The sequence below is a fragment of the Streptomyces sp. NPDC043726 genome (assembly GCF_056436565.1).
Window position 1 is genome coordinate 452,122 of record NZ_JBWKCI010000004.1, and the last position, 55,629, is coordinate 507,750.

Consider the following 55,629-nt stretch of genomic DNA (forward strand, 5'->3'; position numbering starts at 1 on the left):
ATTCCAGCGCGAAGGAGTACCCGTGCGGGATACTGTGCGACGCTCTTGACGGGGAGTCGAACAGGCGGGGGACGAAACCGCGCCCGCCCTGCGAGAACCGGCGCGCATCGCCGGATCCGGAGCCGCCTCAAGGGCCACTCCGGCATGGCTCGTGCTCGGAACCACTCGCATCCCACACAAGGTACCGGAGCGAGGCCCTGACTCCGGGCCGTGACGAGTCACACCTAGGACACAACCCGATATCAACGCTCCGTAGTTCCGGTATGCCACAATCCGCGACATCAATACGGCCGGAAGTCCGGGTTCCGCAGCCCAGGAGCCCTTTTCTCGTCTCAGGCGATCAACTCGGCCGCGAGCGACTCCTCGCTCTCCGCACCGCCACCGCCACGCCGCGCCCGCACCCACGCCCGCTTCAGATGCAGATGCACCTCGCACTCCCAGGTGAAGCCCATGCCGCCGTGCACCTGGAGGCAGTCGCGGGCGCCGCGTACGGCGGCCTCGTCGGCCAGCAGCCGGGCCGCCGCGATGTCGGCGGGGTCCTCGGTCACGGCGGCGGCGTACACGGCGGCACGGGCCGTCTCCGCCCGCACCAGCAGGTCGGCGCACAGATGCTTGACCGCCTGGAAGGCGCCGACCGGCTGCCCGAACTGCTCACGGGTCCGGGCGTGTTGCACGGCCAGCTCGCACGCGCGCGTGGCGGTCCCGAGCTGCTCGGCCGCGGTGAGCAGCACGGCGACGGGATCCGCCGGACCCGCGGCCCCGGGAGTGCGGTGCAGCGGCGTCAGCGGGTCCGCCGACCGCAGGGGTACGGCTCCGGTGGCGTCCCCGAGGACCACGTCGGCCTGCGCCAGCCACTCCACCAGGCCGGCGTCCACCGCCGTCACGACCGTCTCACCGGTCGCCGCACCCGGCACCGTGCCCGCGGCGAGATGCGTGGCGGCCAACGGCCCCGGCAGCAAAGCCCGTCCCGCCTCCTCGAAGGCCAACACGGCCTCCGGCAGCCCGAGTCCGACCCCGCCGTCCGCCTCGGGCACCCGCAGCGCGAAGAACCCCGCCTCCCCCAGCTCCCGCCACAGCCCCCGGTCCAGCCGCGGCTCCTCCACGGCGGCCCGCAGCACGTCGGCACCGAAGCGCCGGTCCAGCAGCTCCCGCACACCGGCCTTCAAGGCCCGCTGATCCTCGCTCAGTTGGAAACGCACACCGTCACCGCCTTCTCGTCCCCCAGCCGTCGAGCCCGCGACGCCCGCTGTCCCGCCCGCACTCGGAACCGCGCCCTCACCGCCCCTTCGGCAGCCCCAGGATCCGTTCGGCCACGATGTTCCGCTGGATCTGCGAGGTGCCGGCCGCGATGGTGTACGACAGCGACGACAGCCGGTCGAGCACCCAGGGCCGGTCGAGATCGAGGGCGTCGGGCCCGAGGACGTCGGCGGCGGCGTCGTACAACTCCTGCCGCGCGTGCGAATACCTCAGTTTGAAGACCGAACCGCCGACGCCCGGCACCCCGTTCACCGACGCCTCGCTCACGTTCCACTGCGTGAGCCGCCACAGCGCGCGGAACTCGGCGTTCAGCCGGCCGAGCCGACGCCGTAGCACCGGATCGTCCCAGCGGCCGTTCTTGCGGGCCTGCGCGGCGAGTTCACGGAGCACGCGGCGGCAGGCCACCACCTCGCCGACGAAGGCCGTACCCCGCTCGAAGGACAGCGTCACCATCGTCACGCGCCAGCCGTCGTTCTCCGCGCCGACCCGGTTCGCGACCGGCACCCGCACCTCGTCCAGGAACACCTCGGCGAACTCGGTGGACCCGGCGAGGGTCCGCAGCGGCCGTACGGTGACCCCCGGCGCGTCCATGGGCATCGCGAGCCAGGTGATCCCGCGGTGCTTGGGCGCCGAAGGGTCCGTGCGCACCAACAGTTCGCACCAGTCGGCGACTTCGGCGTGCGAGGTCCAGATCTTGGAGCCGGTGACCACATAGTCGTCGCCGTCGCGCCACGCGCGCGTGCGCAGCGCCGCGAGGTCGGAGCCGGCGCCGGGTTCGCTGAAGCCCTGGCACCAGACCTCCGCGCCGCGCAGGATCGGCGGCAGCCAGCGCGCCCGCTGCCCGGGGGTGCCCTCGGCCGCGATGGTGGGGCCCGCGTGGAGGAGGCCGACGAAGTTGGCGCCCACATAGGGCGCGCCCGCGCGTTCGGTCTCCTCCAGGTAGATCAGCCGCAGGGTCGGGGAGGCGTCCCAGTGGACGTCGGCGTACCCGGCGTCATGGAGCCTGCGCTGCCAGCCGAGGTCGTAGGCACGACGGCCGGGCCAGTCGGAGGGCGCGGGGGCCGGGGGCAGCGTCGGCAGCACCTCGCCGAGCCACTGCCTCAGGCGCGCCCGGAACTGCTCTTCCTCGGGCGTGTACGCGAGATCCATACGGCGGCACCAATCTGACGATCCGTCAGCTCAGGCTAGCCCCGCACCCCTGGACCGACAAGGCGGCGAGTCCTACGCTCTGCCCACTATCTGACGCACCGTCAGCAAGGGGAGTCGTCGCCGTGACCGACACCGCAACCGACCTGAGCTCCGCCCGGACCCTGTGGGACCTGCTCGCCCGCCGCGCCGACCTCACCCCGGACCGGCCCGTCCTCCTCCAAGGGGACCGCTCCCTGAGCTTCGGCGAGCTACGCGCGCGTGCCGAGCGGGTGGCGGCCGGTCTGTACGCCATGGGCGTGCGCCCCGGCACGGTCGTCGCCTGGCAACTGCCCACCCGGATCGAGACCGCCGTGCTCTCCTTCGCCCTGGCCCGCCTGGGCGCCGTGCAGTCGCCGGTCATCCCCTTCTACCGCGACCGCGAGGTGGGCTTCGCGCTGCGCGAGTCCCAGGCCGAGTACTTCGCCGTACCGGGCACCTGGCGCGGCTTCGACCACACGGAGATGGCGCGACGGCTCGGCGCGAAGGGCGTCCTCGAGGCGTACGACCGCCTCCCGGACGGCGACCCGCGGGCGCTGCCCGCCCCGCCCGCCGAGGGCACCTCGGTGCGCTGGATCTACTGGACCTCGGGCACCACCTCCGACCCCAAGGGGGTGCTCCACACCGACCGTTCGCTCATCGCGGGCGGCTCCTGCCTCGCCCACGCCCTGCGCCCGACCGCCACCGACGTCGGCTCGATCGCCTTCCCCTACGCCCACATAGGCGGCCCGGACTACATGGTGATGCTGCTGCTGTACGGCTTCCCGGCGGTGCTGTTCGAGCAGTTCGCACTGCCGGACGCGCTGGAGGACTACCGCCGGCACGGGGTGACGATGGCGGGCGGGTCGACGGCGTTCTACTCGATGTTCCTGACCGAGCAGCGCAAGCGGCCCGGCGCCAAGGTGGTTCCGACGCTCCGGCTGCTCGCGGGCGGCGGGGCGCCGAAGCCGCCGGAGCTGTATCACGCGGTCGTCCGGGAGATGGGCGTCCAGCTGACCCACGGCTACGGCATGACCGAGGTGCCGATGATCACCATGGGCGACCCGGACGACGATCCCGAGCTGCTCGCCACCACCGAGGGGCGGCCGCCGGAGGGGATGGAGATCCGGATCGTGGACGGGGAGGTACGGCTGCGCGGGGAGGCGGTGTGCCGGGGCTATCTGGATCCGGGCCAGACCGCGGAGGCGTTCGACGCGGAGGGGTTCCTGCGCACCGGTGACCTGGGGCGGCTGACCGACGGCGGGCATCTGGTGCTCACCGGACGGCTCAAGGACGTGATCATCCGCAAGGGCGAGAACATCTCGGCCAAGGAGATCGAGGACCTGCTGCACCGGCATCCTGCGGTCGCGGACGCGGCCGTCGTCGGGCTGCCGGACGCCGAGCGCGGGGAGCGCGTCTGCGCGGTGGTCGAACAGCCGCCGGGAGCGGAGGAATTGAGCCTCGCGCGGGTGACGGAGTATCTCCGCGCGGAAGGGCTGTCCGTGCACAAACTGCCGGAGCGGCTGGAGGTGGTGGACGCCCTTCCGCGCAACGACACCCTGCGCAAGGTGCTCAAGTACAAGCTCAGGGAGCGCTATTCGGGGACGGGGACGAGGGAGGGGAAAGGGAAGGGGACGGTTTCGGGGACGGGGCAATAGCGCTACTCGGGGACCGTGAAGTACCGGGCGAAGGCGGTCACGATCTCGGACTCCTCCACCCGCCCGTCGTGGTCGGCGTCGAGCGTGTCCGCGGCGGCCCGGGCGATGTCCGGCTGGACGCCGAAGGCGGTCAGCACACGGACGGTGTCGGTGACCGTGGCCGCTCCGTCGCCGTCCGAGTCGGCCACGGCGAGCGCCGCGTGCAGAAAGGGGCGGGCGATCTCGGCGAACCGGTCGGGGTTGTCGCGCAGCCGCTTGACCGCGCCGCCCACGAACTCGTCCCGCGTGATGCGCTGGTCGCCGTCCCGGTCCGCTATTCCCGCCATGCCCTGCCAGAACGCCTCGGCGCCGCTGTACAGCGCCTGGCCCTTGTCGGACCGGGCCGCCGTACCGAACTCCGCCAGCAGCGCCTTGGCCGCCGCGTTGAAGTCCGAACGGTCGATGTAGCCGTTGCCGTCCTGGTCGAAGGTGGCGAACCGGGCGGCGATCTTGCGCTCGTACTCGCTGCTGACCATGTCTTTTCGTGCCGCCTTTACGTCACGTGGGATGCGTCTGGCACGGAGCGTACGACGCCGGGGGGCGCCTCGGCGCGGGAAAGCGACGGTTGTGCCAAGACCGGGGGAATTTTGGGACAACGGCGTGGCAGAGCGCCGGTCCGCTACGCCGAGAGCGGGCCTGACTCCGCGTCGGTCGCCGAGTCCAGGTCCGGGTGGACGTCGAACAGGCGGCGGACGCCGAGGGCGCCGAGGACGCGGTTGACGTGGGAGCCCTCCTCCGCGCCGTGGGCGGGCAGGATCAGGCGCAGGCTCCCCCGGCAGGAGCGGACGAGCCGGCGGGCGGCGATGAGCACGCCGACGCCGCTGGAGTCGCAGAAGAAGACCTCGGACAGGTCGAGCACGAGGCTGTGGCGTCCTTCGGCCACTTCGTCGTGGACGCGTTGGCGCAGCACCGGCGAGGTCACCAGGTCCAGTTCGCCCGACACCCGCAGCACGGCCCACCCGTCCTGCTCCCCGCAGGTCACTTTGAACGCCACCGCCATGCCCTTCGCTCGCCGGACCCCCCGCAAAGTGGAAGCCGTCCCTACGCTTCCTTGCAGCGCGGCTGCCCAGCGGCTGTGCCCTGAAACACGGGCCCAGAAACGGAAAGGAATGGAAAGAGGCTTGTTTCAGTCGCCTTCGGTCTTGTTCGGTCAGAATTAGGCCGGGTAGGCGACGGTTCACTATCACCCTCGGCCTTCCAGGGGGCGCACATTGCGACAAAGGGGCGTGCGCTGTCAGAGGTGCCGACTACATTCGAGGAGACGGTGGGAGCAGGCTTGACCAGGGCACAGGCAGTGTGAGGTGAGGGGGGCCGCATGGCGAAGAAGGACGCACCGCCCCGCTGGGACCGCAAGATGCAGCAGCGGCTCGCCCGCGGTGAGGCGGCCGCCCTCGGCGAGCTCTACGACCGGTTCGCCTCCCTCGTGCACGGCCTGGCCCACACCGTCCTCGGCGACGAGCGCGCCGCCGACGGCGTCACCCGCGAGGTCTTCGCCCACGTCTGGGAGCACCCCGACGCCTACGACCCCAAGCAGGGCCCGCTGCGCTCCTGGGTGGCGAACCTCACCCACCGCCTCGCCGTGCAGCGGCTGCGCGCCTCGCTCACCCAGGGCGACCAGGGCACCCCGGAGGACCTGGAGCGCAAGGTGCGGCACGCGTCCGTGGCGGCCCGCGCCGACTACATCGTCCAGGCCATGCCCCTGCCCCTGCGCGCCGCCCTGGAGCAGGCCTACTTCCAGCGCCGCGACTACCGCCAGACGGCGACCGACCTGGGCGTCACGGAGGACGAGGCCCGCCGCCGACTCCGCCTGGGGCTGCAACTGCTGTCCACGGCCCACGACGCCGGCGCACCGCCGGGATACGGGGGTGCCGTGTGAGTGACACGGGCCGGTTCGAGGAGTACGACGATCACGAGGGCGAGCCGAAGAACGAGCCGAAGAACGAGTCGAAGGGCGAGGAGACGCACGAGAACGGCGGTGGCACGGGGTCCGACGGGCCCGGGAACGGCAACGGCAACGGCCCGAGCAACGGTCCCGAGCAGCCGCCGCGCATACCGCTCCCCCGGGCCTCCGTCGAGGACACCGGCCGCCCCCTGCCCGACCTCACCGATCCCGACCCGGCGCCGCTCGCGCTGGAGCACCCGGTGCTGAAGTCCCTGCTCGGCGCGTGGGCGCTGGCCGCCTGTTCGCCGGAGGAGACCCTCGCGGTCGAGGCTCACCTGGGCGACTGCGGCTCCTGCGCCGACGAGGCGCTGCGGCTGCGCGAGGCCGTGGGCCTGCTGCACCGCGCCGAGAGCCTCGACCTGGACCCCGCCCTGCGCACCCGGGTCCTGGAGAGCTGCCTGGAGCGCCGCCCGCCGCGCATCCCGGTCCCCGGCTGGGCGGCGGCGTACGACGCCGAGACCGCGCGTCTGGACGCGCTGCTCCAGGACTTCGGCGACGCGGAGTGGCACGCGCCCGTGCGGCTGCGGTGGTTCCGGGCCGACGAGGCGACGAGCCGCCGTACGACGGTCGCCGGGGTGATCGCCCATCTGCTGACCGTCGACGGCCTGGTGGCGGTCGCGCTGGGCCTGGACGACCCGCTCGGCGACGTCCCCGCGGACCGGCCCACCCCGTCCTCCAGAACCGAGGCCTTCTGGCGCGCCTCGCACTTCCCGCCCACCCGCTCGGTCCGCGCGCCCTGGCGCGAACAGAGCCACGACCTGGTCCGCACGGCGTCCTTCACCGGCGGCCAGGCGGGCGGGATGCCGGTCTCCTACGGCGACTTCGAGCTGCCGCTGCATGACGCGCTGCTGGACCGGGCGTTCGAGTGCTGGGTGCACGCGGGCGACATCGCGGAGGCCGTGGACTACCCGTACGAGCCGCCGTCGGGCCGGCATCTGCACGACATGATCGACCTCGCTGCCCGGATGCTGCCGGTCGCGCTGGCGCGGCGCCGGCAGGACGGGCTCGCGGCCCCCGCCCACGGCCGCCACCTCGGCCTGGCCGGCGGGCCCGGCCGGAGCGTGCGGCTGGAGATCGAGGGGGCGGGTGGAGGCGAGTGGCTGATCCCGCTGGACTCACCGGGCACGGTGGGCTCGGAGGAGCACGAGGTGGCGCATGTGGCGCTGGACGGCGTGGAGTTCTGCCAGCTGGCCGCGGGACATGTGTCTCCGACGGAGGCGGCGGCGGGGCAGGTGGGTGACCGGGAGGCCATCAAGGACGTGCTGTTCTCGGTGGCTTCGTTGAGCCGGATGTAGGGGCGGGTCGCGGATCGTCGGCGACTGCGGGCCCGGTGGGGGCTGGTCGCGCAGTTCCCCGCGCCCCTGAAGGCAGGTCCACTGGTCCGGCGTTCAGGGGCGCGGGGAACTGCGCGAGCAACCACGACCAACCCGCAGCCGCCCGCGAACCCGAAGCCCCCGAACCACTAGGCGAACACGACCGTCCGTCGACCATTGAGCAGAATCCGCCGCTCCGCATGCCACTTCACGGCCCGCGCCAGCGCCTGGCACTCCACGTCCCGGCCGATCGCGACGAGCTGGTCCGGCGTGACGTCGTGCCCGACCCGCTCGACCTCCTGCTCGATGATCGGCCCCTCGTCGAGGTCAGCGGTGACGTAGTGCGCCGTCGCACCGATCAGCTTCACACCCCGCGTGTGCGCCTGGTGATACGGCTTCGCGCCCTTGAAGCTCGGCAGGAAGGAGTGGTGGATGTTGATGATCCGGCCGCTCAGCTGCTTGCACAGGTCGTCGGAGAGGACCTGCATGTAGCGAGCCAGCACCACCAGCTCGACGTTCTGCTCGCGCACGATCTCCAGCAGCCGCGCCTCGGCCTGCGCCTTCGTGTCCTTCGTCACCGGGATGTGGTGGAAGGGGATGTTGTACGACCCCACCAGCTCGGCGAAGTCCGTGTGGTTGGAGACCACCGCCGCGATCTCCACCGGCAGCGCCCCGATCCGGGCGCGGAACAGCAGGTCGTTCAGGCAGTGCCCGAACTTGGAGACCATCAGGACGATGCGCATCTTCTCGTCGGCCCGGTTGATCTGCCAGTCCATCTGGAAGGAGTCACCGATCGCCGCGAAGCTCGCCCGGAGCTTGTCCACCGTCACCGGCGCCTCCGCCGAGAAGTGGACGCGCATGAAGAACAGACCCGTGTCGTGGTCGCCGAACTGCTGGCTGTCCTCGATGTTGCAGCCGGTCATGAAGAGGTAGCTCGACACGGCGTGCACGATGCCCTGCTTGTCCGGGCAGGACAGGGTGAGGACGTACTGGTCGGTGGGGACCGCGGCTCGGGTGGACTGCTCGTTCATGCCCCACAGGGTCCCACAAACGGAGTCCCGCGATCACAGCCGTCCCACTCCGCGAACCACGGGCCGGACCGCCGGGCGAACCACCGGCCGGATCGCTACGCGGACCTCGTCATGATCCGCAGTACCTCCAGCGTGCTCGGAGGCGTGTCCGGGTCGTCCCCGTCACTCGCCGCCATCCGCACGTGCGCGTCCCGCGCCGCCCGCACCGCGTCCGGCCAGCCCTGGTGTTCCAGGTACGCGGCGACCGGGGCGTCCGGCCCGACCTGGTGCATGATCCGCAGCACCCGCAGCACGGCGGTGTCGACGAGCGCCGCCTCCTGCGAGTCCCGGAAGATCGTGCCGACGTACTTCTCGGCGGACCAGTTGTCCAGCCAGGTGTCCTCGACCAGGCGGTACACGGCATCGGTGACGTCTCCGTAGCCGTCGACACCGGCGAGCCAGACGTCGCGCTGGAACCCGGGGTCGGAGAGCATGTGCAGCGCGGAGCGCACATTGCTGCGCCAGCGCCACCACGGCATGTCGTTCAGTGGCATGCCGCCCATGGTGGATGAGCGACGGCCGCGACGGGAAGAGTTCTCCGAACCTTGCACGGTCATCGATCGTACGTTCCCGCCCGCGCGAGGCCCAGGCGCCCCCTCAATTCACCTTGTCGTCACCTTCTGTTGCCCTTGGGTCGCTTCACGGTTAGCGATGTGACGGAATCGTGCGTGTCCATGACCGGCAGGCGGCGCAACCGCAATACCCACCTCCCCACGCTCACCCGACCCGTCAGAGCCACCGCGAGCAAAGCGGCGGCCCTGGTCGCGTGCGCATCGCTCGCCGTCGGTTGCGGGGTCATCCCCGGTGTCTCGGGGGGCGCCGGGGGCGATCCGATCACCGTCATGACCTGGGCACCCCAGGACACCAGCGCCACCAACAAGCCCGGCATGCCCGCGCTCGCGCTGGCCTACGCCCGCTGGATCAACTCCCAGGGCGGTCTGAACGGCCGCAAGCTCCGGGTGCTGAACTGCAACGACCACAACGACAGCGTCTCCGCCGCGAAGTGCGCCGAGCGTGCCGTCGACGAGAACGTGGTCGCCGTCGTCGGCTCCTACAGCCAGTACGCCGACTCCTTCTTCCCCACGCTGGAGAGCGCGGGCATCCCCTACATAGGCGGCTACGGCGTCACCGGCGCCGAGTTCACCAGCCCGCTGTCCTACCCCGTCAACGGCGGCCAGCCCAGCCTGCTGGCCGGCCTCGGCCGGGAGCTCGCCAAGAACTGCGGACCCGTCGCCCTCGTACGGCCCGACAGCATCGCGGGCGACGAGCTGCCCCCGCTGCTGAACTCCGGCCTGTCCGCGGGCGGCCACGCCGACGCGGGCGACCAGCTGGCGGCGGAGGACGCCACCGAGTACTCGGTGCAGTCGGAGAGGGCGCTCGAGTACACCAGCACGGACCCGGCGAGCCCGGGCTGCGTGGTGCCCGCCCTCGGGGACCGCACCAGCACCTTCATGGACTCCTTCCGGCGTGGCCGCGAGGAGTTCCCCGGCGTGCGCACGGCGACCGTGCTGGGCAGCGTCGACCAGACCGTGATCGACGCCTCCGGCGGCAAGTCCGGACCGTACGAGGGGGCGTACATCACCGGCTGGTATCCCGTCGCCAGCGATCAGCGCTGGGCTGAGATGAAGAAGGTGATCAGCGAGCAGGCCTTCGGCGACAACCGCATCGACCCCGCGGACGCCGGAGTGCAGACCACCTGGATCGCGTACACCGTCTTCAAGGCCGTGGTCGACTCCATCGGCGACGCCGAGGTGAACGCCCGCTCGGTCCGCCGCGCCCTGGACGACGGCCTGGAGATCAGCACGGGCGGGCTCACGCCCAAGCTGAGCTGGGAGTACTCCGAGTCCCTCGCCTCGGTCGGGTTCCCGCAGCTGGTCAACGCCGACGTGACCCTCCAGGTCGTACGGGACGGCCGGCTGGTGTCGGCCCGGAAGGGCTTCATCGATGTGACGAAGACCCTTCAGCAGGCCGACCTGAACTGACCGCCCCGCGACCGTCCTACAGCTGGGTCGGCTGGCGCTCGGTCAGGCCGTAGGTCTTCGCGATCGAGTTCCACAGGCCCGCGGCCTTGGCCTTCTCGGTGCTCGCCGTCCCGCTGGCCGTGTTGCCGGCCACGGTCTGCGGGGTGCTGCGGGCCTGGCCCTTCTTGCACATGGCGCCCTTGCGCTTGGCCACCTGGTCGGCCCACGCCGCGTAGTGGTCGTCGGCCGACGCGGACGCCTGCCAGGCCTTGGTGAGGGCGCCGGTCAGCTCGGTGTTCTGCGGCAGCTTGTCCACGGACAGGGTGCCCAGCTCGGTCACCAGGGCGGTGCGCTGCTTGGCCGCGTCCCGTAGATCCTTCGCGGCCTGGGAGAGGTTGGTGCAGGCCTTCACATCGGCCACGGCGTTGATCACCATGGTCCGGCTGTCGCCACTGTCGGCCAGCAGTTTGTCCAGTTCCACGGCCTGCGCCTCGGCCGGGTCGGCGGACGGCGAGGCCGACGCCGACGCGCTCGCCGGGGCCGTGGCGGCGACGGTCTTGTTGTCGTCGCCCCCGCCGTCCCCGCCGCCACCGGCCAGCAGCGCGCCCGCGCCGATCCCGACGACGGCGATCGCCACACCCACGGCGGCGAACAGCGGCACCCGCGATCCGGTACGGCCGCCACGACGGCGGTCCTCGTCGTCGTACGACTCACGCCTGGGGATGAACGGCGGCTGCTGGGAGCCGCCGCGCGGCTGCGGCTGCGGCTGCTGGAAGCGCGGGAGCTGCTGGGTGGCCCCGGCCGGGGAGTCGCCCGGGGCGCTGCGGAAGAGGCTGTCGAACTCGGCGGGCGGCTGCCGCTCGCCGTCGCCCGCCGGGACGGGCGCGATGAACTGCGTGGCCTCGGCGTCCGGGTTCGGCGCGGAGTTCCGCCCGGGGTGCTGTACGGGGTTCTGGGCGGCGTCCGGCCGGACCCGTCCCAGCACCGTGGTGCTCTCGCCGGGCGCCTCGGGGGTGACCTCGGGCGGCAGGGCCCCGCCGCCGACCGGCGGGATGTACTGGGTCGCGCCGTCGTCGGCGACGGGCGGGATGTACTGCGTGGCGCCGTCGTCCGCGACCGGCGGGATGTACTGCGTGGCGCCCTCGTCCCCGTAGGCAGCGGCGGGCGGGAGCGCGCCGGCGGAAGCCTCGTGGGCGGGCGGCAGGGGGGCGCCCTGAGCGCCGTAGGCCTGCGGCGGGGTGCCGTAGTCCGGGGCAGGAGCGCCGTGGTCCTGCGGCGGGGTGCCGTACGCCGGGGCGGCAGGGGTGCCGTAACCCTGTGACGGTGTGCCGTAGTCCTGCGAAGGAGTTCCGTAGTCCTGGCCGCCGTACTGCTGCTGACCGCCGTACGACGGTGCCGGGGCGCCCTCCGGGGGCAGGGGCTGGGACGACGGGGCGTCCCAGGGCTGCGCGGGCGGGGGCGTCCAGCCCTGTCCCGGGGCCGGGGCCGCCGGGGGCTGCGGCTGGTCGGGGCCCCAGGAGCCGCTCCAGGCCTGACCGGCCGCCGGGGCGGGCGGCGGGGTCGTGGGGGCGGGGTGCTGGGGGCCGCCGTAGCCGCCCGTCATGCCCGGGAGCAGGGGCTCGCCTCCGTCGGAGGGCAGCACGATGCCTTCGCGCGCGGGTCGCGCCGAGGGCTCCTCGCCCTGTCCACTCTGCGTCACCGGGACTCCTACGAATGGGGGACCTTCGGAATCGTCGGCTCACGCTACCGGGTCACGCGAGGCACGTGCCACGCAGCTCATGGCGTGACCTGGGTCCCTGTGACCGCCGTAACAGATCCGGCCCCCCATCCGCTCTATATGGCCTCCTTTCGTCGTCGGCGCCGGTGTTTCCCTGGCCTTCACGCTTGTGTGGACCGTCCGTTCACGCCGCCGCCTGGAGATCGAGCCGGGCCCCGAACTCCCTTACCACGGGCTCCTCCCGGTACGGCTCAAGGCGCTGCTGGAAGTCCTCCAGGTACTCGGCGCCCCGGTTGGAGCGCAGGGTCTCCAGCAGCTCCACGGCCTTCAGGCCGGTGTGGCAGGCCTGTTCGACCTCACGCTGCTGCACCTGTGCTGTGGCGAGGAGCACATAGCCGATCGCCCGCCGCCGCGCCTTCGTCTCCGGCAGCCCGGCAAGGGACTCCTCCGCGCGCCGCGCCGCCGCCTCGGCCTGGCCGAGGTCGCGGTGGCAGTGCGCCAACTCGTCGGCCAGATAGGCCTCGTCGAAGTGCGCGATCCACGCGGGGTCGTCCCCGGCCGCCGGATCCGCCGCCTCCAGCGCGCTGACCGCCCGCCCGGACGCCGACTGAGCGGCCCGTACGTCGCCCATGAGCGCGTGTCCACGGGCCTCGGCCGCGTAGAACATCGCCTCCGCGCGCGGGGTGACGCGCCCGCGCGCCCCCTCCTGCGCCGCCCGGGCCAACTGCGCGATCTCGCGCGGGTTTCCGAGCTGCGCCGCCAGATGACTCATGGACGCGGCGAGGACGTAACCGCCGTACCCGCGGTCCCCGGCCGCCTGGGCGAGCCGCAGGGCCTGGATGTAGTACCGCTGGGCGAGCCCCGGTTGGCCGGTGTCGATGGCCATGTAGCCGGCCAGCTCGGTCAACCGGGCCACCGCGGCGAACAGTTCGCGCCCAACGGCCTCCCGGTAGGACCCGGCGAGCAGCCCCGAGACGACGCTGTTGAGGTAGTGCACGACGACCGGGCGCACATGCCCGCTGCCGTACTGGTGGTCCAGGTCGACCAGCGCCTGAGTCATCGCCTTCACCGCCGCCACGTCGGACTGGCCCACGCGCGGGCCGGCCGCGCGCGCGACCTGGGAGTCGGGCGCGGAGATCAGCCAGTCCCGGCTGGGCTCGACGAGCGCGGAGGCGGCGACGGAGGAACCGGACAGGAAGTCCCGGCGGCCCACGTCACTGCGCCACAGCTCACAGACCTGCTCGATGGCGCCCAGTACGGTCGGCGAGAACTGGAGCCCGACACCGGAGGCGAGGTTCTTGCCGTTGGCCATGCCGATCTCGTCGATCGTGACCGTACGGCCGAGTTTGCGGCCGAGTGCCTCGGCGATGATCGCCGGGGCGCGCCCGCGCGGCTGCTGTCCCCGCAGCCAGCGGGCCACGGACGTCTTGTCGTAGCGCAGGTCGAGGCCGTGCTCGGCGCCGCACATGTTGACCCGGCGGGCCAGCCCGGCGTTCGAGCAACCCGCTTCCTGGATGAGCGCCTGCAACCGTTCGTTCGGTTGCCGCGCGACGAGCGGCCTTGCGGCCATTGGCGTACCCCCTGGAGATCCGGCTGTCTCACCGAAAAGATCCGGCCGTGAAGATCAATGCCCTGCGGACATACCGAAAATGCGAGGCATGTGAGGATTGCCGGGGTAAAGGCGGAAGCCGACCCCACTCGTGGCTACCCAGCTCCCGCCATGGATCCTCCCGCGCGCCCCCACACGTGCATCCATGCGCCCCAGTTGCGGAATCGATGCTCCTCCCCCGCGCGCGCTCCAGGCGTAACCCGAGGTGGATGCGGGAGTTGTGATGTTCGTGGAAGAGACCATCGCGAGCACTGAAGCCGCTCAGATTCCGAAGCAGCGTGGGGAATCGCTGCTGGAGACCGCCGTTCGCTACGCCGAGGAGCGCCACTGGGACGTGTTCCCCGGCACCTGGCTGGAAGCCGTCGACGGGGTGCAGCGCTGCTCGTGCGGCGACGGCTCGTGCGGTGCGCCGGGGGCGCATCCCGCGCGGGCGGACTGGGGAACGCAGGCCACGGGCAGTGCGACGGTCGCCCGCCGGATGTGGTCCAAGCAGCCGCTGTCGTCGATCCTGCTGCCCACGGGACGAACCTTCGACGCGATCTCCGTCCCGGAGACGGCCGGGTTCCTGGCGCTGGCCCGGATGGAGCGGATGGAGCTGACGCTCGGTCCCGTGACGTTGACGCCGGATCGCCGGATGCACTTCTTCGTGCTGCCCGGGGCTTCCGTGAAGGTGCCCGATCTGGTCCGCAAGCTCGGCTGGTCGCCGTCCTCGCTCGATCTGCACGCGCTGGGCGAGGGCGCTTACGTGGCCGCGCCGCCCACGCGGTACGGATCCTCCGGTGCCGTGCAGTGGGCGTGCCGGCCCACGCCCGCGAACCGCTGGCTGCCGGACGCGGAGGAGTTGATCTCGCCGCTGGCCTACGCCTGCGGGCGGGATCGGTAGCGCCGATCGGGGTGCCTCGTGGTCGCCGTGGGCGGGTGCGGATGCGTCGTGGCTTGTCGCGCAGTTCCCCGCGCCCCTTAGGTTGGCATCCATGACGCATGCCGTGATGGTCCGTGGGCTTTGGAAGCGGTTCGGGCAGCAAGTCGCCGTCGCCGGGATCGATCTGGAGCTGCCCGCAGGGAAGTTCATCGGCCTGGTCGGGCCCAACGGCGCCGGGAAGACCACCACGCTGTCCATGGTGACCGGGCTGCTGCGGCCCGATCAGGGGTCGGTCCAGGTCGTGGGGCACGACGTGTGGCGCGACCCCGTCGAGGTCAAAGCGCGGATCGGGGTGCTGCCGGAGGGGCTGCGGCTGTTCGAGCGGCTGTCGGGGCGGGAACTGCTGGCCTACTCCGGGCGGTTGCGCGGACTGCCCGGCGCCGAGGTCGACAAGCGGGCCACCCAGCTGCTCGACGTGCTGGACCTGGCCGGCGCCCAGCACAAGCTCGTCGTCGACTACTCGACCGGTATGCGCAAGAAGATCGGGCTCGCCGCCGCTCTCCTCCACAACCCCGAAGTGCTCTTCCTCGACGAGCCGTTCGAGGGCGTCGACCCGGTCTCCGCGCAGACCATCCGGGGCGTCCTCGAGCGCTACACGGCCTCCGGCGCCACCGTCGTCTTCTCCTCCCACGTGATGGAACTCGTCGAGTCGCTGTGCGACTGGGTGGCCGTCATGGCGGCGGGCCGGATCCGGGCGCACGGCCCCCTGGCCGACGTACGCGGGGACGCGGCCTCCCTGCAACAGGCGTTCCTGGAGCTGGTCGGGGCGCACGGGCGGAACACCGGATCCGACCTCGACTGGCTGGGCGGTGGCGCCCGATGAGCGCACCGACGATCACGCCGGTGCTGGTCCGGCTGAAACTGTCGCTGCTGCGCAACGGGCTGCGCCAGTCCTCCGGCCGCCGCGCCGCCTACGTCGCCTCGGCCGTCTTCACGCTCCTGTTCGCCGCGCTGCAGCTGATCGGCCTGATCGCGCTGCGCGGCCACGCCCACGCCGCGTCCGTGGTCGTCCTGCTGGTCGCGGTGCTGGCGCTCGGCTGGGCGGTGATGCCGCTGTTCTTCCCCGGCGGCGACGAGACCCTCGACCCGACCCGCCTGGTCATGCTCCCCCTGCGCCCCCGCCCCCTCGTGCGCGCGCTGCTCGCCGCCTCCCTGGTCGGCATCGGCCCTCTGTTCACGCTCTGCCTGCTGGCCGGCTCGGTCATCGCGGTGGCGCACGGCGCGCTCGCCTACGTCGTGGGCGTCGTCGGAGTGGTGCTGGCGCTGCTGGTGTGCGTGGCCCTCGCGCGGGCCGTCGCCGCCGCCAACATCCGGCTGCTGACCAGCCGGAAGGGCCGTGATCTCGCGGTACTGAGCGGTCTGGTCATCGCGGTCGGCGCGCAGGTCGTCAACTTCGGGGCGCAGCGGCTCGGTTCGTCCGGGCTCGGCCAGCTCGACCCGGCGGCGGACGTGCTGCGCTGGGTGCCGCCGGCGTCGGCGATCGGGGCGGCGGACGCGGCGAGCGAGGGGTCGTACGGCGTGGCCCTGCTGCAACTCGCCCTGACGGCCGGGGCGCTGGCCGCCCTGATCGCCGTATGGTCGCGGCATTTGACCCGGCTGATGACCGAACCCGACGGCTCGACCCTCCAGGCGGTCACCGAGACGTCCGTACGGCAGTCCACGGGCCTCGCCCGGCTGCTGCCCGCGGGGCGCACCGGGACGGCCATGGAGCGCAGTCTGCGCTACGTCTGGCGCGATCCGAAGACCAAGGCAGCCTGGGTGACCTCGCTGGCGATCGGCCTGATCGTGCCGGTGTTCAACGCCGTCCAGGGCACCGGCTCGATCTACTTCGCCTGTTTCGCGGCCGGGATGATCGGGATCCAGATGTACAACCAGTTCGGCCAGGACACCTCCGCGTTCTGGATGGTCGCGATGACGATCTCGACCACGCGGGAGGCGTACGTCGAACTACGCGCGCGTGCCCTGGCCCTGCTGGTGATCACCCTGCCGTACGCGGCGCTGGTGACGGTGCTGACAGCGGCCCTGCTGGGTGACTGGGCCCGCCTCCCCGAGGCCCTGGGCCTGTCCTTCGCGCTGCTCGGCGCGATGCTCGCGACCGGCGCCTGGACCTCGGCCCGCTTCCCGTACTCCATCCCGCAGGAGGGCTACAAGAACGTGGCCCCCGGTCAGGTGGGCCTGGCCTGGATCTCCATCTTCGGCGGCATGGTCGCGGCGGCCCTCCTCTGCGCCCCGGTCATCGCCCTGACCATCTGGCTGAACGTCTCGGCGAACGGCGAGGACTGGGCGTGGCTCCTGCTGCCGGTGGGGGCGGCGTACGGGGCGGCGATCACGGCACTGGGGCTGAGACTGGCGGCACCACAGACGGCGGAGAGGCTGCCGGAGATTTTGACGGCGGTGAGCAAGGGTTAGGGGCGGTGCGGGCGAGGGCTGGAGTTCCTAGACCGTCCGTACCGCGTCCAGGAACGGCTCGATCGCCCCCCGCCACGCCTCCGGCTGGTCGTAGTGCACCAAGTGCCCCGCTTCGGCCACCTCCGCGTACTCGCCCCTCGGCAGCACCCGGACCATCTCCTGCGCCTCGGCCCGGCCCAGCTCGCCGTCGAGGCCCCGGACGACCAGCGCCGGGCACTGGACCTGGGCCAGTTCCTCCCAGTGCGCGTCGTACACCCAGGTCTCGCGGGACTTCAGCATCTGCCGCGGCTCGAACACCGGCCGCCAGCCGTCCTCGTGCTCCTGCATGACCTCGGCGTAGAACTCCCCCCGCGCGGGGTTGGGCCGCTCGACCCAGGGGTCGTCCTCGCCGAACCACTTGCGTACGTCGGCGAGGGTCGCGAAGGGGACGGGCCAGGACTTGAACCAGTCCGCCCACTCCCGCTGCGAGGCCGCTCCCAGCGCGGAGGCCCGCATGTCGCAGATGATCACGCCCGACACCAGGTCGGGCCGTTTCGCGGCCAGTTGCCAGGCCGTCAGCGCGCCCATCGCGTGGCCGATCAGGACGGCCGGGCCGAGACCCAGCTGCTCCAGGGCGGCCTCCGCGTCCTCCACATAGGCCTCGCGGGTGAAGGCGGCCTCGGCGGGCTTGTCGCTGCGCCCGTGCCCGCGCTGGTCCAGCGCGACCGCGCGATGCCGTTCGGAGAGCCAGCGGGCCGTGGGCGCCCAGTGCGAGGCACGGCCCATCAGCCCGTGCAGTAACAGCACGCCGTGCCCCGGCTCGGGGTCGGCGGCAGGGGGTCGGTCGTTCTTGGGTGGGTCGCCGAACTCCCAGGCCGCGAGGCGTACCCCGCCCTTCCCGGTCACGTCGATGCGCCGCGCCATAGGTCCTGGCACCCCCCTAGCTCCGCCTGCCGTGCCCTTGCGTCGGTCACGCGAGCCTCGCGTGGTGTGTGTGATCCCTGTGTCCCACGTGACGTCCCTACATACATCTGCAGCGCACGTCCCGCGCGACCCGTCACTCGCAGGTTATCGAACCCCTATTCGAAAATGCCGTCTCGGCAGGCAACACCCCTCATTCGAGTGACCCCCCTCAAGGATTGACCGCCGCGGGCGAGGGGAGATCTTCAACGGGAGGCGGACCGCTCGGGGAAAACGGTCCGAGGGGAATGACCCTGGGAGCTCGGGGCTCCGGGTCAGAACAGGGGAGGACAGGCCCCGGCGCCGCATGGCGCCGGGGCCCTCCACACGTCTGCGGCACATCCTCCGCCCCCTCAGGTCATATGCCTCACGCGACAGCCTCGCACGCGCAGCGCCCGAGCGCTGCGATTCGGCGGACTGAATCTTGGAAACGACGAGATCGCGACGGTCGCCTCAACTACCCCTGAAACAACAGGAGTTACCCGCTATCGACGGCTCCGAACCGTCAACGCTTGGCGACGAACACATGCGAGGCGATCTCCGCCTCCAGCTCGGCCGCCTCGCCGCCGCTGCCCACCAGCACACCGCCCGCCGACTCCGTCACGCTCACCACCGAGCCGGGCTGCACGCCCGCCCGACGCAGCGTGTACATCAGCTGCGCGTCCGTCTGGATCGGCTCGCCGATCCGGCGCACGACCACCGTCTTGCCCTCGGTCCCCGGGTCCAGCTCGGCCAGCGACACCATGCCCTCGTCGAGGAAGGGGTCGGCACCGTCCTTCTCGCCCAGTTCCTCCAGGCCCGGGATGGGGTTGCCGTAGGGCGACTCGGTGGGGTGGCGGAGCAGCTCCAGCACGCGGCGCTCCACCGCCTCGCTCATCACGTGCTCCCAGCGGCAGGCCTCGGCGTGCACCTGCTCCCACTCCAGGCCGATCACGTCGACGAGCAGACACTCGGCGAGCCGGTGCTTGCGCATCACACGGGTGGCCAGCCGGCGGCCCTCGTCGGTCAGCTCCAGGTGCCGGTCCGTGGCGACGGACACCAGGCCGTCACGCTCCATGCGCGCCACCGTCTGGCTGACCGTCGGACCGCTCTGGTCGAGCCGCTCGGCGATCCGGGCACGCATGGGGACCACACCTTCCTCTTCCAGCTCGAGGATGGTGCGGAGATACATCTCCGTGGTGTCGATCAGTCCGGACATACGTGCCCCTCGATGAGATCTGCCGGAAGCGCGACAGCTTCGCGGCGCGTGCGCTGGCCCTGGCTTCAATTCTGACGCATAGCGCTGACAACCGTGCCGCGCCGTGGAAACGAGAGGATTTCGCACCTGTACAAGGTGCACGCGCGGTGACGCGCAGGCGTATACGACGCCCCGCGCCCGGGCGCCCCCGGCCCGCCGCACCACCGCCGTACCGCCCTGGCCGCCGTATTGACAGCGCACTGGTCCAGACCGCACGGTGATCCGCGACACAGACACCGTCGCCCGGACAGACACCGCATGGCAAAGGGGCCCCGCGCATGAGCGACCGCAAGCTGGCCGGCCAGTTCTTCGACGCCGCGATCGGGCTGCTCCAGCGGGTCCGCGACGAGGAGGCCGAGCACATCGAGGCGGCCGGCACGCTGCTCGCCGACACCGTCGCCGACGGCGGGCGGCTGTTCGCCTTCGGGGCCGGGCACTCCTCGCTGGCCGCGCAGGACGTCGTCTACCGCGCGGGCGGGCTGGCGCTGATGAATCTGCTGGCCGTGCCGGGGGTCGTCGGGGTCGACGTGATGCCGGCCACGCTGGGCTCCGCCCTGGAGCGGGTCGACGGTCTCGCCGCGGCCGTCCTGGACAGCTCACCGCTCCGCGCGGGGGACGTGCTGGTGATCGTCTCCCTGTCCGGGCGGAACGCGCTGCCGGTGGAGATGGCGATGAACGCCCGCGCGCTGGGCGTCAAGGTCATCGGCGTGACGTCCGTGGCGTACGCCTCCGAGACGAAGTCGCGGCACGTCTCCGGGACGTACCTGAAGGACCACTGCGATCTCGTCCTCGACTCCAAGATCGCGGTCGGGGACGCCGAGCTGACCCTGGACACCGTGCCGGCGCCCTTCGCCCCCGCGTCCACCGTGGTCACCGCCGCCCTGCTCCAGGCCGTCATGGCCACGGCGGCCGGCACCCTGGCCGACCGCGGCATTGAGCCGCCCCTGCTGCGCTCGGGCAACGTGGACGGCGGCCACGAATGGAACGGGCGCGTGCTGGAGGAGTACGGAGACCGGATCTTCTACCGCCGCTGAGCCCGCCGCGACGCCAGTCCCCTAGCGAGGGCCCGCCAGATCCAGAGCCGTCGCGATCCGGGCAGCCACGTCCTCCGCGTACGTCGCGTCCGACCGCTCGAAGGGGCTACGGCCGCCTCCCCGCAGGAACGTCACCACGCCCAGCGTCCGCCCCCGGCTCCTGAGCACCGCGCACAGGGCGTGCACCGACTCCGGCGGCCACTGGCGGGCCTGGGCCCACAGGCGGGCCTGTTCCGCCGGGACCGTGCCCACGCTGGCCCGGACCGACCCGGCGCGCGCCACGCACTGGAGCGCCGGGTGACCCTCCGAGTAGCGCACCGGCAGGCCCGCCTCACCGCTGGGCAGGCTGGGCCCGGGGGCACCGGAGGGGGTGGCGGCGATACGGACCAGACGGACCGGAGCGGCCGCGTCCGCGTCACCCAGCGAGCCGCCCGCGACACGGTCGAGCAGCGCGTGGTCGGCGAATCCGGCCAGCGCGAAGTCCAGATGGACCGTGGCCGCCTCCGCCGGGTCCTCGCACTCCGCCGCGGCCCGGGCGGCCCGGTGCGTCTGGTTGGTCCGGAACCGCAGCAGCGACGCCTCCTGCTCGCCCTGCTTGGACTCCGTCACGTCCTGGAAGAGCCAGCCCACCCCGAGCGGCACGGGCTCCTCGGCGAGCGGGGACGCCAGCCGGACGAAGCCACAGCGCCAGCAGCGCCGCTGCTCGCCCTCCGGGGTGCGCACACTGACCCAGATCTCGGCGGGCGCGGGCGGCGCGCCCTCGGCGAGGACATGGGTGAGGGCGCTCTCCAGCTCCTCGACACCCTGGGCGAGCAGCTCCCCGAGCGGACGGCCCAGCACGGCCGTACGCCCGATCCCCAAGGCCCGAGCGGCGTGCGCGTTGACCACGGCGGGCCGCAGGTCGGCGTCGACGAGCACGACACCCCAGGAGGCGTCCTCGAACAGGGCCTCGCTCAGCGCGATGGACCGCTCCAGGTCGATCTGCGCGTGCACCTCGCTGAAGGCGCAGTACACCCCGGCGGGCTTGCCGTCGGGCCCGCGCACGGCGGCGGACTGGGTCCGTACGAGCACCCGCCCCCCGTCCTTCGTGAGCAGCGCGAACTCGTGCACCTGCCGCCCGGGGGCGTCCATGGCGGACATGAGCCGCCCCTCGACCTCCTCGGCGTCCGCGCTGCGCACGGCCCACCCGGCGAACCCGGGCCGCCCGACCGCCTCCTCGGCGGTCCAGCCGAGAATCCGCTCGGCCTCACGGTTCCAGTGGGTGACGACCCCGTCGGCGTCGAAGGCGCACAGGGCCGCGTCCATCCCGTCCAGCAGCGCGGCGAGCAGATCGGAGCCGCCGGTGCCCTCGGGACCGGCCCGCTCGGGCTCGTCGGGCCCCAGCTCGTCGGTGGTCCCACTACGCCGGGAAGCACTCACCTGGACCCCCTGCCAAGCCGCGTCCGCACGCGTACGGTGCGGCGGTTCGCCCACTAACAATCATTCAACTCGAACGTGACGCAGCACACACCAGGTTCCCGCAAGATTTCGAGGAATCGTTGCCCGCCGGAGACGTCATACCACTCCCCGCTCGAGCCGCATCGTGATCCAGACCTCGGTCTCGTCCTCGGGCGCCACATACCGCTCGACCTCGACAAACCCCCGAGCCTCGGCGAACCGCACCCCGTCCCCGTTGGCACCCAGCACGACGGTCTGAACCCCACTGCCCCCCAGCCCGAGGGCATACGCGAGACAGTGCTCGTACAACGCACCCCCGAAGCCGCGCCCCCGGTACTCGGGCAGCACGCGCGCGATGACGGTGGCCACCCCGTCCGCCCCGTCCGGCGGCCGCACCGTGGAGCACCCGACGATCACGTCCCCGAGATAGACGTTCTCCAGCCGATACCGCCCACCCCGCTCCCGCACCTCATCAGCACTCAGCTCATCAGGCGGCACGATCCGGTTGTGCACGGCCCGCCACTCCTCGAGCATGCGGTCGCCGTCGGCTATGACGATACGAAGATCATCCACGCCAGTCGTGTGCCCTCGGCGCGAGCACCTCAACCTCATTCACGAGCAGGCCCTAGCAGCGAGATCGGCTGCGCGTGTGCTCATTCCACTCGATTCGCATGAATGAGCTACTTCCGAAGAACCGTGCCATCACGTGCGATCTCGCCCGATAGCGTCGGTCGCACGAGAAGGGAGATCACTCGCTCCCCGGCCGCAAGGCCGTCGAGTGACCAGCCCCAGTCATCACGATCGGCAGATCAGCCTCAGCAGCCCGCTCTGGAATCCGTGGGAGCAGACAACCCTGGGAGCAGGAACGAAACGGCTCACGGACACCCCGCCACCGCGCGGGGCACCGGCAGGGAACATGGGCGAGGGGAGACCGACGGGCACGGCACCAGAGCCCGTCGGCGTCACGCCAAGCACGCTGTCACGGGAGCGGTGACGCTCCCCCGCACAACCCGTCGTACGACGGCGGCACCGGCGCGACCAGAGTCTTCGTACTCTCCCACCCCGCTCGCGCCCGCGAACTCCTCAGCAACGGGCGCGCTGTCGTTGCCCGCCAAGTCCCCTTCACCATCCGGATCAAGGACCGCACCCGAGCCTCATCCACCGTCGACGGCGTCCAATTGCGCATCGACCCCGGCTCCCAAGGCACCGGACTCGCCCTCACCGACGAAAAGAAGGAAAACGGCGAACACGGCACCGCCATCACCGTCCGGCGCGGCCTCGTTGCCATCGAACTCCAGCATCGGGGCGACCAGATCCACGCCGCCATGCGACAACGCGCCGGATACCGGCACAGACGACGATCCGCCAACTGCCGCTACCGAGCACCACGCCCCCACAACCGCACCAAACCAGCAGGATGGCTCCCGCCCTCCCTGCGCCACCGCGTCGACACCGCGTCGACACCGCACTGTCCATGGCACATCGCCTGTGCCGCTACGCACCCGTCACCGAGATCCACGTCGAAGTCGTCGCCTTCGACACCCACTCCCTGAGCGCCGGCAGGCCCCTCAGAGGAGCCGAGTACGAGCAAGGAACGCTTGCCGGAACGACCGCCCGCGACTACCTCCGCACCAAGTGGAACAGCGCCTGCGCCTACTGCGACGCCACCGGCGTCCCCCTGAACATCGAGCACCTCAGCCCCCGCAGCCGAGGCGACTCGAACCGGATCACCAACCTCGTCCTCGCCTGTGCGCCCTGCAACACCGCCAAGGGAACCGCACCCGCCGAGGCCTTCCTCGCCCACCAGCCGGCCCGCCTCGCACGCATCCGCAGCCAGATCAAAGCCCCACTCCGAGACGCCGCCGCCATGAACGCAACGCGCTGGCAGCTCACGGAGGCACTGGCCACCCTCGGCAGACCAGTCCACACCTCACCGGGCTGGTCCACCAAGGACAACCGAAGCGCCATGGGGCTGGCCAAGACCCACACCCTGGACGCGCTGTCCGTCGGGCATCTGGATCACAAGGCCGGGGACGCGATCGTGCGATATAGCGGGCAAGTCCTCGTCGCCAAAGCCACAGGACGCGGTTCGTACGCGCGCACCACTCCGGACCGGTTCGGATTCCCGCGCCTACGGCGGACCCGCGCCAAGCGGCACTTCGGGTACGTCACCGGAGACCTCGTACGCGCCACCGTTCCGAGCGGGAAGTGGGCGGGCACCTGGACGGGTCGCATCTCGGTCCGAGCCAGGGGACAGCACAGCCTCCAGACGCCGACGGGCAGGTTCAACGTGTCCCACTGGAACCTTGAGCTGCTGCAACGGGGCGATGGCTACGGCTACGGGGTCCGACCGGAGTCCCCTCCGTCAACATCCCGGAAAATCGGTTGAGCCACAGCACCAGGCTCCTTAGTGTGACTATCACTTCGGAGAGGAGGTGGTTCGGCAGATGTATGCATACCGGACGGAAGAGGTGGCTGCGGGCTAGCGGCCCGTCACCACACCAGTGCGGTGCCGGACCAGCGCGTGACAGATGCGTGCAGCCGGCCCAATCCCAAGCAGTCACCCGACCCGCGAGCTCGCCGGTACGTCCGGCCGGCTCCTTCGCCTGAGGGCGGAGGGACCCGAGCTCGCGGGTCGTCTGCGTTTCGTGGTCAAAAGGCTCAGCGGGCGATGCCTCCGTAACCCTCGATCTCGCGGGGGTCGCGGGAGCCGGGGCCGATGTAGCGGGCCGAGGGGCGTACCAGGCGGCCGGTGCGCTTCTGTTCCAGGATGTGGGCCGACCAGCCCGCCGTGCGGGCGCAGGTGAACATCGAGGTGAACATGTGGGCGGGGACCTCGGCGAAGTCCAGGACGATGGCCGCCCAGAATTCGACGTTCGTGGCCAGGACCCGGTCGGGGCGGCGGGCGTGGAGTTCCGCCAGGGCCGCCTTCTCCAGGGCCTCGGCGACCTCGAAGCGCGGGGCGCCCAGTTCGCGGGCGGTGCGGCGCAGGACGCGGGCGCGGGGGTCCTCCGCGCGGTAGACGCGGTGGCCGAAGCCCATGAGGCGTTCGCCCCGGTCCAGGGCCTGCTTGACGTACGCCTCCGCGTCGCCGGTGCGCTCGATCTCCTCGATCATGTACAGGACGCGGGAGGGGGCGCCGCCGTGCAGCGGGCCGGACATGGCTCCTACGGCGCCGGAGAGGGCCGCCGCCACGTCCGCGCCGGTGGACGCGATGACCCGTGCGGTGAACGTGGAGGCGTTCATGCCGTGCTCAGCGGCGCTCGTCCAGTACGCGTCGACCGCCGCGACATGCTTCGGGTCCGGCTCGCCCCGCCAGCGGATCATGAACCGCTCGACGACGGACTGCGCCTTGTCGATCTCGCGCTGCGGGACCATGGGCAGCCCCTGCCCCCGCGCGGACTGGGCGACGTAGGACAGGGCCATGACGGCCGCCCGCGCGAGGTCGTCGCGGGCCTGCTCGGCGTCGATGTCCAGCAGCGGTTTCAGGCCCCACACGGGGGCCAGCATCGCGAGCGCGGACTGCACGTCGACGCGGATGTCACCGGAGTGGACCGGGATCGGGAACGGCTCGGCGGGCGGCAGGCCGGGATTGAAGGCCCCGTCGACGAGCAGGCCCCAGACGTTGCCGAACGAGACGTGGCCGACGAGATCCTCGATGTCGACGCCCCGGTACCTGAGCGCGCCGCCCTCCTTGTCGGGTTCGGCGATCTCCGTCTCGAACGCGACGACTCCTTCGAGTCCGGGTACGAAGTCGGACATCAGGCGGCTCCCTCGTGATGTGTGCGACGGATGGTGTTGTCGGGGTGATGATGCGGACCGTGTCGGGTGCGGCGGAAACGACTCTGCGCCCGGTGGATCCGCGGTCGTGGCTCTGACGGACTCGCGGTCCTGGGCGGTACCCCTGTGATGCCCCGTGCGGCTGGCGGTCACCCAACCGGAACGGCATCAGAACGATATCCCCGAGTGCCACCTTTGGGGAGTGCTTGCGGCACTGAGTGCCATGCAGTGATGAAGGACACCGTGCCGAACAGGCGCGGCGCATACGGCAAGATGACCGCGTGACCGACCGAGACGCCGCACCAGACGCCGTACCGCCGGACCCCGCCGCGATGCGCAAGCAGTACCGGGCCGCGGGCCTCGCCGAGAGCGAACTGCCGGCCACGCCGGTGGAGCAGTTCGCGCGCTGGTTCAAGCAGGCCGCGAGTGAGGCACACCTGTTCGAACCGAACGCCATGGTCGTGTCCACCGCGGACGCCGAGGGCCGCCCCAGCTCCCGCACGGTGCTGCTGAAGCAGTTCGACGAGCAGGGGTTCGTGTTCTACACGAACTACGACTCCCGCAAGGCCCGCGACCTGGCGGAGAACCCTTACGTCGCGCTGCTGTTCCCCTGGCACCCGATGGCCCGCCAGGTCATCGTCCAGGGCGTCGCGCGGCGCACCGGGCGCGACGAGACGGCCGCCTACTTCCGCACCCGTCCGCACGGCTCCCAGCTCGGCGCCTGGGCGAGCGAGCAGTCCTCGGTGATCGCCACCCGCGCCGATCTGGACGCCTCGTACGCCGAGCTGGCCGCCCGGTATCCCGAGGGCGAGCAGGTGCCCGTGCCGCCGAACTGGGGCGGTTTCCGGGTGGCCCCGCAGTCGGTGGAGTTCTGGCAGGGCCGCGAGAACCGGCTGCACGACCGGTTGCGGTACGTGACCCAGCCGGACGGGAGCTGGCGGGTGGAGCGGCTCAGCCCTTAGGGACCCTCAGTCCGTGAGGGCGTGGTCCAGCAGGGCGGCCCATTGGTCCACCACCCGCTCGCGCCGCCCCTTGTCGTCCGTCAGCAGGTTCGCGAGCCCCAGCCCCCGGGCCATGTCCAGCAGTCCCTGCACGGTCTCCCGCGCGCCCGGCTCGGACTCGTCCGCGCCGAGCAGTTCTACGGCGATCCGGTGCGTCTCGCGCCCCACGCGGGCCTCGAGTTCGGTCACGCGCGGGCGCAGCTGCTCCTCGTTGGAGGCGGCGACCCACAGGTGCAGGGCCGCGCGGAACAGCGGGCCGGTGTAGAGGTCGACCAGCGCCGAGACCACCGCCCGCCGGTCGCCCGCCGCTCCTTGCGGGAACAGGGCGCGCAGGGCTGTCGACCGTTCCTCGGCGACGTACTCGACGGCGGCCGTGAACAGGTCCTCCCGCGTGGGGAAGTGGTGTTGCGCGGCGCCCCGGGAGACGCCCGCGCGTTCGGCGACGACCAGCACCGTGGAGCCCGCCCAGCCGTGTTCGGCGAGGCAGGCCACGGCGGCCTCCAGGAGCCGCTGCCGGGTGGCCCGGCTGCGGTCCTGCTTGGGAAAGCGGTCGGGAACGCCGTCGCGTTCCGCCGTACTCACACCACCCATGACGTACTCACACCGCCCGCCGTACTCACACCACCCATGACGTACTCACACCACCCATGAGGGATCCCGTCGCTCCAGGAAGGCCGTCATCCCCTCTCGGGCCTGGGCCGAGGAGAACAGCCGGGCCGAGAGCGCGGTGAGGTCGGCCGCGTCCCGGTCGAATGACTCCAGCACCCTAGCCGTGAGCAGCCGCTTCGTCTCGGCCAGGGCCTCGGGGGCGGAGCGCCTGAGGCCGTCGAGGACGGGTTCCAGTACGGCGTCCACGTCGTCCCCCGCGACCGTCAGCAGGCCGATCCGGGCCGCCTCGGGGGCGTCGAAGCGCTCGCCGGTGAGGTAGTAGCGGGCGAGCGACCGGGGGTCGGTGCGCGGCAGCAGGGGCAGCGAGATGACCGCGGGCGCCACCCCGATGCGCACCTCGGTGAAGGCGAAGCTCGCCGTGTGCGCGGCGGCGGTGATGTCGCAGGCGGCCAGCAGGCCGAGGCCGCCCGCGCGGACGTGGCCGGTGACCCGCGCGACGACGGGCCGGGGCAGTTCCACGATCTGCCGCAGCAGTCCGACGAGCGCGTCCGGGTGGGGCGGGTCACGCAGGTCGGCGCCGGCGCTGAAGGTGTTGCCGGTGTGGGTGAGGACGACCGCGCGGACGTCGGCGTCCTTGGCGCAGTCGGCGAGCGCGTCGGTGAGCGCGGCGACCAGCGCCGCGGACAGGGCGTTGCGGTTGCCCGGCGAGTCGAGGCTCAGTGTCTCGACGCCACGCGCGCGTGTACGGCCGATGAGGCTCACGTGCGCTCCCTGAGTTCGCGCCGGAGGATCTTCCCGGAGGCGGCCCGGGGCACGCCGTCGATGAAGGCGACCTGGCGGATCCGCTTGTAGGGGGCGACGCGTTCGGCGACGTACATCATCACCTCGCCTTCGGAGAGGTCACCGGCAGACGGCTGGCGCACCACGTACGCGCGGGGGACCTCGTTGCCGTTGTCGTCGTAGACGCCGATGACGGCGGCGTCGGCGATGCCGGGGTGGGTCAGCAGCAGCGCCTCCAGTTCGGCCGGGGCCACCTGGAAGCCCTTGTACTTGATGAGTTCCTTGACCCGGTCGACGACGAACAGCCAGCCGTCGGAGTCGACGTGGCCGACGTCCCCGGTGTGCAGCCAGCCGTCCGCGTCGATGAGGTCGGCGGTGGCGTCGGGGCGCCCGAGGTAGCCCTTCATGACCTGGGGGCCCCGGATGAGGATCTCGCCGGGCTCGCCGACGCCGAGGTCCTTGCCGGGGTCGTCGAGGGAGACGATCCGCATCTCGGTGCCGGCTATGAGCCTGCCGACGGTGCCGGGGGGCGCCTCCCGCATGGCGTCCAGGGGGACGACGTGGGTGCCCGGGGAGAGTTCGGTCATGCCGTAGGCCTGGCCGATCGGCGGGAGGTTGAGGCGGGCCGAGCAGGCCGCGGCGAGCTGGGCGTCGAGGGGGGCGGCGGCGGAGATCAGGTACTGCAGCGACGACAGGTCGTAGTCGGCCACCGCCGGGTGCTTGGCGAGGGCGAGGACGATCGGCGGGGCGACGTAGAGCGCGTTGATGCGGTGGTTCTGGATGGCCGCGAGGAAGGTCTCCAGCTCGAAGCGGGGCATGACGACGACGGTGGCGCCCTTGCGCAGGGGCGCGTTCATCAGGGCGGTCAGGCCGTAGATGTGGAAGAACGGCAGGACGGCGAGGACCCGGTCGCCGGGGGCCGCCGGGACGGCCGGGTCGAGCTGGGCGAGGTTGGTGGCGATCTGCCGGTGGGTGAGCATCACGCCCTTGGGCACGCCGGTGGTGCCCGAGGAGTACGGCAGGGCGGCGACGTCCTCGGCCGGGTCGATGTCGATCTGCGGCTCGGGGGCGGTGGAGGCGAGCAGGTCGATCAGCGAGCGGTGTCCGGGCGCGCTGTCGCAGACGAAGATCTCCTCGACTCCGCCCGCGAGTTCGGCGGCCCGCCGGGCGGCCTCCAGGAGCGGGGAGACCGTGACGATCCAGCGGGCGCCGCTGTCGCCGAGCTGCCGGGCGAACTCCTCGGGCGTGGCGAGCGGGTGCACGGTGGTGACCGAGGCGCCCGCGCGCGTGGCGGCGTAGAACGCGGTCGGGAAGGCCACCGTGTTCGGGCTGTGCAGGGCGAGGACGTCGCCCTTGCGCATCCCGGCCTCGGCGAACGCGGCGGCGATCCTGCGGTGGAACCGGTCCACCTGGGCGTAGGTGAGCGTGGTGCCGTCGGTGCCGTCGATCAGCGCGGGCGTGTCGCCGAAGGCGGCGGCACCGCCCAGGACGGCGTCGTGGATGGGCAGGTCCACGGGGGAGACGTCTGCGTACTCGCTGCGGAACATGGTTCCTCCTCGCACAACGCTGTGCCGGTCAGTACGACTTGGGCAGACCCAAGGTCTGGTGGGAGACGTAGTTGAGAATCATCTCCCGGCTCACCGGAGCAATACGAGCCACGCGTGCGGCGGTTATCAATGAGGCGAGCCCGAATTCCCGGGTGAGGCCGTTTCCGCCGAGCGTGTGCACGGACTGGTCGACGGCCTTCACACAGGCCTCTCCGGCCGCGTACTTGGCCATGTTGGCGGCCTCTCCCGCGCCGACGTCGTCCCCGGCGTCGTACAGGTACGCGGCCTTCTGCATCATCAGGCGGGCGAGTTCGAGGTCGATGTGCGCCTGGGCGAGGGGGTGGGCGATGGCCTGGTGGGCGCCGATGGGGGCCTTCCAGACGGTCCGTTCGCGGGCGTACGTGATCGCTTGCGCGAGGGCGTAGCGGCCCATCCCGATGGCGAACGCGGCCGTCATGATCCGCTCGGGGTTGAGGCCCGCGAACAGCTGGAGCAGGCCGGCGTCCTCGTCCCCGACGAGCGCCTCGGCGGGCAGCCGTACGTCGTCCAGGGTCAGCTCGAACTGCTTCTCGGCGGCGTTGAGTTCCATGTCGATCTGCCGCCGCGAGAAGCCTTCGGCGTCGCGCGGGACGATGAACAGGCAGGGCTTGAGGTTGCCGGTGCGGGCGTCCTCGGTGCGGCCGACGATGAGGGTCGCGTCCGCGATGTCGACGCCGGAGATGAAGACCTTGCGGCCGGTGAGGAGCCAGTCGGTGCCGTCTTTTCGGGCCGTGGTGGTGATGCGGTGGCTGTTGGAGCCTGCGTCGGGTTCGGTGATGCCGAAGGCCATGGTGCGGGTGCCGTCGGCGAGGGCGGGGAGCCAGTGCTGTTTTTGTTCTTCGGTTCCGAAGCGGGCGATGACCGTGCCGCAGATGGCGGGTGAGACGACCATCATGAGCAGGGGGCAACCGGCTGCGCCCAGTTCTTCGAGGACGATGGAGAGTTCGGCGATGCCGCCGCCTCCGCCTCCGTACTCCTCCGGGAGATTGACGCCGAGGTAGCCGAGTTTGGCGGCCTCCGCCCAGAGGGCCTCGCGGTCGTAGGTGCGGCCGTGGCGTTTGCCCAAGGCGGCTACGGCTGCTCGGAGGGCTTTGTTTTCGTCGGTTTCGATCGTGGTCATGTGGCTCCTTCGTCGTGGCTGGGCGCGCCCGCGCGGCGGTAGCCGCAAATCGATACAGTCCCGCGCCCCTAGGTGGGTTGCACTACCGCTAGCAGTTGGCCGACCGTCACCTGCTGGCCCGGCGCGGCCTCCAACGCGCTCAGCACGCCCGTCACCGGTGCCACGATCTTGTGTTCCATCTTCATGGCCTCCAGCCACAGCAAGGGCTCTCCGGCCTGTACGGCGGCTCCCGGGGTGGCAGCCACCCGTACGACCGTTCCCGGCATCGGTGCCAGTAGCGACCCCGGTGCGTGCTGAGCCGTCGGGTCAGGGAAGCGGGGTAGTGCCTTGAGCGCCGTTTGGTTGACGTGGATTTGGTTGTCGTACCGCGCCACATCGAACCTGCGCCGTACGCCCTCCACTTCCAGGACTACGGCGTCCGCGCCGGCGTGCACCACGCGCACGCCCTCCGCCTCCAGGCCGCCCCCGCGCGTGTGCCGGTAGTGGACCTCGTGCTCCTCGCCCGCCATGGTGTAGCGCCTGCTCTGGGGCTGGGAGGGGACGTTCCGCCAGCCGCCGAAGCGGGAGCCGGTGCGGCGGGCGTCGGCGAGGGCGGCGGCCAGGGGGGCGTAGGGGTCGGGGGCGGGCTCGGTCAGCTCGGTGAGATGGCGGTCGTAGAAGCCGGTGTCCATCCGGGCCGTGGTGAACTCCTCGTGGCGCAGGGAGCGGACGAGGAGGTCGCGGTTGGTGACCGGGCCGTGGACCGTGGCCCTCTCCAGGGCTCCGGCGAGCTTGCGCAGGGCGCCCGCGCGGGTGGGGGCGTGGGCGATCAGCTTGGCGAGCATGGGGTCGTAGTGGACGCCGATCTCGTCGCCGTCGGAGTAGCCGGTGTCCAGCCGGACGCCGTCCGGTACGGCGAGCCGGTGCAGGGTGCCGGTCTGCGGAGCCCAGTCGCTCGCCGGGTCCTCGGCGTAGAGGCGGGCCTCGACGGCGTGGCCACGTGCGTGGGGCGGCTCGGGGTCGAGGGCGTGCCCTTCGGCGACGGCGATCTGCAGGGCGACCAGGTCGATGCCGAAGACGGCTTCCGTGACGGGGTGTTCGACCTGGAGGCGGGTGTTCATCTCCAGGAAGTGCGCCTGGTCGTCGGCGACGAGGAACTCGACCGTGCCGGCGCCGACGTAGCGCACGGCGCGTGCGGCGCGTACGGCCAGCGCGCGCAACTCCTCCGCGAGCCGGTCCGAGAGTCCGGGCGCCGGCGCCTCCTCGATCACCTTCTGGTGGCGGCGCTGGAGGGAGCAGTCGCGCGTGCCCAGCGCCCACACCGTGCCGTGCGCGTCCGCGAGCACCTGCACCTCGACGTGCCGGCCGCGCTCCAGATAGGGCTCGACGAAGACCTCGCCGTCACCGAAGGCGCTCGCGGCCTCGGCTCGCGCTCCCTCCAGTGCGGCGCTCAACTCCTCCAGGCGGCGCACGATCCGCATCCCGCGCCCTCCGCCGCCCGCGGCCGCCTTCACGAGCACCGGCAGGTCGCTCTCCGCGACCTCGCCCAGGGGCGCGAGCCCCATCAGCTCCTTCGCGCGCGTCTTGGACGCCATCGCCTCGATCGCCTCCGGGGGCGGCCCGATCCACACCAGGCCCGCGTCCAGGACGGCCCGCGCGAAGTCGGCGTTCTCCGAGAGGAAGCCGTAGCCGGGGTGCACGGCGTCCGCGCCGGCCGCGACGGCGGCCTTCACGATCAGATCCCCGCGCAGATACGTCTCGGCGGGCGTCGCTCCCGGCAGCCGTACGGCCGTGTCGGCCACGCGCGCGTGGAGGGCGTTCTCGTCGGCGTCCGAGTGCACGGCCACCGTCCGGATTCCCAGCTCACTGCACGTGCGGAAGACACGGCAGGCGATCTCGCCGCGGTTGGCGACGAGGAGAGTGCTGATCACTTCAGACCTCACATCCGGAAGACGCCGAAGCCGCCGCGCGCGCCCTCGTAGGGGGCGGTGTGGACGGCGGACAGGCACAGGCCGAGGACGGTGCGGGTGTCGCGCGGGTCGATGACGCCGTCGTCGTAGATCCGCCCGGACAGGAACATCGGCAGCGACTCGGACTCGATCTGCTGCTCCACCATGGCCCGCAGCGCCGCGTCGGCCTCCTCGTCGTACGGCTGGCCCTTGGCGGCCGCCGACTGCCGGGCGACGATCGACAGGACGCCCGCGAGCTGCTGGGGCCCCATGACGGCCGACTTGGCGCTGGGCCAGGCGAACAGGAAGCGCGGATCGTAGGCCCGCCCGCACATGCCGTAGTGCCCGGCGCCGTAGGAGGCGCCCATGAGCACCGACAGATGCGGCACCCGGCTGTTGCTCACCGCGTTGATCATCATCGCGCCGTGCTTGATGATCCCGCCCTGCTCGTACTCCTGGCCGACCATGTAGCCGGTGGTGTTGTGCAGGAAGAGCAGCGGGATGTCGCGCTGGTTGGCGAGCTGGATGAACTGGGCGGCCTTCTGCGACTCCTCGCTGAAGAGCACGCCCTGGGCGTTGGCGAGGATGCCGACGGGGTAGCCGTGCAGCGCCGCCCACCCGGTGACCAGACTGCTGCCGTACAGCGGCTTGAACTCGTCGAAGTCGGAGGCGTCGACGATGCGGGCGATGACCTCACGCGGGTCGAACGGCACCTTCAGATCGCCGGGCACGATCCCCAGCAGCTCCTCGGCGTCGTACTTGGGCGGCTCGGCGAGCGGCGGATCCGCGTACGCCTTGCGGTGGTTGAGCCGTGCCACGACCCGCCGGGCCTGGCGCAGCGCGTCCGGCTCGTCCACGGCGAAGTAGTCCGCGAGCCCCGACACGCGCGCGTGCATCTCGGCACCGCCGAGGGACTCGTCGTCGCTCTCCTCGCCGGTGGCCATCTTCACGAGCGGGGGCCCGCCGAGGAACACCTTGGCGCGCTCCTTGACCATGATCACGTGGTCGGACATGCCGGGGATGTAGGCACCGCCTGCGGTGGAGTTGCCGAAGACCACGGCGACTGTGGGGATTCCGGCGGCCGAGAGCCGGGTGAGGTCCCGGAAGATGGCGCCGCCGGGGATGAAGATCTCCTTCTGCGAGGGCAGATCGGCACCGCCGGACTCCACCAGGCTGATGCAGGGCAGCCGGTTGGCGAGGGCGATGTCGTTGGCCCGCAGCGCCTTCTTCAGCGACCAGGGGTTGCTGGCGCCGCCGCGCACGGTGGGGTCGTTGGCGGTGATCAGGCACTCCACGCCCTCGACGATGCCGATGCCGGTGACGAGCGAGGCGCCGACGGCGTACTCGCTCCCCCAGGCGGCGAGCGGGGACAGCTCCAGGAAGGGCGTGTCGGGGTCGAGGAGCAGCTCGATCCGCTCCCGGGCGAGCAGCTTGCCGCGCTTGCGGTGGCGCGCGACGTACTTCTCACCGCCGCCCGCGAGCGCCTTCTCGTGCTCGGCGTCGAGGTCGGCGAGCTTGGCGAGCATGGTCTCGTGGTGGGCCCGGAAGTCGGGGCTCGCGGTGTCCAGGGCGGAGCTGATGACCGTCACAGGAGGGTCTCCGGGATGTCCAGGTGGCGGGAGCGCAGCCATTCGCCGAGCGCCTTGGCCTGCGGATCGAAACGGTGCTGAGCGGCGACCCCGGCGCCGAGGATGCCCTCGACGACGAAGTTGAGGGCGCGCAGCTCGGGAAGGGCGTGCCGGGTGACGGTCAACCCGGCGGTCTCCGGCAGGAGTTCGCGGAATCGTTCGACGGTGAGGGTGTGGACGAGCCACCGCCAGGCCTCGTCGGTCCGCACCCACACGCCGACATTGGCGTTCCCGCCCTTGTCGCCACTGCGGGCCCCGGCGACCAGGCCGAGCGGGGCACGGGTGGTGGGCCGCTCCGGCAGGGGCTCGGGCGCAGGGGGTTCCGCCGGCGGTTCCAGTACGAGGGTCTCGTGGGGCGGCGCCACAGGAACCCGCCGCCCGTCGTGGAGGACGGCCACATGGGGTACGGCACCCTGGGCGACGTACTCATCCTCGAAGACCCCATAAGGGGCGCCCTTCCCAGGTGGCGCCAACACATGGAATCCGGGGTAGCTGGCGAGGGCGAGTTCGATGGCCGCCCCGCTCAACGTCCGTCCGACCACGCCCTGGTCCGCGTCCCGCACGACCAGCCGCAGCAGCGCGCTGGCGGTCTGCTCGGTCCCGGCGTCGGCCCGGTCCGTACGGACGAGTTCCCACCGCACCTCGGCGGGCGGTGACTTGGCGAGCGCGTCGGTCATCTGCCCGCGCACCAGCTCGGCCTTGGCCTCGATGTCGAGCCCGGTGAGCACGAAGACGACCTCGTTGCGGAACCCGCCGAGCCGGTTGACCCCGACCTTGAGCGTAGGCGGCGGAGCCTCGCCCCGGACGCCGTCGATGCGCACCCGGTCGGGCCCGTCCTCGGAGAGCCGCACACTGTCCAGCCGAGCGGTGACGTCGGGCCCGGCGTACCGGGCGCCGCCGGTCTCGTAGAGCAGCTGGGCGGTGACGGTACCGATGTCGACGAAGCCGCCGGTACCGGGGTGCTTGGTGATGACGCAGGATCCGTCGTCGTGGATCTCGGCGAGGGGGAACCCGGGCCGGAGCAGGTCACCGCGCCGACTCCCGAAGAAGGCGTAGTTCCCGCCGGTGGCCTGGGTCCCGCACTCCAGTACATGTCCGGCGACGACGGCGCCGGCGAGCCGGTCGTAGTCCGTGGGGGCCCAGCCGAAGTGGGCCGCGGCGGGCCCGGTGACCAGGGCCGCGTCGGTGACCCGCCCGGTCACGACGACATCGGCGCCTTCCCTCAGACACGCGGCGATCCCGAAGCCGCCGAGGTAGGCGTGGGCGGCGAGGCTGCCTGGGTGGGAGGCGGTGAGGTCGTCGCCCTCGACATGGGCGACCCGGACCGGAATGCCGAGCCGCTCGGCCAATTCCCTTACGGCACCGGCGAGTCCGGCGGGATTGAGCCCGCCGGCATTGGCGACGATCCGAACGCCCCGCGCGTGGGCGAGCCCGAGGCACTCCTCCAGCTGCCGCAGGAAGGTCCGGGCGTACCCGGCGCCCGGGTCCTTGAGCCGGTCCCGTCCGAGGATCAGCATGGTCAGCTCGGCGAGGTAGTCGCCGGTGAGCACGTCGAGTTCGCCGCCGGTGAGCATCTCGCGCATGGCGTCGAAACGGTCGCCGTAGAACCCGGAGGCGTTGCCGATACGAAGGGTCACCGGCCGTCCCCCTTGGCCGCGCGCCCCTCGCCGGGCGGCCCCGCGAAGGCCTGGGCGATGTCCAGCCACCGCTCGGCGTCCGCGCCCTCGGCCCGTACGGCGAGGTCGGCGCGGTGGGCGCGACGGGTGACGAGAAGGCAGAAGTCGAGGCCGGGCCCGGTGACGCGCTGAGCCGCGTCCTCGGGGCCGTAGACCCATGTGTCGCCGCCGGGCCCGACGAGCTCGACGCGGAACTCCTCGGCGGGCGGGGTGAGTCCGCGCACCCCGAAGGCGTAGTCGCGGGCCCGCACCCCGATGCGAGCCACATGCCGGAGCCGGTCGGAGGGTGTGCGGACCACACCCAGGGCGTCGGCCACGTCCTGACCATGGGCCCAGGTCTCCATGAGCCGGGCACTGGCCATGGAGGCGGCGGCCATGGGCGGGCCGTACCAGGGGAATCGGGCGCCCGCGGGGGCGGTACGCAGGGCGTGGTCGAGGGCGTTACGTCCCTCCCGCCACCCCGCGAGAATCTCGGCGGGCGGCTTCCGGGCGCCCTCCTCGGCTCCCTCGTCCACGAAGCTCTCGGGCGCCGCGAACGCCTTCTCGACCTCCTTGCCGAAGGCGTCGGCATCCGTGGCGGCGAGCAGGGCGGCGTGGTCGGTCCAGGCGAGGTGAGCGATCTGGTGGGCGATGCTCCAGCCAGGAGCGGGAGTGGGGCGGGCCCACTCCTCGGGGCTCAACTCCCTCACCAGCAGATCGAGTTCATCACTTTCGGCGCGCAGGTCGTCGAAGACGGGCGTCGGGTCGGCCATGGGGGGAGCATGGCAGCGGCCCCTTAATCAATCAAGCACGCTTGCATGATTTTCTTTTCCCCAACTCCGGTACCTGTGTGCACTCTTCTGGCTACTCTCGGTGATTGGAGGTGGTCACCATGGCGAACGTCCGGCAGCTTGATCCGAGCGCGTCACCGCTGGACTACTACGGCTACGAGTTGCGCCGGAGGCGCGAGGCCGCGGGGCTGACGCTGGCGCAACTCGGGTCGATCCTGTTCTGCACGGGGTCGCTGATCGGCCAGATCGAGACGACGCTGAAGGTTCCGACACGGGAGTTCTCCGAGCGGGTGGACGCGGCGCTCGGGACGGACGGGGAGTTCTGCCGGCTGGTGGGGCTGGTTCTGCGGAGCCAGTTGCCCAGTTGGTTTCAGCCGTATGCGGAGATGGAGGCGAGGGCCACTCATATCGCCACCTATCAGTCCCAGGTCATTTACGGCCTGCTCCAGACACCGGGCTACGCCCGGGCAGTGCTGGAAGCAGGCTGGGCGGAGGGCCTCGACGAGCAGGTGGCGGCGCGAATGGAGCGACAGCGGATCCTCACGCGCGAGAGCCCGCCTTGGGTGTGGGTCGTACTGGACGAAGTGGTGCTGCACAGGCCGTTCGGCAGTGACGCGGTGATGCGGGAGCAACTGACCCACCTGTTGAACCTCCAGGAGCGGCGGCATGTGCGGATTCAGGTGCTGCCCCTCGGCGTCGGCAACCACCCGGCCACGGCGGGGTCGTTCAACCTCCTGCGCTTCCACGACCACCCAGACATCACCTACTCCGAGAACTACGACGCCGGCTACATGACCGCCAACCCGAAGGTCGTCGAGGGCTGTTCGCATCGTTACGATCATCTGCAGGCCGCGGCCCTCTCACTTGAGGACTCGGCGGCACTGATCGCCCGCGTTCAGGAGGAACGCTATGCAGAACAGTCAGAACCTGGCGGGAGCGAAGTGGCGTAAGTCGTCGTACAGCGGAGGCACCGGCGGCGATTGCGTCGAGTGCGCACCACTCGGCACCGCCACCTGGCGTAAGTCTTCGTACAGCGGCGACACGGGCGGTGATTGTGTCGAGGTAGCCGACCTCGCCCCCCTGATCGCCATCCGAGACTCCAAGCACCCCACCCACGGCGTTCTCACCGTCACCCCCGACACCTTCGCCCGGTTCGTCTCCGCGACCGCCGCCGGGGTTTTCGGCTGACCTGAGAAACGCGCTCCCTCCGAGGGCCGTCCGCTTCCTTGAAGCGGGCGGCCCTCAGTGCGTTCACCCTCACTCCATTGCAACGACCCACTCAGCTGACGTTGCATTGAATCTCAAACCAATGCAACGATTTATCTGCATCTACCTGCAACGATGCCTGTTGTGCGCAACAAACTAGTTGCTCGACCCTCGAACGCAACGTAGCTTTTCCATCAACGGAAACAGCGACAACGCAACCGCAGGAGCCCACGATGCAGAAGTTCGACACCCCCTCCACCATCACCACCGTCCTGAACATCCCCGCCGGTCGTATCCAGCTCGTCGCCACCGACCGCACCGACACCACCGTGGAGATCCGCCCGGCCGACCCGGAGAAGAACCGCGACGCGAAGGCGGCCGAGCAGACCGAAGTCACCTACGCCGACGGAGTCCTGCGCATCGAGGTCCCGGAGGCCGAGAGCCGTCGCCTCGGCCCGAGCGGGTCGATCGAGGTCACGGTCCAGCTGCCCACCGGCTCCCACGTGGACGCCAAGTCGGCCGCCGCCGAACTCCGGGCCGTGGGACGCCTCGGCGACGTCGCCTTCGACAGTGCGCAGGGTCCGGTCGAGCTCTACGAGGCCGCGAGCGCCCGCCTCACGCTCGCCGACGGAGACATCAGCGTCGGCCGGCTGAACGGCCCCGCCGAGATCCGCACCCAGCGCGGTGACGTCCGGATCGCCGAGGCCTCCACCGGCACCGTCACCCTGCGCACCGAGCAAGGCGACATCACCGTCGGCGCCGCGCCCGGCGTCTCCGCCGCGCTCGACGCGGGGACCGCGTACGGCCGTGTCACCAACTCGCTCCACAACAGCGGCGACGCCGGTCTCACCGTCCACGCCACGACCGGCTACGGCGACATCAGCGCCCGCAGCCTCTGACATCCGAACGCCGCCCCCGCCCGAACCACCTGGAAGGACGCCGCCATGCAGTCGCAGTCGCCGCTCACTCAGACGCCCGAGACGGCGACTGCGGCCACCCCCGGCCCGCTCGCGTCCTTCCTGCGGTTCGTGGTCTTCGGGGGCGGCGTGGGGGTCCTCTCCAGCTTCGCCGTCACCCTGCTGGCCACGGTCATGCCCTGGGCGGCGTCCAACGCACTGATCACCATCGCCTCGACGCTCCTGTGCACCGAGCTGCACGCCCGCTACACCTTCGCCAAGGGCCGCCGTGCCGGCTGGCGGGAGCACTGGCAGTCGGCCGGCTCGGCCACCGCCGCCTACCTGGTCACCAGCCTCGCGATAACGGTCCTGCACCTGGTGCAGCCGGGCGCGGGGATGACGACCGAGCAGATCGTCTACCTCGGCGCCTCCGGCCTGGCGGGTACCGCCCGCTTCGCCGTCCTCCGCCTCTACGTCTTCGCCACCCGCAACCAGCCCCTCAGGCAGCGGGACAGGATCCCCACCCCCGTCCTGCTCGCCGCCTGAGGCGCGACAGGCGCGTCAAAACCCAAGTCCCCCGGCGCGGCCGTCAGGCCCCGACGGGGGCCTTCGCCTTCCCCCGGCCCACCTGGGTCCGCACCGCGCCCATGCTCGCCGCGATGACCAGGGCGATGGCGATGGCCTCCGTGGCGGCGAGGGCCTGGTCGAGGATCAGGAAGCCCGCCGTCGCCGCGATGGCGGGCTCCAGGCTCATCAGGATGGCGAAGGTGGAGGCGGGCAGGCGGCGCAGGGCGAGGAGTTCCAGGGTGTACGGCAGGACGGAGGAGAGGATCGCCACCGCCGCGCCCAGCGCGATCGTCACCGGGTCCAGCAGCTTGCCGCCCGACTCCATGATCCCGAGCGGCAGGAACAGCACCGCCGCCACCGCCATGGCCAGGGCCAGCCCGTCGGCCTGCGGGAACCGTCGGCCCGTACGCGCGCTGAAGACGATGTACGCCGCCCACATGGCACCGGCGGCGAGCGCGAAGGCCACTCCGGCGGGGTCCAGGCTGCTGAAGCCTCCGCCGCCGAGCAGGAACACGCCCGCGAGGGCGAGGCCGGCCCAGACGAAGTTGACGGCTCGGCGGGAGGCCAGGACGGACAGGGCCAGCGGGCCCAGCACCTCGAGCGTGACCGCGGGGCCCAGCGGGATGCGGGCCACCGCCTGGTAGAAGAGCCCGTTCATCGCGGCCATGGTGATCCCGAAGACCACGACCGTCCCCCAGTCCGTACGGGAGTGGCCTTTGAAGCGCGGCCGGCACACGACCAGCAGCACCAGCGCCGCCACCGCCAGCCGCAGGGTCACCACGCCCAGCGCCCCCGCGCGCGGCATCAGGCTCACGGCCAGCGCCCCGCCGAACTGCACCGAGATCCCCCCGGCGAACACCAGCCCGACCGGCCCGAGGGAACCCCAACGACCCCCGGCGGGGGCGGGCGGGGTGCTCGATGTGGTCGCGGCGGGGACGACGGCGGCGTCAGGGATGCTCACGGGGCGGTCCAGGGGGCTAGTTCTTGTTCATCGCGATGTACTTCTCAGTCCACGGTAATGGACTCGCCGTCATCGCGTGAACCCCTTTTCCCTCACCCCAGGAGTGGGCTTCGACACCCGGAAGTCACGCCCCTGTCGTCCCCAGCCCTTCCGCCAGCACCTCCGCCAGATGCCTCCCCCGCACCCCCGCCAACTGCTCCAGCTGCGTCCGGCAGGAGAAGCCGTCCGCCAGGATCACCGTGTCCTCCGCCGCTTCCCGCACCGCCGGAAGCAGTTGTTCCGCAGCGCAGGCCGCCGACACCTCGAAGTGGTCCTTCTCGAAGCCGAAGTTGCCCGCCAGGCCGCAGCAGCCGCCGGTCAGTTCGCCGGTGAGGCGGGCGGCCCGGCGCAGGCGGCGGTCCGGTTCGTCGCCCAGGACCGCGTGCTGGTGGCAGTGGGTCTGGCCGGTGACCGGGCGGTCCAGGCGCGGCGGGGTCCAGTCGGGGGCCAACCGCTCCAACGCCTCCGCGAAGGTCAGCACCCGGGCCGCCAGCAGGGCCGCCCTCGGATCGTCGTGCAGCAGCTCCGGCAGGTCCGCCCGCAGCGCCGCCGCACAGCTCGGTTCCAGCACCACCAGCGGCGCCCGGGTCGCCAGCACCGGCTCCAGGAGGTCCAGAGTGCCGCGCAGGACCGTGCGGGCGCGGTCCAGCTGACCGGTCGAGATGTACGTCAGGCCGCAGCAGACCCTGCCCCTGCGGCCGGCCCCCTTCAGCAGGGCCGGCGCCCATCGCGTCCGGGCGTCCCCCACCGGCCGCCCCCGCATCCTCAGCGTCGGCGGCAGCGCCACCCGCAACCCCGCCGCCTCCAGCACCCGTACCGCCGCACGGCCGACGGACGGGGAGAGGTGCTCGGTGAAGGTGTCCGGCCACAGGACCACCAGGGTGCCGCCGCCACCGTCGCCAGTACTCCCCCGGCGCCGCCACCAGGTACTGAACGTCTCCCCCGCCACCTTCGGAATCCCCCGCTCCGGCGCCAGCCCGCCCAGCCGCTTGCCCAGCGAGGCCAACACCCCCACCGAGGCCAGGGCGTTGACCAGGCCCGCGGCCCGCGCCCGCGCCACCCACCGCAGCCAGACCGGCAGCCACCCCATCGCGTAGTGCGCGGCCGGGCGGCGGCGCCCGGCGTAGTGGTGGTGCAGGAACTCCGCCTTGTACGTGGCCATGTCGACCCCGACCGGGCAGTCCGAGCGGCAGCCCTTGCAGGACAGGCACAGGTCGAGCGCGTCCCGTACCTCCGTCGAACGCCACCCGTCGGTCACCAGTTCCCCCGCCAGCATCTCGTGCAGCAGCCGGGCCCGCCCGCGCGTGGAGTGCTCCTCCTCGCCCGTCGCACGGAAGGAGGGGCACATGACGGCGGGGCCGGCCGAGGACGTCGTACGGCATTTCGCGACGCCCACGCAACGGCGTACGGCGGCCGAGAAGTCGCCGCCGTCGGACGGGTAGCCGAAGGCCACGTCCACGGGCTCGCGGGGCAGGACCGAGAAGCGGAGGTTCGCGTCCAGGGGGGCCGGGCGGACCAGCACGCCCGGGTTCAGCAGATCGTCCGGGTCCCACACCCCCTTGGCACGCGCGAAGACGCCGACCAGTTCCTCGCCGTACATCCTCGGCAGCAGTTCCGCCCGCGCCTGCCCGTCCCCGTGCTCCCCGGACAGCGAACCCCCGTGCGCCACCACCAGATCGGCCAGCTCCTCGGAGAACCGCCGGAAGCGGCCGACGCCCGCCTCGGTGAGCAGGTCGAAGTCGATCCGGACGTGGATGCAGCCGTCCCCGAAGTGCCCGTACGGCGTCCCGCGCAGGCCGTGTGCGGTCAGCAGCGCCCGGAAGTCCCGCAGATACGCCCCCAGCCGCGCCGGCGGCACCGCGCAGTCCTCCCAGCCGGGCCAGGCCTCGCTGCCGTCCGGCATCCGGGTCGCCGTACCGCTGGCGTCCTCGCGGATCCGCCACAGGGCGCGCTGCCCGGCCGGGTCGGTGACCACCAGGGAGTCGACGACATCGGCGGCCCGTACGACCGTCTCCGCACGCGCGCGTGCCTCCTCGGCCGACTCCCCGCCCGTCTCGACGAACAGCCAGGCGCCGCCCCTCGGCAGCGCGACCGCCGAGGGCACCAGGTCGGCCGCCATGCCCTCCACCGTCAGCGGGCCGTACGGCAACAGCCCCGAGGCGGCCTCGGCGGCCGCGCCCTCGTCCGCATACCCCAGCACCGCGAGGGCACGCGCGCGTGGCGCCGCCACAAGACGCACGGTGGCCTCGGTCAGCACGCCGAGCGTCCCCTCGGAGCCGCAGAAGGAACGGGCCACATCGGCGCCCTTCTCGGGCAGCAGGGCGTCCAGGGCGTAGCCGGAGATACGGCGGGGCAGCTCGGGGAAACCGGTCCGCAGCAGGGACAGTTCCCCCGCCACCAGCTCCCGCAGCCCGTCCGGCGCCCCGGCCCAGCCCGGCCCCAGCCGCGAGCGCCGCCCCCGCGCGGTGACGACGTCCAGCTCGCGCACGCTGTCGGCGGTGGTCCCCCAGGCCACGCTGTGCGAGCCGCACGAGTTGTTCCCGATCATCCCGCCGAGCGTGCACCGGCTGTGCGTGGAGGGGTCGGGCCCGAAGCGCAGTCCGTGCGGCGCGGCGGCCTCCTGCAGCCGGTCGAGCACGAGACCGGGCTGGACGACGGCGGTACGGCTCTGCGGGTCGAGGGACACCAGACGGTTCATGTGGCGGGTGAGGTCCAGCACCACGCCGACCCCCGTGGCCTGCCCCGCGATGGAGGTGCCGCCCCCGCGCGGGACGACGGGCACGCCCTGCGCCCGGCACACCTCCAGTACGGCGGCCACGTCATCGGCGTCGCGCGGGGCGACGACACCGAGGGGGACCCGCCGGTAGTTGGACGCGTCCATGGTGGTCAGGGCCCGCGCGGTGACCCCGAACCCGACGTCGCCCCGAACGGCCTTGCGCAGTTCCGCCTCCAGATCCGTCATGGCTCCACTCAACCAGCGAAACGTCTCAGCCGACGGACTACATTTCGCCCGGGTTTCCCCCACCGGCTAACCTCACCTCCGTGGCTGAGATCCAGATTCCCGCTGACATCAAGCCCGCCGACGGTCGTTTCGGCGCGGGCCCCTCCAAGGTGCGGACCGAGGCGCTGGACGCGCTCGCCGCCACCGGTTCCTCCCTGCTGGGCACCTCCCACCGCCAGGCGCCGGTGAAGAACCTCGTCGGTCAGGTCCGCGAGGGCATCTCCGAGCTGTTCTCCCTGCCCGAGGGGTACGAGGTCGTCCTCGGCAACGGCGGCTCCACCGCGTTCTGGGACATCGCCACCCACGGCCTGATCGAGAACAAGTCGCAGCACCTCACCTTCGGTGAGTTCAGCTCGAAGTTCGCCAAGGCCGCGAAGCTCGCCCCCTGGCTGGCCGAGCCCACCGTCGTCTCCGCCGACCCGGGCACCCACCCCGAGGCCACCGCCGAGGCGGGCGTGGACGTGTACGCGTTCACCCACAACGAGACCTCCACCGGTGTCGCCATGCCGCTGAACCGCGTGGCCGGTGCCGACGAGGGCTCCCTGGTCCTGGTCGACGCCACCTCCGGCGCCGGCGGTCTGCCCGTGGACATCGCCGAGACGGACGTCTACTACTTCGCCCCGCAGAAGTCCTTCGCCTCCGACGGCGGCCTGTGGATCGGCGTGTTCTCCCCGGCCGCCATCGAGCGCGCCGAGCGGATCCACGCGTCCGGCCGGCACGTCCCGGAGTTCTTCAGCCTGCCGACGGCGATCGACAACTCCCGCAAGAACCAGACGTACAACACCCCGGCCCTCGCCACCCTCTTCCTGCTGAACCAGCAGCTGGAGTGGATCAACGGCCAGGGCGGTCTCGCCTGGTCCACGGCCCGTACGAAGGACTCCTCGACCCGGCTGTACAGCTGGGCGGAGGAGAGCAAGTACGCGACGCCGTTCGTCACCGACCCGGCCAAGCGCTCGCAGGTCATCGGCACGATCGACTTCTCGGACGAGATCGACGCCGCCGCCGTCGCCAAGGCCCTGCGCGCCAACGGCATCGTCGACACCGAGCCCTACCGCAAGCTCGGCCGCAACCAGCTCCGTATCGCCATGTTCCCGGCGATCGACCCGGCGGACGTCGAGGCGCTGACGAAGTGCGTCGACTACGTGATCGAGAAGCTGTAAGCGGCTTCCGTACGACGAAGAAGGGCGCCCGCGTCGAGCGGGCGCCCTTCGTGCGTCACCGGCCGAGCTTCTGGAACCGCCGTACCGCCAGCGGCAGGAAGAGCGCCGTCAGCACGACCGGCCAGACGCCCGCCATGAGCAGGGCGTGTTCCTCGACCCAGGAGTCGCCGCCGCCGACCGGGGTGCCGAAGAGGTCCCGGGTGGCGGCCGCGGTGGAGGAGATCGGGTTCCAGGCCGCGACCCAGCCCAGCCAGTCGGGCATCAGCTGCGGCGCGACGAAGATGCTGGAGATCATCGTCAGCGGGAAGGCCACCGCGAACAGCCCGCCCGCCGCCTCCGGGTTGGGCACGAGCAGACCGAGCCAGACGCCGATCCAGATCAGCGCGAACCGCAGCCACAGCAGCAGCCCGAACGCGGCCAGGAAGCCGAGCCCGCCGTCGGGGCGCCAGCCCATCGCGATCGCCGTGAGCATCATGATGGCCAACTCGGCGCAGGCCGCGAGGAGATCGGTCACCCCGCGGCCGGCGACCACCGCGGAGGAGGCCATCGGCATCGAGCGGAACCGGTCGATCACGCCCTTGGTGGAGTCGTACACCACGAGCGTGGCGGTGTTGATGAAGCCGAAGGCCATGGTCATCACGAACATGCCCGGCATCAGGAAGTCCTTGTAGTCCCCGCCGCCCGGGACCGTCATCGCGCTGCCGAAGACATAGCCGTAGAGGAGGACGGAGAGGATCGGGAAGCCCAACTGCCAGGCGATGTTGATCGGTTGGCGCTGGTAGTGGGTCAGGCCCCGGCGGACGATGTTCCAGCAGTCGGCGAGCAGCCAGTACGTACGGCCGTGTCCCGCGCCGGTCTCGAGTGCGCTCATGCCGCGGCCTCCGTCTTCTCCGTGCGGTGTCCGGTCAGGCGCAGGAAGACGTCGTCGAGGCTCGGCCTGCGCAGTCCGATGTCCTCCACCGTCACGCCCTCGTCCTGGAGGGTGCGGGCCACCTCGGTGAGCGCGGTGACCCGGTCGGTCACGGGGGCGTGCACCCGCAACTCGGTCTCGTCCGCCTCGGGTTCGCCGTCGGAGACCCGGGCGACGACCTTCACCGCCCGCGGGATGTCGGCGCGGTCGGCGACGACGACCTCGACGCGGTCGCCGCCGACGCGGTTCTTCAGCCCGTCCGGGGTGTCGTCGGCGATGGCCCGGCCCTGGTCGATGACGGTGATCCGGGACGCCAGCTTGTCGGCCTCCTCCAGATACTGCGTGGTCAGCAGCACGGTCGTCCCGCTCGCCACCAACGCCCGTACGGATTCCCAGACCTCGCCCCGGCTGCGGGGGTCGAGTCCCGTCGTCGGCTCGTCGAGGAAGAGGACGGCGGGCGCGAGGATCATGGACGCGGCGAGGTCCAGGCGGCGGCGCATGCCCCCGCTGTACTTGCCCACGCCCTTCTCGGCGGCGTCGGTCAGGTCGAACTGCTCCAGCAGCTCGGCGGCGCGGGACTTGGCGCGCCTGCCGCCGAGGTGGAACAGGCGGCCGAACATCTCCAGGTTCTGCCGGCCGGTGAGCACCTCGTCCACGGCGGCGTACTGCCCGGTCAGGCCGATGCGCGCCCGTACCTCGCGCGGCTGCCGGACCACGTCGAGCCCGGCGACCGTCGCCCGGCCGCCGTCCAGCCTCAGCAGCGTGGACAGGATGCGCACGGCGGTGGTCTTGCCCGCGCCGTTCGGGCCGAGCAGTCCGTGCACGGTGCCCTCGCGGACGGTGAGGTCGAAGCCGTCGAGGGCGCGTTTGTCGCCGTAGCGCTTCTCCAGGGCCTCGGCCCGTACGGCGTAACCGTCGCTCATGGGGTCCCCCTTCTCGGTAACTGAGTACACCGTACCCGATTACGCGTACGACGTACCCAGTTTTTTGGGAAGGACTTAAGCTGAGCACCATGACGAGCGGCAAGGACGGCACGGAGACCAGTGGCAGCGGCGACATCGCCCGCACCATGGAGCTGCTGTGGGACACCGGCCGGCGCCCCAGCCGCGGCCCCAAGCCGACGCTCACCCTGGACCGGATCGTGGAAGCGGCAGTCCGGGTGGCGGACGGCGAAGGTCTCGAGGCGCTCTCCATGCGCCGGGTCGCCGCCGAACTCGGCACCGGCACGATGTCGCTGTACCGCTACGTCCCCGGCAAGGGCGAACTGCTCGACCTGATGCTGGACCGGGTCCAGCGCCCCTCGGAGAACCCGGCCGACCTGGGCGACGGCGGCTGGCGCTCGGCGCTGGAGGCGATGGGGCGCGCGACGCTCGCGCTCTACCGCCGCCACCCCTGGCTGCTGCACGTCAACCAGTCCCGCCCGATCCTCGGCCCGAGCGCCCTGGACGGCATGGAGAAGGTGCTCTCCCGGATCAAGCCGATGGGGCTGTCCGACCCCGAGCTGGTCTCGGTGATCGTCATGATCGACGGGTATGTGGTGGGCGCCGCGCGGACCCAGCTGTACGCGCAGGAGGCGGAGCGGCGGACCGGGCTGACCGACACGGAGTTCTGGCAGGCGCAGACGCCGATGCTGGAGAAGGTCATGACGTCCGGTCGGTACCCGCTGCTGGCGTCCCTCGACGAGAACACGTGGGGGCCCGACTTCGACCATTTCGAATTTGGGTTGCAGCGGATTCTCGACGGGCTGGAGGTGCTCGTCGCCCAACGGGCAGGTGGGTGAGATCCGTTGGGGAGTGCGGGTGCGTCGTGGCCGGTCGCGCAGTTCCCCGCGCCCCTGGGTGGGTCTCTCAGCGGCGTCTCGTCAGGCGACGGATGCCGAACAACACCGCGCACGCCACCGCCACGATGACTGCGCCCCGCTTGAGGTTGCCGTCCGAGCCGTCGCCGCCTGAGGCGGAACTCCCGTTCCCGGACGGTGACTCGGAACCGTTCTCGTCCGGCGCGTCCGGGGCGTCCTCCGGTTCGACCGAGCTGTCGGAGCCCTCGGCGCCGTACATGAGCTGGGAGCCGTCGGCGGTGTAGGTGACGGACTCGCCCTGGCCGAGGAACGGGACGCTCAGACGGCCGGTCTTCTTGATGTCGCCGCCGTTCCAGTCGTAGGCGAAGGCACCGAAGTAGCTGCGGACGACGAGCTTCCGGCCGTCCGGGGAGAGGGCGGCGTCGGTCGCCTCCAGGTTGTCCACGGCGGCGACGGGCTTGAAGACATTGGTCCCGGCGGCGTTCAGCTCGGCGGGCCCCTCGTACAGATGCCCGCCGCCCTCCTTCTTGTCGACGAGGTACACGCGCCCGGTCTTCGGGTGGACGACCAGGGACTCCGCGTCGCGGGCGCCGTCGGAGTACTTCACGACGTACTGCGTGGCCTTGATCGTCTGGTCCCGGAGCTGCTCGGGCTCGGGCAGCTCGTAGATCCACACGTGCGGCCAGGTGCCGCCGAGGTTGTCGCCGATGTCGCCGACGTAGAGACGGTTGTCCGGGCCGACCGAGATCGCCTCGACGTCGCGCGGGGCGCCGACGCCGGTCATGGTGAGGGTGGCGACGGTCTCGCCGGTGGCGCTGTCGACGGCGTAGAGATAGGCGCCGTCGTCGCTGTCGTTGTGGGTCCAGTAGACGCCCGGGTGCTGGCGGGACGCGGCGAGGCCGCTGGACTCCGTGATGCGCGGGTCCTTGATCGTGAAGCCGTCGTCGGCGTGGGCGGCGGGCACGGCGAACGCGCCCATCAGCAGGGCGGCGGCGAAGACGGCGAAGGGTCGGCGCATGCGGTCAAGCCTGCCATCCCGTCCGGCGATTGGCGGGGCGTGTCCGGCCTCACACCCCACCGGGACCGATGATCGTCCATCATGAGCGGATGCTCAGGTTCATGCCCGTCGGTGACTCCCAGACGATCGGAAGCGCCGGCGAGCACACCTGGCGCTACCGACTGTGGCAGCACCTGCGCGATACGTACGCCGGCCCCTTCACCCTGGTCGGCCCGCGCGAGGAGCTGTACGACAAGGCGACGGACACGCCGACGTCGTACGAGTACGCCGACCCCGACTTCCCCCGCGCCCACCTCGCCGGCTGGGGCGAGGGCTGGCTGCACATGGCGCCGCTGATCGGCGACGCGGTCCGCTCGTGCCGCGCGGACGTGCTCCTGGTCGCCCTCGGCCTGATCGACCTGGGCTTCTACACGAACGCGCAGCAGACGGCGGAGAACGTACGCCGTTTCGTGGCGGCGGCCCGGGAGGCGAACCCGCGCATCCGCATGGCGGTCCTCCCGGTGATCCCCAACATCCGGGCGGTCGACGAGCCGGACTTCGGCGAGCAGGTCTCCCTCTTCAACGAACTGCTCGCGAAGGCGATCGCCGACCTGGACGAACCCCGCTCCCCCCTCCTGCTGGCGTCCCCGCCGAAGTCGTACGACATCCACGTCGACACCTACGACGGCACGCACCCGAACGAGAGCGGCGAACACCGCGTCGCCGAGGCGTTCGCGGGGGCGATGTGGGAGGCGTGGGGAGTCGGACAGCCGTACCAGACCGGAACGGACTGACCGGAATCCGGCGTCTCCCGGGTGCTGTGCCTATCGTTGTACTGCGCGGCTGCACCTGTCGTGGGCAGCCGGGGAGAAGCGCCACGATGACCGTCCTTGACGACAGGATCGAGATGGCCGAGACCGACGCCAACACCGAGGCCTTGGACGCGTGGTTCGAGCGCCTTGAGCGGATGCCCGTCCCCGAAGGATTCAGGGTCGAGATCGTCGAGGGCTACGTCTTCATGACGCCACAGCGGAACACGCATTGGCAGATCATCCGCCAGATTTTGCGGGCCCTGGAGAAGGGACTCGGGGAGGACGCCATGGTGTTCTCGGACGTCCGCATCGACTTCCCAGGCCACAAGAACGCCTTCTGTCCGGACATCGCTCTGCTCAAGGATTCAGCGGAGGAGGACGACACAGGCCACTGGCGCTACCAGGACGTCGAATTCGTCGCCGAGGTCATTTCCAAGGGCACGTCCGCCAACGACTACGGCCCGAAGAAGAAGGCCTACGCGGACGCCGAGGTCCCCCTCTACCTCGTCGCCGATCCCTACCAGAGTCGGTGTCACGTCTACACCCACCCCAAGGACGGCGACTACGCCATGCGGACGTCCGTGGACTTCGGCACCGACATCGACCTCACCGGCACCGTCCTCGACCTCGTCCTCAAGACCGACAAGTTCCCGCGCGACTGACACAATCAGGCCGTATGGCGATCATTCATCACACCACCCTCACGCCCTCCAAGACCGAGCTGCTCGCCGAGTGGCTGCCCACCCGCCCCTGGTACGTCGGTGACGGCACACCGGAGTTGACCAAGGCAGGCGGCTTCCGGCTGGACGATCCGGCCGGTGAGGTCGGCATCGAGTTCATGGTGGCCGTCGACGCGTCCGGCGTCGCCTATCTCGCCCCGCTCACCTATCGCGGCGCCCCCCTCCCCGGCGCCGAGCACGCCCTCGTCGGGACCATGGAGCACGGAGTGCTCGGCAAGCGCTGGGCGTACGACGGGTGTCACGACCCCGTGCTCGTCGCCGAGTTGCTCGCCCTGATCGAGGGGCGCGTCGAGGCCCAGGCGCAGAGCGTCGACAACACGGTCGACCAGGACATCGCCCGTTCCTACAGCGGCACCGGCGCCCTCCGGGCGGACGGGACTCCCGAGGACGACGAGACCGGCACCGCGCTGAACACCGCCGGCGGCGTCCTCCGGCTCCACCGTCGTCCCACCCTCCCGGACGCCCTCCCCGAGGGCGCGATCGGGCACGTCTCCGGTCACTGGACCGCCCCCGACGGCTCCCCCGCCCGGGCCCTCTTCGCCGAGCTGCGGTAAAGCTCCTTGCTTCGAGTCCACTCCACGCAGTTGGCTGGGCGGTCATGAAGTACACGCAGCTCGGACGCACGGGACTCAAGGTCAGCCGGCTCGTCCTCGGCACCATGAACTTCGGACCGCAGACCGACGAAGCCGCCAGTCACGCGATCATGGACGCGGCGCTGGACGCGGGCATCAACTTCTTCGACACCGCCAACGTGTACGGCTGGGGCGAGAACAAGGGCCGCACCGAGGAGATCATCGGCAGCTGGTTCGCCCAGGGCGACGGCCGCCGCGACAGGACCGTCCTCGCCACCAAGGTGTACGGCAACATGGGCGCCGACGGCGAGGCCTGGCCCAATCACGACAAGCTCTCGGCGCTCAACATCCGCCGCGGAGTGGACGCCTCGCTGAAGCGGCTCGGGACCGACTACATCGACGTCTACCAGTTCCACCACATCGACCGGGACACCCCGTTCGAGGAGATCTGGCAGGCCATCGACGTCCTGGTCCAGCAGGGCAAGATCTTGTACGCCGGGTCCAGCAACTTCCCCGGCTACAAGATCGCCCAGGCCAACGAGGTCGCGGCGCGGCGCGGCTCGTACGGGCTCGTGAGCGAGCAGTGCCTCTACAACCTCTACGAGCGCCGCGCCGAGATGGAGGTCATCCCGGCCGCGCAGGACTACGGCCTCGGTGTCATCCCCTGGTCGCCGCTGCACGGCGGGCTGCTCGGCGGGGTCGTCAAGAAGGAGGCGGAGGGCGGCCGCCGGGCCTCCGGACGCGCCGCCGACACCCTCGCCGACCCGGCCGCCCGTGCCCGGCTCCAGTCCTACGAGGACCTGCTGGACAAGCACGGCGTCGAGCCCGGCGAGGCCGCCCTGGCCTGGCTGCTCACCCGGCCCGGCGTCACCGGCCCGATCGTCGGCCCGCGCACGGCGGACCAGCTCGACTCCGCGCTGCGGGCGGTCGAGCTGGAGCTGAGCGAGGAACTGCTGGCGGGCCTCGACGAGATCTTCCCCGGCCCCGGGCCCTCTCCGGAGGCCTTCGCCTGGTAGCGGAGGGGAGCGGAAAACGGCCCCTCAGGGGAGCGGAGACGCCCCTCGGGGGAGCGGCCCGCACAGGGTCGCTCCCCTTACCTGCCGAGGGCCGAGGCCAGGGCCACCACGACGAACATCAGCACAAGCGCACCGGCCATGATCCGGTTCCGGGTTTTCGGGTCCACGTGTCCGAGCCTAACCGGCCGCGCCGAACGCCCATCGGGCGACCGCCTCGTACCGGGGCTGCTCACCGGGCACCCCGGACCGCGGCAGCCGGCTGCGCACCAGCACCAGCTCCCCCACGCTCCAGGTACGGCTGGTGAACCCGTCGAGCACGTCCAGATACGGCCCTGTCCGCACCGCGTCCCGGCTCCGCGCCACCGTCAGATGCGCCTTGTAGCGCCGGTGCTCCCCCATCTCCACCCCCGCCTTCCGCCCGGCCGCCTCCGACCGGTCGGCCAGCAGGCGCAGGGCGTCCTGATCCCCCTCGGCCCCCACCCACAGCGCCCTGCCGTGCCCGAACTGCCCGCCCCCGCGCAGGGCCAGCGCGAAGGGGTCCGTGCGATGCGCCACACGCGCCAGCCGGTCCGACAGGCCGGGGACGAGGGCGTCGTCCACCTCGCCGTAGAACGCGAGCGTGAAGTGCCATCCGGGGCGGTCGGTCCAGCGCAGCCGGTCCGCCCCCGGCAGCTCCTTCAACTCGTCCACTTCCACGGCGAGTTCACGGACCACGTCCTCGGGTGGCAGCAGGGCCGCGAAGAGTCTCATGGGCCCAGCCTGCCACCATGACGGCATGGAGATCACGATCAGGGAAGGCGGGCCCGGGGACATCCCCGCGATCCTCGGCATGCTCGACAGCAGCGTGGAGTGGCTGGTCTCACAGGGGCGGTCCGGGCAGTGGGGCAGCAAGCCGCTGTCGGGCAACCCGAAGGTCGCGGAGTCCGTCGCCCGGGACCTGGCCGTGGGGGCCGCGTACATCGCCGAGGCCGACGGGGTGCCGGCGGGCGCACTCACCCTCACCGACGCGCCCGGCGCCTATCTGTCCCACCTCCCGCCGCCCGGAGAGCCCGAGCGGTACATCCACTGGCTCGCCTCCGACCGCCGCTTCAGGGGCCACGGCGTGGGCAGCGCCCTGCTCGCGCACGCCGCCGAGGTGACCCGGCGGGCGGGAGTGGGGCTGTTGCGGGTGGACTGCTACGCGGGCGGCGACGGCGGCCTGGTCGACTACTACGTACGCCATGGCTTCTCCCCGACGGAGACGTACACCGGCGGGGAGAACCACGACTGGCCCGGACAGGTGCTGGCGATGCGGGTCCGGTAGCCGCCGTACGGCTCAGGCCGCCGGCGCCAGCTGCTCCCGCTCCCTGGGCACGAAGCGGACCACCGGGTGGCCGCGGCTCCAGCCGACCGACACCCGCAGACCGCCGACCCGGGCCAGGATCAGGCCGATGACCGCCGCCGCCAGCGCCGCCACTGCGCCGCCCGCCGCCAGGCCGACCCGGGGGCCGTAGGTGTCCGTGATCCAGCCGACGATCGGGGCGCCCACCGGGGAGCCGCCGAGGAAGACCATCATGTAGAGGGCCATCACCCGGCCGCGCATCGCGGGATCGGTGGACATCTGGATCGTGGTGTTGGCCGTGACGTTCACCGTCATGCCGAACAGGCCGAGCGGGATCATCAGCAGCGCGAACATCCACAGCGACGGCAGCAGCGCCGCCACGATCTCCACCGCGCCGAAGAGCGCCGCGCCCGCGATCAGCAGCCGCAGCCGGGCCGTGCCGCGCCGGGCGGCGAGCAGGGCTCCGGTCACCGAGCCGACCGCCATCAGCGTGTTGAAGAGGCTGTAGGAGCCGGCGCCCGCGTGGAAGACGTCGTCGGTGAAGGCGGACAGGTAGACGGGGAAGTTGAAGGCGAAGGTGCCGACGAAGCCGACCAGGACGATGGGCCAGATCAGCTCGGGGCGCCCGGCGACGTAACGCAGGCCCTCCCGCAGCTGTCCCTTGCCCCGCGGGGCGCGCTCGACCACGTGCAGCTCACGGGCCCGCATCAGCAGCAGGCCGGTGATGGGCGCGACGAAGGACAGGCCGTTGAAGAGGAAGGCCCAGCCGGTGCCCACCCCGGTGATCAGCACACCGGCCACCGCCGGGCCGACCAGCCGGGCGGACTGGAAGTTGGCCGAGTTCAGGCTGACCGCGTTCTGGAGCTGGTCGGGGCCGACCATCTCGCTGACGAAGGACTGCCGGGCCGGGTTGTCGACGACCGTCGCGAGGCCCATGGCGAAGGCGGCGACGTAGACGTGCCAGACCTCGACGTGTCCGCTGATGGTCAGGAAGGCGAGCGCCAGGCCCGTGAAGGCCATCGCGGTCTGGGTGACCAGGAGCGTGGGCCGCTTGGGCAGCCGGTCGACGAGGACACCGCCGTACAGGCCGAAGAGCAGCATCGGCAGGAACTGGAGTGCCGTCGTGATGCCGACGGCGGTGGCGGAGCCGGTGAGGCTCAGCACCAGCCAGTCCTGGGCGATGCGCTGCATCCAGGTACCGGTGTTGGAGACGACCTGCCCGAGGAAGAACAGGCGGTAGTTCCTGACCTTCAGCGAGCTGAACATCGAGGTGGACTTGGTGGTAGGGGTGGTCGGTGCGGGGGCGGAAGCTGCTCCGGATCCCGTACTCAAAGGGTTCGCCTCCTCGAACGTGCCTTACAGGTGTGCGAGCTTCTCCAGTACGGGGGCGGCGGCGCGGAGTTTCGCCCACTCGTCCTCGTCGAGGCCGTCGACCAGGGTGGCCAGGAAGGCGTTGCGCTTGGCGCGGCTCTCGGCGAGCATCGCCTCGGCCTGTTCCGTCTTCGTGACGACCTTCTGGCGCCGGTCCTCGGGGTGCGGCTCCAGGCGGACCAGTCCCTTGGCCTCCAGCAACGCGACGATGCGGGTCATCGACGGCGGCTGCACATGCTCCTTGCGGGCGAGCTCGCCCGGGGTGGCCTGGCCGCAGTTGGACAGGGTGCCGAGCACCGACATCTCGGTGGGGCTCAGCGACTCGTCGACCCGCTGGTGCTTGAGCCGGCGGGACAGCCGCATGACAGCGGATCGCAGGGAGTTCACGGCGGCAGCGTCGTCGCCATGGGTAAGGTCCGACATGTTCTTTAGGTTAACTCATTACCCTGACTAAAGACCACCCTGACACGCACCGACACCCGTGACTCTGGCCACTGAACCCGGATCCAACGAGGGTGCCGTAAACCCGACATCACCCATATGAGTGAGCCGATTCCGGAAAGCGACACACCGCCCGGCCGCCTGAGGTGACCCTCGATGCATGGGGACCAGCGTGCTCAGCCTGCGGATAGACGGGGAGCTGCTCGAACGGCTCCGGCACCATGCGGCCAAAAGGGGAATGAGCGTCCAGGACTATGTGGTCCGGACGCTCATTCGGGACGACTTCGACGAACGGTTCCAGTCCGCCGTCGAGGAGACCGAGAAGTTCTACGGCCTCACCTAGGGCCTTACGTGAGACCCAGGGCCGGCATCAGGTAGTAGAAGGTGAACACCGCCGCCACGACGTACATCGCCACCGGCACCTCCCGGCCCCGCCCGGCCGCGAGGCGCAGCACCACGAAGGTGATGAAGCCCATGCCGATGCCGTTGGTGATCGAGTAGGTGAACGGCATCATCACCATCGTGACGAAGGCCGGGATCGCGATCGTGTAGTCGGCCCAGTCGATCTCCTTGACGGAGTTCGCCAGGATCAGGAAGCCGACCGCGAGCAGTGCCGGGGTGGCCGCCTGGGACGGGACCATGGTGGCGATCGGCGTCAGGAACAGCGCGGCGGTGAAGAGCCCGCCGGTGATGACGTTGGCGAAGCCGGTGCGGGCGCCCTCGCCGACGCCGGCCGTGGACTCCACGAAGGCCGTGGTGGCCGAGGAGGAGCTGGCACCGCCCGCGGCGACCGCGAGGCCGTCGACGAACAGGACCTTGTTGATGCCGGGCATCTGGCCCTGGGCGTCGGTCAGCTTGGCCTCGTCGGAGACGCCCATGATCGTGCCCATGGCGTCGAAGAAGCACGACAGCAGGACCGTGAAGACGAACAGCACGCCGGTGAGCATGCCGACCTTCTCGAAGCCGCCGAACAGGCTGAACTCGCCGACCAGACCGAAGTCGGGGGTGGCGACCGGGTTGCCGGGCCACTTGGGCGTGGTCAGGCCCCAGGACGGGATGTCCGCCACGGCTTCGATGATCAGCGCCAGGACCGTCATGGCGACGATCGAGATCAGGATGGCGCCGGAGACCTTGCGCACGATGAGGGCAAGGGTGAGCAGCGCGCCGAGGACGAAGACGAGCACCGGCCAGCCGTTGAGGTGACCGTCGCCGCCGAGCTGGAGCGGGACGGTGGT

The 55,629-nt window shown here is 71.5% G+C and carries 53 protein-coding genes (1 of these 53 only partly in view); 23 read left to right on the top strand and 30 right to left on the bottom strand.

The window, feature by feature from the left end; translation table 11 throughout:
- Positions 1–332 precede the first annotated feature (332 nt).
- Both AC068Z_RS14250 and AC068Z_RS14255 read right to left on the bottom strand, forming a co-directional pair.
- Positions 333–1,199 (bottom strand): acyl-CoA dehydrogenase family protein, encoded by an 867-nt coding sequence (locus AC068Z_RS14250; RefSeq protein WP_478554896.1) that lies wholly within the window; start codon positions 1,197–1,199, stop codon positions 333–335.
- A 76-nt stretch (positions 1,200–1,275) separates the two neighbouring features.
- Positions 1,276–2,406, bottom strand: a complete 1,131-nt coding sequence (locus AC068Z_RS14255) for an acyl-CoA dehydrogenase family protein (RefSeq protein WP_478554897.1) — start codon at positions 2,404–2,406, stop codon at positions 1,276–1,278.
- A 122-nt stretch (positions 2,407–2,528) separates the two neighbouring features.
- Here AC068Z_RS14255 and AC068Z_RS14260 point away from each other — a divergent pair, with 122 nt between their 5' ends.
- Positions 2,529–4,079: a class I adenylate-forming enzyme family protein gene (locus tag AC068Z_RS14260; protein WP_478554898.1), complete on the top strand. Its 1,551-nt coding sequence runs from the start codon at positions 2,529–2,531 to the stop codon at positions 4,077–4,079.
- Between the two features lie 2 nt (positions 4,080–4,081).
- Here AC068Z_RS14260 and AC068Z_RS14265 read toward each other — a convergent pair whose 3' ends face one another.
- Both AC068Z_RS14265 and AC068Z_RS14270 read right to left on the bottom strand, forming a co-directional pair.
- The gene (locus AC068Z_RS14265; RefSeq protein ID WP_478554899.1) at positions 4,082–4,594 is read right to left on the bottom strand and encodes an EF-hand domain-containing protein; all 513 of its coding nucleotides are present in this window, start codon (positions 4,592–4,594) and stop codon (positions 4,082–4,084) included.
- Positions 4,595–4,737: 143 nt separating this feature from the next.
- A complete protein-coding gene (locus tag AC068Z_RS14270) occupies positions 4,738–5,118 on the bottom strand; it encodes an STAS domain-containing protein (RefSeq protein ID WP_478554900.1) in 381 nt (126 codons plus the stop codon).
- Between the two features lie 315 nt (positions 5,119–5,433).
- Between AC068Z_RS14270 and AC068Z_RS14275 the strand changes: the two genes are divergently transcribed.
- Both AC068Z_RS14275 and AC068Z_RS14280 read left to right on the top strand, forming a co-directional pair.
- Positions 5,434–5,994, top strand: a complete 561-nt coding sequence (locus tag AC068Z_RS14275) for a sigma factor (RefSeq protein WP_478554901.1) — start codon at positions 5,434–5,436, stop codon at positions 5,992–5,994.
- Positions 5,991–7,355 carry a maleylpyruvate isomerase N-terminal domain-containing protein gene (locus AC068Z_RS14280; RefSeq protein ID WP_478554902.1) on the top strand — a complete coding sequence of 455 codons (1,365 nt, stop codon included), beginning with the start codon at positions 5,991–5,993 and terminating at the stop codon, positions 7,353–7,355. The genes AC068Z_RS14275 and AC068Z_RS14280 overlap by 4 nt, the downstream gene beginning before the upstream one ends.
- 167 nt (positions 7,356–7,522) lie before the next feature.
- Here AC068Z_RS14280 and purU read toward each other — a convergent pair whose 3' ends face one another.
- Both purU and AC068Z_RS14290 read right to left on the bottom strand, forming a co-directional pair.
- Positions 7,523–8,404 (bottom strand): formyltetrahydrofolate deformylase, encoded by an 882-nt coding sequence (gene purU / locus AC068Z_RS14285; RefSeq protein ID WP_478554903.1) that lies wholly within the window; start codon positions 8,402–8,404, stop codon positions 7,523–7,525.
- A gap of 95 nt (positions 8,405–8,499) precedes the next feature.
- Entirely contained in the window at positions 8,500–9,000 is a 501-nt protein-coding gene (locus AC068Z_RS14290; RefSeq protein ID WP_478554904.1) for an SCO4402 family protein, read from the bottom strand.
- A 117-nt stretch (positions 9,001–9,117) separates the two neighbouring features.
- Between AC068Z_RS14290 and AC068Z_RS14295 the strand changes: the two genes are divergently transcribed.
- Positions 9,118–10,425 carry an ABC transporter substrate-binding protein gene (locus AC068Z_RS14295; RefSeq protein WP_478554905.1) on the top strand — a complete coding sequence of 436 codons (1,308 nt, stop codon included), beginning with the start codon at positions 9,118–9,120 and terminating at the stop codon, positions 10,423–10,425.
- Positions 10,426–10,441: 16 nt separating this feature from the next.
- Here AC068Z_RS14295 and AC068Z_RS14300 read toward each other — a convergent pair whose 3' ends face one another.
- Together AC068Z_RS14300 and AC068Z_RS14305 are read right to left on the bottom strand one after the other, a co-directional pair.
- Entirely contained in the window at positions 10,442–12,103 is a 1,662-nt protein-coding gene (locus AC068Z_RS14300; protein WP_478554906.1) for a hypothetical protein, read from the bottom strand.
- A gap of 202 nt (positions 12,104–12,305) precedes the next feature.
- Complete coding sequence (locus tag AC068Z_RS14305; RefSeq protein ID WP_478554907.1) at positions 12,306–13,691, bottom strand: transcriptional regulator; 1,386 nt, start codon at positions 13,689–13,691, stop codon at positions 12,306–12,308.
- Between the two features lie 262 nt (positions 13,692–13,953).
- On the opposite strand from AC068Z_RS14305, the gene AC068Z_RS14310 reads away from it, so the two are divergent.
- The 3 genes from AC068Z_RS14310 to AC068Z_RS14320 all read left to right on the top strand — a co-directional run bounded on the left by AC068Z_RS14310 (position 13,954) and on the right by AC068Z_RS14320 (position 17,061).
- The gene (locus AC068Z_RS14310; protein ID WP_478554908.1) at positions 13,954–14,613 is read left to right on the top strand and encodes a bifunctional DNA primase/polymerase; all 660 of its coding nucleotides are present in this window, start codon (positions 13,954–13,956) and stop codon (positions 14,611–14,613) included.
- A 91-nt stretch (positions 14,614–14,704) separates the two neighbouring features.
- Complete coding sequence (locus AC068Z_RS14315) at positions 14,705–15,475, top strand: ABC transporter ATP-binding protein (protein ID WP_478554909.1); 771 nt, start codon at positions 14,705–14,707, stop codon at positions 15,473–15,475.
- Positions 15,472–17,061 (top strand): transporter, encoded by a 1,590-nt coding sequence (locus AC068Z_RS14320; protein ID WP_478554910.1) that lies wholly within the window; start codon positions 15,472–15,474, stop codon positions 17,059–17,061. The genes AC068Z_RS14315 and AC068Z_RS14320 overlap by 4 nt, the downstream gene beginning before the upstream one ends.
- A 27-nt stretch (positions 17,062–17,088) precedes the next feature.
- Here AC068Z_RS14320 and AC068Z_RS14325 read toward each other — a convergent pair whose 3' ends face one another.
- Both AC068Z_RS14325 and AC068Z_RS14330 read right to left on the bottom strand, forming a co-directional pair.
- Entirely contained in the window at positions 17,089–17,964 is an 876-nt protein-coding gene (locus tag AC068Z_RS14325; RefSeq protein ID WP_478554911.1) for an alpha/beta fold hydrolase, read from the bottom strand.
- 541 nt (positions 17,965–18,505) lie between these two features.
- Entirely contained in the window at positions 18,506–19,198 is a 693-nt protein-coding gene (locus tag AC068Z_RS14330; RefSeq protein WP_451719216.1) for an iron-dependent transcriptional repressor DtxR, read from the bottom strand.
- Between the two features lie 317 nt (positions 19,199–19,515).
- Between AC068Z_RS14330 and AC068Z_RS14335 the strand changes: the two genes are divergently transcribed.
- The gene (locus AC068Z_RS14335; protein WP_478554912.1) at positions 19,516–20,271 is read left to right on the top strand and encodes an SIS domain-containing protein; all 756 of its coding nucleotides are present in this window, start codon (positions 19,516–19,518) and stop codon (positions 20,269–20,271) included.
- A 21-nt stretch (positions 20,272–20,292) separates the two neighbouring features.
- Here AC068Z_RS14335 and AC068Z_RS14340 read toward each other — a convergent pair whose 3' ends face one another.
- Positions 20,293–21,690, bottom strand: a complete 1,398-nt coding sequence (locus tag AC068Z_RS14340; RefSeq protein WP_478554913.1) for a PAS domain-containing protein — start codon at positions 21,688–21,690, stop codon at positions 20,293–20,295.
- A gap of 135 nt (positions 21,691–21,825) precedes the next feature.
- Entirely contained in the window at positions 21,826–22,281 is a 456-nt protein-coding gene (locus AC068Z_RS14345) for a GNAT family N-acetyltransferase (RefSeq protein ID WP_478554914.1), read from the bottom strand.
- Positions 22,282–22,541: 260 nt separating this feature from the next.
- On the opposite strand from AC068Z_RS14345, the gene AC068Z_RS14350 reads away from it, so the two are divergent.
- The gene (locus AC068Z_RS14350) at positions 22,542–23,261 is read left to right on the top strand and encodes an RRXRR domain-containing protein (protein ID WP_478555378.1); all 720 of its coding nucleotides are present in this window, start codon (positions 22,542–22,544) and stop codon (positions 23,259–23,261) included.
- Positions 23,183–24,097 (top strand): RNA-guided endonuclease IscB, encoded by a 915-nt coding sequence (gene iscB / locus AC068Z_RS14355; RefSeq protein ID WP_478554915.1) that lies wholly within the window; start codon positions 23,183–23,185, stop codon positions 24,095–24,097. The genes AC068Z_RS14350 and iscB overlap by 79 nt, the downstream gene beginning before the upstream one ends.
- A gap of 272 nt (positions 24,098–24,369) precedes the next feature.
- On the opposite strand, the gene AC068Z_RS14360 is transcribed toward iscB, so the two are convergent.
- Positions 24,370–25,470 carry a citrate synthase 2 gene (locus AC068Z_RS14360; protein WP_478554916.1) on the bottom strand — a complete coding sequence of 367 codons (1,101 nt, stop codon included), beginning with the start codon at positions 25,468–25,470 and terminating at the stop codon, positions 24,370–24,372.
- A gap of 299 nt (positions 25,471–25,769) precedes the next feature.
- On the opposite strand from AC068Z_RS14360, the gene pdxH reads away from it, so the two are divergent.
- A complete protein-coding gene (pdxH, locus tag AC068Z_RS14365) occupies positions 25,770–26,450 on the top strand; it encodes a pyridoxamine 5'-phosphate oxidase (protein ID WP_478554917.1) in 681 nt (226 codons plus the stop codon).
- 6 nt (positions 26,451–26,456) lie between these two features.
- Here pdxH and AC068Z_RS14370 read toward each other — a convergent pair whose 3' ends face one another.
- From AC068Z_RS14370 to AC068Z_RS14405, 8 genes are all read right to left on the bottom strand, one after another.
- Positions 26,457–27,080: a TetR/AcrR family transcriptional regulator gene (locus AC068Z_RS14370; RefSeq protein ID WP_478554918.1), complete on the bottom strand. Its 624-nt coding sequence runs from the start codon at positions 27,078–27,080 to the stop codon at positions 26,457–26,459.
- A 45-nt stretch (positions 27,081–27,125) separates the two neighbouring features.
- A complete protein-coding gene (locus AC068Z_RS14375) occupies positions 27,126–27,860 on the bottom strand; it encodes an enoyl-CoA hydratase family protein (protein WP_478554919.1) in 735 nt (244 codons plus the stop codon).
- Positions 27,857–29,425: a 4-coumarate--CoA ligase family protein gene (locus tag AC068Z_RS14380; RefSeq protein ID WP_478554920.1), complete on the bottom strand. Its 1,569-nt coding sequence runs from the start codon at positions 29,423–29,425 to the stop codon at positions 27,857–27,859. Before AC068Z_RS14380 ends, AC068Z_RS14375 begins: the two co-directional genes overlap by 4 nt.
- Positions 29,426–29,453: 28 nt before the next feature.
- A complete protein-coding gene (locus AC068Z_RS14385; RefSeq protein ID WP_478554921.1) occupies positions 29,454–30,584 on the bottom strand; it encodes an acyl-CoA dehydrogenase family protein in 1,131 nt (376 codons plus the stop codon).
- A 68-nt stretch (positions 30,585–30,652) separates the two neighbouring features.
- Complete coding sequence (locus tag AC068Z_RS14390; protein ID WP_478554922.1) at positions 30,653–32,494, bottom strand: acetyl/propionyl/methylcrotonyl-CoA carboxylase subunit alpha; 1,842 nt, start codon at positions 32,492–32,494, stop codon at positions 30,653–30,655.
- An 8-nt stretch (positions 32,495–32,502) separates the two neighbouring features.
- Positions 32,503–34,101 carry an acyl-CoA carboxylase subunit beta gene (locus AC068Z_RS14395; protein WP_478554923.1) on the bottom strand — a complete coding sequence of 533 codons (1,599 nt, stop codon included), beginning with the start codon at positions 34,099–34,101 and terminating at the stop codon, positions 32,503–32,505.
- Positions 34,098–35,777: an acyclic terpene utilization AtuA family protein gene (locus tag AC068Z_RS14400; protein WP_478554924.1), complete on the bottom strand. Its 1,680-nt coding sequence runs from the start codon at positions 35,775–35,777 to the stop codon at positions 34,098–34,100. Before AC068Z_RS14400 ends, AC068Z_RS14395 begins: the two co-directional genes overlap by 4 nt.
- Positions 35,774–36,568: a TIGR03084 family metal-binding protein gene (locus AC068Z_RS14405; protein WP_478554925.1), complete on the bottom strand. Its 795-nt coding sequence runs from the start codon at positions 36,566–36,568 to the stop codon at positions 35,774–35,776. Before AC068Z_RS14405 ends, AC068Z_RS14400 begins: the two co-directional genes overlap by 4 nt.
- Before the next feature lie 119 nt (positions 36,569–36,687).
- Here AC068Z_RS14405 and AC068Z_RS14410 point away from each other — a divergent pair, with 119 nt between their 5' ends.
- The 4 genes from AC068Z_RS14410 (at position 36,688) to AC068Z_RS14425 (ending at position 39,234) form a co-directional block, all read left to right on the top strand.
- Positions 36,688–37,536: a helix-turn-helix domain-containing protein gene (locus AC068Z_RS14410; protein ID WP_478554926.1), complete on the top strand. Its 849-nt coding sequence runs from the start codon at positions 36,688–36,690 to the stop codon at positions 37,534–37,536.
- A complete protein-coding gene (locus AC068Z_RS14415) occupies positions 37,496–37,774 on the top strand; it encodes a DUF397 domain-containing protein (RefSeq protein ID WP_478554927.1) in 279 nt (92 codons plus the stop codon). The genes AC068Z_RS14410 and AC068Z_RS14415 overlap by 41 nt, the downstream gene beginning before the upstream one ends.
- Positions 37,775–38,025: 251 nt before the next feature.
- Positions 38,026–38,691 (top strand): DUF4097 family beta strand repeat-containing protein, encoded by a 666-nt coding sequence (locus tag AC068Z_RS14420; protein ID WP_478554928.1) that lies wholly within the window; start codon positions 38,026–38,028, stop codon positions 38,689–38,691.
- A 45-nt stretch (positions 38,692–38,736) separates the two neighbouring features.
- On the top strand, positions 38,737–39,234 hold the full coding sequence (locus AC068Z_RS14425; protein WP_478554930.1) for a GtrA domain-containing protein: 498 nt from the start codon (positions 38,737–38,739) through the stop codon (positions 39,232–39,234).
- Positions 39,235–39,277: 43 nt separating this feature from the next.
- On the opposite strand, the gene AC068Z_RS14430 is transcribed toward AC068Z_RS14425, so the two are convergent.
- Complete coding sequence (locus AC068Z_RS14430) at positions 39,278–40,216, bottom strand: EamA family transporter (protein ID WP_478554932.1); 939 nt, start codon at positions 40,214–40,216, stop codon at positions 39,278–39,280.
- A 124-nt stretch (positions 40,217–40,340) separates the two neighbouring features.
- On the bottom strand, positions 40,341–43,217 hold the full coding sequence (locus AC068Z_RS14435; RefSeq protein ID WP_478554934.1) for an FAD-binding and (Fe-S)-binding domain-containing protein: 2,877 nt from the start codon (positions 43,215–43,217) through the stop codon (positions 40,341–40,343).
- Positions 43,218–43,297: 80 nt separating this feature from the next.
- On the opposite strand from AC068Z_RS14435, the gene serC reads away from it, so the two are divergent.
- Complete coding sequence (gene serC, locus AC068Z_RS14440) at positions 43,298–44,416, top strand: phosphoserine transaminase (protein ID WP_478554936.1); 1,119 nt, start codon at positions 43,298–43,300, stop codon at positions 44,414–44,416.
- Between the two features lie 55 nt (positions 44,417–44,471).
- Here serC and AC068Z_RS14445 read toward each other — a convergent pair whose 3' ends face one another.
- Together AC068Z_RS14445 and AC068Z_RS14450 are read right to left on the bottom strand one after the other, a co-directional pair.
- Complete coding sequence (locus tag AC068Z_RS14445; RefSeq protein ID WP_478554938.1) at positions 44,472–45,287, bottom strand: ABC transporter permease; 816 nt, start codon at positions 45,285–45,287, stop codon at positions 44,472–44,474.
- Positions 45,284–46,249, bottom strand: coding sequence for an ATP-binding cassette domain-containing protein (locus AC068Z_RS14450; protein ID WP_478554940.1), 966 nt, complete (start codon positions 46,247–46,249; stop codon positions 45,284–45,286). Before AC068Z_RS14450 ends, AC068Z_RS14445 begins: the two co-directional genes overlap by 4 nt.
- A gap of 89 nt (positions 46,250–46,338) precedes the next feature.
- On the opposite strand from AC068Z_RS14450, the gene AC068Z_RS14455 reads away from it, so the two are divergent.
- Positions 46,339–47,106 carry a TetR/AcrR family transcriptional regulator gene (locus AC068Z_RS14455; RefSeq protein WP_478554942.1) on the top strand — a complete coding sequence of 256 codons (768 nt, stop codon included), beginning with the start codon at positions 46,339–46,341 and terminating at the stop codon, positions 47,104–47,106.
- 67 nt (positions 47,107–47,173) lie between these two features.
- Here the strand turns inward: AC068Z_RS14455 and AC068Z_RS14460 are convergent, their stop codons facing one another.
- Positions 47,174–48,142, bottom strand: a complete 969-nt coding sequence (locus tag AC068Z_RS14460) for a WD40 repeat domain-containing protein (RefSeq protein WP_478554944.1) — start codon at positions 48,140–48,142, stop codon at positions 47,174–47,176.
- Positions 48,143–48,231: 89 nt separating this feature from the next.
- On the opposite strand from AC068Z_RS14460, the gene AC068Z_RS14465 reads away from it, so the two are divergent.
- The 4 genes from AC068Z_RS14465 to AC068Z_RS14480 all read left to right on the top strand — a co-directional run bounded on the left by AC068Z_RS14465 (position 48,232) and on the right by AC068Z_RS14480 (position 51,261).
- Positions 48,232–48,915: a GDSL-type esterase/lipase family protein gene (locus AC068Z_RS14465; protein ID WP_478554946.1), complete on the top strand. Its 684-nt coding sequence runs from the start codon at positions 48,232–48,234 to the stop codon at positions 48,913–48,915.
- An 86-nt stretch (positions 48,916–49,001) separates the two neighbouring features.
- Positions 49,002–49,595 carry a Uma2 family endonuclease gene (locus AC068Z_RS14470; protein ID WP_478554948.1) on the top strand — a complete coding sequence of 198 codons (594 nt, stop codon included), beginning with the start codon at positions 49,002–49,004 and terminating at the stop codon, positions 49,593–49,595.
- Positions 49,596–49,609: 14 nt separating this feature from the next.
- Positions 49,610–50,227, top strand: a complete 618-nt coding sequence (locus tag AC068Z_RS14475; protein ID WP_478554950.1) for a maltokinase N-terminal cap-like domain-containing protein — start codon at positions 49,610–49,612, stop codon at positions 50,225–50,227.
- 44 nt (positions 50,228–50,271) lie between these two features.
- Positions 50,272–51,261 (top strand): aldo/keto reductase, encoded by a 990-nt coding sequence (locus AC068Z_RS14480; RefSeq protein WP_478554952.1) that lies wholly within the window; start codon positions 50,272–50,274, stop codon positions 51,259–51,261.
- Positions 51,262–51,438: 177 nt separating this feature from the next.
- On the opposite strand, the gene thpR is transcribed toward AC068Z_RS14480, so the two are convergent.
- Entirely contained in the window at positions 51,439–52,011 is a 573-nt protein-coding gene (thpR, locus tag AC068Z_RS14485) for an RNA 2',3'-cyclic phosphodiesterase (RefSeq protein ID WP_478554954.1), read from the bottom strand.
- Between the two features lie 25 nt (positions 52,012–52,036).
- On the opposite strand from thpR, the gene AC068Z_RS14490 reads away from it, so the two are divergent.
- Positions 52,037–52,564 (top strand): GNAT family N-acetyltransferase, encoded by a 528-nt coding sequence (locus tag AC068Z_RS14490; RefSeq protein WP_478554956.1) that lies wholly within the window; start codon positions 52,037–52,039, stop codon positions 52,562–52,564.
- A 12-nt stretch (positions 52,565–52,576) separates the two neighbouring features.
- On the opposite strand, the gene AC068Z_RS14495 is transcribed toward AC068Z_RS14490, so the two are convergent.
- Together AC068Z_RS14495 and AC068Z_RS14500 are read right to left on the bottom strand one after the other, a co-directional pair.
- Positions 52,577–53,914 (bottom strand): MFS transporter, encoded by a 1,338-nt coding sequence (locus tag AC068Z_RS14495; protein ID WP_478554958.1) that lies wholly within the window; start codon positions 53,912–53,914, stop codon positions 52,577–52,579.
- A 24-nt stretch (positions 53,915–53,938) separates the two neighbouring features.
- Entirely contained in the window at positions 53,939–54,376 is a 438-nt protein-coding gene (locus tag AC068Z_RS14500; protein WP_328872166.1) for a MarR family winged helix-turn-helix transcriptional regulator, read from the bottom strand.
- A 178-nt stretch (positions 54,377–54,554) separates the two neighbouring features.
- Between AC068Z_RS14500 and AC068Z_RS14505 the strand changes: the two genes are divergently transcribed.
- Positions 54,555–54,737 (top strand): ribbon-helix-helix protein, CopG family, encoded by a 183-nt coding sequence (locus tag AC068Z_RS14505; protein WP_478554960.1) that lies wholly within the window; start codon positions 54,555–54,557, stop codon positions 54,735–54,737.
- Positions 54,738–54,741: 4 nt separating this feature from the next.
- Here AC068Z_RS14505 and AC068Z_RS14510 read toward each other — a convergent pair whose 3' ends face one another.
- A protein-coding gene (locus AC068Z_RS14510; protein ID WP_478554962.1) for an NCS2 family permease crosses the window boundary here: on the bottom strand, positions 54,742–55,629 show its 3' portion. Its footprint extends 561 nt past the window's final position; only the last 888 of its 1,449 coding nucleotides appear in the window; the start codon falls outside the window, past its right edge; it ends in the stop codon at positions 54,742–54,744.

Excerpts from the sequence above, each read along its gene's own strand:
- AC068Z_RS14470 (WP_478554948.1), top strand. The coding sequence starts at position 49,002 with ATGACCGTCCTTGACGACAGGATCGAGATGGCCGAGACCGACGCCAAC.
- purU (WP_478554903.1), bottom strand. The coding sequence starts at position 8,404 with ATGAACGAGCAGTCCACCCGAGCCGCGGTCCCCACCGACCAGTACGTC.
- AC068Z_RS14290 (WP_478554904.1), bottom strand. The coding sequence starts at position 9,000 with ATGACCGTGCAAGGTTCGGAGAACTCTTCCCGTCGCGGCCGTCGCTCA.
- AC068Z_RS14465 (WP_478554946.1), top strand. The coding sequence starts at position 48,232 with ATGCTCAGGTTCATGCCCGTCGGTGACTCCCAGACGATCGGAAGCGCC.
- AC068Z_RS14335 (WP_478554912.1), top strand. The coding sequence starts at position 19,516 with ATGAGCGACCGCAAGCTGGCCGGCCAGTTCTTCGACGCCGCGATCGGG.
- thpR (WP_478554954.1), bottom strand. The coding sequence starts at position 52,011 with ATGAGACTCTTCGCGGCCCTGCTGCCACCCGAGGACGTGGTCCGTGAA.
- AC068Z_RS14420 (WP_478554928.1), top strand. The coding sequence starts at position 38,026 with ATGCAGAAGTTCGACACCCCCTCCACCATCACCACCGTCCTGAACATC.
- AC068Z_RS14320 (WP_478554910.1), top strand. The coding sequence starts at position 15,472 with ATGAGCGCACCGACGATCACGCCGGTGCTGGTCCGGCTGAAACTGTCG.
- AC068Z_RS14435 (WP_478554934.1), bottom strand. The coding sequence starts at position 43,217 with ATGACGGATCTGGAGGCGGAACTGCGCAAGGCCGTTCGGGGCGACGTC.
- AC068Z_RS14315 (WP_478554909.1), top strand. The coding sequence starts at position 14,705 with ATGACGCATGCCGTGATGGTCCGTGGGCTTTGGAAGCGGTTCGGGCAG.
- AC068Z_RS14500 (WP_328872166.1), bottom strand. The coding sequence starts at position 54,376 with ATGTCGGACCTTACCCATGGCGACGACGCTGCCGCCGTGAACTCCCTG.
- AC068Z_RS14460 (WP_478554944.1), bottom strand. The coding sequence starts at position 48,142 with ATGCGCCGACCCTTCGCCGTCTTCGCCGCCGCCCTGCTGATGGGCGCG.
- AC068Z_RS14450 (WP_478554940.1), bottom strand. The coding sequence starts at position 46,249 with ATGAGCGACGGTTACGCCGTACGGGCCGAGGCCCTGGAGAAGCGCTAC.
- AC068Z_RS14480 (WP_478554952.1), top strand. The coding sequence starts at position 50,272 with ATGAAGTACACGCAGCTCGGACGCACGGGACTCAAGGTCAGCCGGCTC.
- AC068Z_RS14385 (WP_478554921.1), bottom strand. The coding sequence starts at position 30,584 with ATGACCACGATCGAAACCGACGAAAACAAAGCCCTCCGAGCAGCCGTA.
- AC068Z_RS14265 (WP_478554899.1), bottom strand. The coding sequence starts at position 4,594 with ATGGTCAGCAGCGAGTACGAGCGCAAGATCGCCGCCCGGTTCGCCACC.
- AC068Z_RS14415 (WP_478554927.1), top strand. The coding sequence starts at position 37,496 with ATGCAGAACAGTCAGAACCTGGCGGGAGCGAAGTGGCGTAAGTCGTCG.
- AC068Z_RS14475 (WP_478554950.1), top strand. The coding sequence starts at position 49,610 with ATGGCGATCATTCATCACACCACCCTCACGCCCTCCAAGACCGAGCTG.
- AC068Z_RS14275 (WP_478554901.1), top strand. The coding sequence starts at position 5,434 with ATGGCGAAGAAGGACGCACCGCCCCGCTGGGACCGCAAGATGCAGCAG.
- AC068Z_RS14325 (WP_478554911.1), bottom strand. The coding sequence starts at position 17,964 with ATGGCGCGGCGCATCGACGTGACCGGGAAGGGCGGGGTACGCCTCGCG.
- AC068Z_RS14410 (WP_478554926.1), top strand. The coding sequence starts at position 36,688 with ATGGCGAACGTCCGGCAGCTTGATCCGAGCGCGTCACCGCTGGACTAC.
- AC068Z_RS14270 (WP_478554900.1), bottom strand. The coding sequence starts at position 5,118 with ATGGCGGTGGCGTTCAAAGTGACCTGCGGGGAGCAGGACGGGTGGGCC.
- AC068Z_RS14330 (WP_451719216.1), bottom strand. The coding sequence starts at position 19,198 with ATGTCCGGACTGATCGACACCACGGAGATGTATCTCCGCACCATCCTC.
- AC068Z_RS14305 (WP_478554907.1), bottom strand. The coding sequence starts at position 13,691 with ATGGCCGCAAGGCCGCTCGTCGCGCGGCAACCGAACGAACGGTTGCAG.
- iscB (WP_478554915.1), top strand. The coding sequence starts at position 23,183 with ATGGCACATCGCCTGTGCCGCTACGCACCCGTCACCGAGATCCACGTC.
- AC068Z_RS14425 (WP_478554930.1), top strand. The coding sequence starts at position 38,737 with ATGCAGTCGCAGTCGCCGCTCACTCAGACGCCCGAGACGGCGACTGCG.
- AC068Z_RS14505 (WP_478554960.1), top strand. The coding sequence starts at position 54,555 with ATGGGGACCAGCGTGCTCAGCCTGCGGATAGACGGGGAGCTGCTCGAA.
- AC068Z_RS14360 (WP_478554916.1), bottom strand. The coding sequence starts at position 25,470 with ATGTCCGACTTCGTACCCGGACTCGAAGGAGTCGTCGCGTTCGAGACG.
- AC068Z_RS14370 (WP_478554918.1), bottom strand. The coding sequence starts at position 27,080 with ATGGGTGGTGTGAGTACGGCGGAACGCGACGGCGTTCCCGACCGCTTT.
- AC068Z_RS14255 (WP_478554897.1), bottom strand. The coding sequence starts at position 2,406 with ATGGATCTCGCGTACACGCCCGAGGAAGAGCAGTTCCGGGCGCGCCTG.
- AC068Z_RS14310 (WP_478554908.1), top strand. The coding sequence starts at position 13,954 with ATGTTCGTGGAAGAGACCATCGCGAGCACTGAAGCCGCTCAGATTCCG.
- AC068Z_RS14380 (WP_478554920.1), bottom strand. The coding sequence starts at position 29,425 with ATGTTCCGCAGCGAGTACGCAGACGTCTCCCCCGTGGACCTGCCCATC.
- AC068Z_RS14295 (WP_478554905.1), top strand. The coding sequence starts at position 9,118 with ATGACCGGCAGGCGGCGCAACCGCAATACCCACCTCCCCACGCTCACC.
- AC068Z_RS14490 (WP_478554956.1), top strand. The coding sequence starts at position 52,037 with ATGGAGATCACGATCAGGGAAGGCGGGCCCGGGGACATCCCCGCGATC.
- AC068Z_RS14405 (WP_478554925.1), bottom strand. The coding sequence starts at position 36,568 with ATGGCCGACCCGACGCCCGTCTTCGACGACCTGCGCGCCGAAAGTGAT.
- AC068Z_RS14455 (WP_478554942.1), top strand. The coding sequence starts at position 46,339 with ATGACGAGCGGCAAGGACGGCACGGAGACCAGTGGCAGCGGCGACATC.
- AC068Z_RS14445 (WP_478554938.1), bottom strand. The coding sequence starts at position 45,287 with ATGAGCGCACTCGAGACCGGCGCGGGACACGGCCGTACGTACTGGCTG.